The organism is Streptomyces sp. NPDC003042 (assembly GCF_053591315.1).
Genome location: NZ_JBSFTP010000026.1, coordinates 1 through 54302, shown reverse-complemented (window position 1 = coordinate 54302; position 54302 = coordinate 1). Strand labels below are relative to the sequence as shown.

Below are 54302 nucleotides of genomic sequence, written 5' to 3'. Positions count from 1 at the left end.
ACTGCGGGGCGGCGGCCAAGTCCAAGTACCCGGACCACTTCGCGGCAGCGGCCGAGGCCGAGGCTCTGGCGAAGGCCATCCGCGAGTACGCGCCGCAGATCATCCCGGGGCTGTTGCAGACGGAGGCGTACGCCCGGGAGGTGTTCCGCGCCTACCAGCCGACCGCGACGGAGGAGACCATCAACGAGCTGGTTGCGAACCGGCTGGCCCGGGCCGCCCTGCTCAATGATCCAACAACCCCGCTGTTGTGGTGCGTCCTCGATGAGGCCGTGTTGCGCCGGGCGGGCGACAACAAGGCGGTACTGGCGGAGGCCCTGCGGCACATCGCGACGCTGATGAGGTCACACCGAATCATCGCGCAGGTACTCCCGTTCAGCGCAGGCTTCCACGCTGGCCTGGACGGCTCCCTCAAGCTGATGTCCTTCGAGGACGCTCCCCCACTTGCCTACGTCGACGGCATCGGGATGGGCCAGCTGTTCGACGATCCAGCCACGGTTGCACGTCACACCCTGACTTACGATCTGCTCACGGCCAGCGCGCTGTCACCGCGCGACTCCCTGGCCCTGATCGAGTCGGTGGCGGAGGATTACGAACATGACCAGCACGCCTGAGTACGACCTGTCGAGGGCCACTTGGCACAAATCCACCTACAGCGGCGGCGACGGCGGCAACTGCCTGGAGATGGCCACCTGGCGGAAGTCCACCCATAGCGACGGCAGCGGCGGCAACTGCGTCGAGGTCGCCGACGGCCACCCCGGCATCGTCCCCGTCCGGGACTCCAAGGTTCCGGACGGCCCGCACCTGACCTTCGACGGTCCCGCCTGGGCGGCCTTCGTCACCAGCCTATGACCGGGTCGATGTCGAAGATCGGCGGGAGTTCGGTGCTCCGGTCGAGGTTCACGAAGACGTAGTCGCCGGGCGGGCCCTTGTAGAACTCGAAGCGCTCGCCCAGTGGCAGGTCGCGCAGCACCGTGGACTCCTCCCGGAGCTTGCCGTTGTCCAGCTCCAGGTGGGAGAGGTAGTTCCACCAATGGCTCGACGTCACCACGTCGACCTCGCCCGCACGCCCCGGCGTCAGCGCGCGGACCCGGTTCTTCCCGAGGTCGGCGTGCCAGACGCGGTGGCCGTCGGTCAGGGAGTACGCGGACACACCCCGCCGCTTGTCGTTCCCCCGCACCGGGGTGATCAGCAGGTCACCGCTCACCAGCGGGGGCGGTTCGGACAGCAGGCGCTCCTCCGGTCCCGTTTCCGGTACGGCGCCCCGCTGCCGGCCCGTGTCGTCGAAGAGCAGGACCGCGTCCGTGCCGCTCCCGCCGCCCTCCTTCACGTGGATGGCGATCGGCTGGGCGGACACCACCCGCCGCTCGCTCAGCCCGCTCGTCACCGGGAGCGTGCTCTGCCATGCGCGCGTGCCCGTACCCGCGTCGAGGGCCGTGAGCCGGGTGGTCTCCGCCGTACCGGCGGTGCACTCCTCCACGTACAGCACCCGCTCCCCCGCGCCGTCGACCGCCTCGACCCGGCAGCCCTCCGGTATCGCGACGCGCCAGCGCTCCGTGCCCGCGCGCAGGTCGAGGCCGACGACCGCGCCCTTCTCCACCACGACGGCTGTCGTGCCCACGGCCACCACGGGTGCCCCGTGCGCCTGCGGCACGTCCTTCCTCCACAGCATCCGGCCGTCCCGGATGTCCACCCCGGCGACCTCCTGCCCGCACCTCGTCGCGTCCGGCCCGTACGCGACGACGCCGAGGTCCTTCGAGGTGGTCCGGCTCAGCGCACAGAACGTCGTACGGTCGTCGGGTGCGGGCAGCCGCCAGCCCGTGCGTCCCTCGCCGTTGAAGGCGATGAGGGCGTCCGTGCGCGCCCGGACCAGCAGTGCGGACGACCCCTCCGGCTTCCAGACGCCGACCGGCTTCACGGACGACGGCCGGTCCGGGGCCTGCCACCCGAAGACGTCCATCTGCGGGCCGCGCATCCACTCGTATCCGAGCCAGCCCGGCCACAGCGCGGCCAGTGCGACGACGACCGCGAGTGCCCGCGCCAGGCAGGAGCGGCGCAGGGCCTGGTTGTGCTTGATGCCCTTCCACAGCAGTACGGTGGCCGCCCCGAGCAGAGCGGTGAAGAGCGCCAGCCACCCGAAGCCACGCGGGCAGCTCTCGCCACCGCATTTCCTCTGCGGCACGTCGGCGAGCGCCATTTTGAACAGGAGCGCGAAGTACAGCAGCGTCACGGCGCCCAGTGCGGCGGTGACGACGAGCCGGGAAAGTCCGAAGAGCCGCTCGGACAGCAGTGTCGTGTTGTCCATGATCCCCCCCCCGGCCGCACCCTAACGGCCGCGTCCGCAGGCGGCCAGACCGGTTCATCCGGCGCCGTGGCGGGACGTCCGGACCAAGCCCCGGCACCGGATCCCTTCAGGTCCGCCAACCGTTGGGCTGAAACCACCTGGCGCAGCGTATTATGTCGTCGACGACATAATACGCTGCGCCGCATGGACCGCCTGTATGTAATCGAGCTGGAGCCTGAAGTGCGAGCCTGGCTGGAATTGTTGCCCGGCAAGCAGCACCGCAAGGTCGAGGAGTACGCGGAGCTGCTGGCCATCCACGGCACTCTGACGCCCATGCCCTTCGCTCGCCCCCTCAGAGACGGGGTGTACGAACTGCGGCCGACTCTCGACGCGGTCCCTACGCGGATCACGTACTGGTTCGCACCGGGACGCAGAATCGTGCTGCTCACCGTTTTCCGCAAGACGCGCATGCATGAGTCAGGTTCAGTGAGCCGCGCAGTGGCGGCCCGTATCGTGTGCGAGAGGGAGCACGGCCCTGCCCACACGACGTACGGCCGCAGCGAGGAAGGGGAAGCATCATGAACCACACCCGCTGGAAGCTGGCCCGGGAGAAGAAGGCCACAGGGGAGTACGTCGAGTCAGCCGAGGTGGAGGCCGAGCGGGCGGAGATCCGGCTGGCCATGGCCTTCGCCAAGGCCGTCTACGACCGCCGCAAGGCCCTCGGGCTGTCCCAGGCCGAGCTGGCGGAGCGGGCCGGGCTCACCCAGGCGAAGATCTCCCGGGTGGAAGGTGCCGATGCCGTACCCACGCTCCCCCTGTTGCGCCGTCTCGCACACGCGCTGGACGCCTCGTTGAACATTGCCCTGAGCGAGGACCACGAAGAGGTCACGTTCGTCGAGCGGCTGCCCGCCGCCTAGCCGCGCGCCGCCGCGATGAAGGCGCGGATGAGCTCCGGGGACTTCACGCCGCGTTCGCGTTCGACGCCGCTGGAGACGTCCACGCCCCACGCGCCCGTGGCCACGAGCGCCTCCCGGACGTTGGCCGGGTTCAGGCCGCCCGCCAGGAGCCAGTGGCCCTCGGGGGCGGTGAAGTCCGCCGAGCCCCAGTTCCACGGCTTGCCGGAGCCGGGGTCGGGGGCGTCGAGGAGCAGCAGGTCCTCGCCGTACTCGCCGCAGCGCCGCACCCGTTCGGCGGTGGCCCGCAGCAGCGTGCGGCCGGCGGCGCGCAGGGCCTCGTAGTACTCGGGACCCTCGTCCCCGTGGAGCTGCACACCGCGCACGCCGCTGTCCTCGGTGAGCCGCCGGACCTCCTCGACGGACTGCCCCCGGAACACCCCGACGGTCAGGACCGCGTCCGGCACCAGCGCGGCAATCGCGCGCGCCGTGGCGGCGTCGACCGTACGGGGGCTGCCGGGCGCGAAGACGAACCCGACGGCGTCGGCCCCGGCCTCGACGGCCACCTCGACGTCGTGGGGTGTCCGCAGGCCGCAGATCTTGACGAAACGTGCGCCGCTTCTGCTCATGCCCCGAGTCAACCAGAACCGCCCGACCGGCGGCGGCCCGTCCCGAGGACCGGGCACGGTGGTCAGCGCGCCACTAGCCTGGGGTGAGGCACGCATTCACCGCACAGCACGCCATCCTGAGGACGACGGTGACGATCATGGCCGAGCGGACCACATCGGTAGAAGACCTGTCGCCGCCCACATTCGAAAGCCTCCTGCGCACTGTCGCAGAGATGGACACGCCAGACGGCTTCAAGGCCGAGCTCATCCGGGGGAGATCGTCGTGTCACCGTGGTCCGAGCTGCGCTACGTACGTCGCATGCGTGCACTGCGCGCAGCTCCAGGCCCACGCCCCCGAGGGGCACATCGCGGAGATCGCACCCGTCCTCTTCCGGTTCCCGGCAGCGGAGCGCGGCTACGGGCCCGACCTCTTCGTCGCGGACGAATCGGCCTTCGATGAGGAAGGCCGTCACGCAGACGGGGCGGCCCTGTCTCTGGTCGCCGAGTTCACCTCCGTGTCGACCAAGGACGCGGACTGGAACGAGAAGCTGGACGTGTACGGCCGAGTGGTCCCCGTCTACCGGTCGTCGACACGCAGGACTCGGAGATCACGGTCTTCTCCGATCCCTCGCCCCACGGATACCACTCGCGCAAAACCGTGGCCCTCGGAGAGGCCCTGCCCATCCCCGCGCCGTTCGACTTCACGCTCGACACCTCGTTCTGAAACGCCCGAGGGCGGCACCCCCCGCAGGGGATGCCGCCCTCGTTCGAGAACAGCCGATCAACCGGTGGCCGAAGCCGAGGTCGATCAGAAGTCCATGTCACCGCCCGGCATCCCGCCCGGCGCGCCGGCGCCGGCCTTCTCGGGCTTGTCGGCGATGACGGCCTCGGTCGTCAGGAACAGCGCGGCGATGGACGCGGCGTTCTGCAGGGCAGAGCGCGTGACCTTCGCCGGGTCGATGATGCCCTCGGCGATCATGTCGACGTACTCGCCGGTCGCGGCGTTCAGGCCGTGGCCGATCGGAAGGTTGCGCACCTTCTCGACGACGACGCCACCCTCGAGACCACCGTTGACGGCGATCTGCTTGAGCGGAGCCTCCAGGGCGAGCTTGACGGCGTTCGCGCCGGTCGCCTCGTCACCCGACAGGTCGAGCTTCTCGAAGACCGAGGAGGCCTGGAGCAGGGCCACGCCGCCACCGGCGACGATGCCCTCCTCGACGGCCGCCTTCGCGTTGCGAACGGCGTCCTCGATGCGGTGCTTGCGCTCCTTGAGCTCCACCTCGGTCGCGGCGCCGGCCTTGATGACGGCCACGCCGCCGGCCAGCTTCGCGAGGCGCTCCTGGAGCTTCTCGCGGTCGTAGTCCGAGTCGGAGTTCTCGATCTCGGCGCGGATCTGGTTGACGCGACCCTGGACCTGGTCGCTGTCGCCGGAGCCGTCGACGATGGTGGTCTCGTCCTTGGTGATGACGACCTTGCGGGCGCGGCCGAGCAGGTCGAGACCGGCGTTCTCCAGCTTGAGGCCGACCTCCTCGGAGATGACGGTGCCGCCCGTGAGGATGGCGATGTCACCGAGCATGGCCTTGCGGCGGTCGCCGAAGCCCGGAGCCTTGACGGCGACGGACTTGAAGGTGCCGCGGATCTTGTTGACGACCAGGGTCGACAGGGCCTCGCCCTCGACGTCCTCGGCGATGATCAGCAGCGGCTTGCCGGACTGCATGACCTTCTCCAGGAGCGGCAGCAGGTCCTTGACCGAGCCGATCTTGGAGTTGACGATCAGGATGTACGGGTCGTCGAGGGACGACTCCATGCGCTCCATGTCGGTGGCGAAGTACGCCGAGATGTAGCCCTTGTCGAAGCGCATACCCTCGGTGAGTTCCAGCTCCAGACCGAAGGTCTGGGACTCCTCGACGGTGATGACGCCTTCCTTGCCGACCTTGTCCATGGCCTCGGCGATGAGCTCGCCGATCTGGGTGTCGGCGGCGGAGATGGAGGCCGTGGAAGCGATCTGCTCCTTGGTCTCGACATCCTTGGCCTGGGCGAGCAGGGCGGCGGAGACGGCCTCGACGGCCTTCTCGATACCACGCTTGAGGGCCATCGGGTTGGCGCCGGCGGCTACGTTGCGCAGGCCCTCGCGGACGAGCGCCTGGGCCAGCACGGTCGCGGTGGTCGTACCGTCGCCGGCGACGTCGTCCGTCTTCTTGGCGACTTCCTTGACCAGCTCGGCGCCGATCTTCTCGTACGGGTCCTCGAGCTCGATCTCCTTGGCGATGGAGACACCATCGTTGGTGATCGTGGGGGCGCCCCACTTCTTCTCAAGGACGACGTTGCGACCCTTGGGGCCAAGGGTGACCTTGACGGCGTCGGCGAGCTGGTTCATCCCACGCTCGAGACCGCGCCGGGCCTCCTCGTTGAACGCAATGATCTTGGCCATCTGAAGTGGTCCTCCCGGACAGCGGTGGATTGCTCCGGACCGCGCCCGCGCCCGCGACGGACGGCCTGCGGATCCGGCGGTTCCTTCCCGTCGGATCCTGCGGGCCTCACCGACCCGGTCCTCAGTCTTAGTAGCACTCTCACCCGGAGAGTGCTAACGCCAATGATTAGCACTCGACCCCCACGAGTGCAAGCGGCTTGGGCCGATCCCGGCGTGAACATGCGGTCGGATGGCAGACGCGAGACGGGTCGCGGGGCGGTCGGGCACGCACGAGGGGCCCGCATCCCGTGTCCAGGATGTGGGCCCCTCGTGTGTGTAAGCGTCGGTGGTCGATCGCGCTTGGACTCAGCCGGCCGCGAGCTTGACCATGTCCGCCTGCGGGCCCTTCTGGCCCTGCGAGATCTCGAACTCGACCCGCTGACCCTCTTCAAGGGTGCGGTACCCGTCCATCTGGATGGCGCTGTAGTGGACGAACACATCCGCGCCACCGTCGACCGCGATGAAGCCGTAGCCCTTCTCCGCGTTGAACCACTTGACGGTGCCCTGAGCCATGCCTAACTCCCCTATTACTGGCCCCTGCGCAGGACCGCACTTCGCGGACCCGGGTCAGAAACTCGCGCCGGAACGCCTCGACCGCGGCTGAATGTATCCGCACCGGTGCTGTCTGCAACAGGTCATTCCGACGAGAATTCCGGACACGCGAAAACATTGAAATAGAGTGAAAATTTGTCATATTCCAGGGCAACTCGGGCCCGACAATCCGCGCCAAAGGCCCAAAGCGCGCGTGCATGTTGACTCAATGTCAACCCTCCGGCGGCCCGCTCATATGCGGCGGGCAAGAACAGCGGAGGGGACTTCCCCAACCCTACCGCGCCCAATCAAGCAGAATTGCCCCCTCCGCTTATTAGCGGAGGGGGCAATTCAGATTCTGTCGTGCGACCGACCGATGATCAGCAGCCGCCTGCGACGGCCGGGATGATCGAGACGCCTGCGCCGTTGGGCGTCTCCGTCTGCAGCCCGCTCTCGAAGCGCACGTCGTCGTCGTTGACGTAGACGTTGACGAAGCGGCGCAGCTTGCCCTGGTCGTCGAGGACGCGCGCGGCGATCCCCGGGTGGCTCTTCTCCAGGGACTCGATGACCTCGGCCAGGGTGGCGCCGTCGGCGGAGACCTCGGCCTTGCCGCCGGTGTAGGTGCGCAGGATGGTGGGGATGCGGACGTTGACGCTCATGGCGCTACTGCCTTTCCGGATGCGGGGGAGGAGAGGAGGGTCAGACCAGGCCGGCGGCGCGGAACGCGTCCAGGCTCGGGCGGATGGTGGCGGTCTGGCCGCTGTCCGAGGCCACCGCCTCCAGGGTCTTCAGGCCGTCGCCGGTGTTCAGGATCACGGTGGTCAGCGTCGGGTCGAGCTGACCGTTCTCGATGAGCTTCTTCGTCACGCCGACGGTCACGCCGCCCGCGGTCTCGGCGAAGATACCCTCGGCCTGCGCCAGGATCTTGATGGCCTCGACGACCTGAGTGTCGTTCACGTCCTCGACGTAGCCGCCGGTGCGGCGGGCGATGTCCAGGACGTACGGGCCGTCCGCCGGGTTGCCGATGGCCAGCGACTTGGCGATGGTGTCCGGCTTCTGCGGGCGGACCACGTCGTGACCGGCCTTGAAGGCGGTCGACACCGGGGAGCAGCCCTCGGCCTGGGCGCCGAAGATCTTGTACGGCTTGTCCTCGACCAGGCCGAGCTTGATGAGCTCCTGCAGACCCTTGTCGATCTTCGTCAGCTGGGAGCCTGACGCGATCGGGATGACGATCTGGTCGGGCAGCTGCCAGCCGAGCTGCTCGCAGATCTCGTACGCCAGGGTCTTGGAGCCCTCGCCGTAGTACGGCCGCAGGTTGACGTTGACGAAGCCCCAGCCCTCGCCCAGCGGGTCGCCGATGAGCTCGGAGCAGAAGCGGTTGACGTCGTCGTAGTTGCCCTCGATGCCGACCAGGTCGCCACCGTAGACACCGGCCATGACGACCTTGCCCTGCTCCAGGTCGTGCGGGATGAACACGCAGGAGCGGAAGCCGGCGCGGGCGGCCGCGGCGCCGACGGCGCCGGCCAGGTTGCCGGTGGAGGAGCAGGACAGGGTGGTGAAGCCGAAGGCGCGGGCGGCCTCGACGGCGATGGCCACGACGCGGTCCTTGAAGGAGTGCGTCGGGTTGCCGGAGTCGTCCTTGACGTAGAGCTTGCCGGTGACGCCGAGTTCCTTGGCCAGGTTCTGCGCGTCCACGAGCTTGGTGAAGCCGGGGTTCAGGCTGGGCTTCGAGGCGACGTCGGCGGGGACGGGCAGCAGCGGCGCGTAACGCCAGATGTTGTCCGGGCCGGCCTCGATCGCGGCGCGCAGCGCTTCGGGGTCGCCGAGCGGGAAGTCGTAGGCGACTTCCAGCGGGCCGAAACACTCGGCGCAGGCGAAAATGGGACCGAGTTCGAAGCGGGTGGCGCACTCGCGGCAGGAAAGGCCGGTGGCAGGTCCGAGATCGACAGAGGTTCCGGCAGAAGTGGCGACAGTCTGTGCAGCCATGATGGCGAGGCCCTTTCTCCTCATCTTCCCCATGGCGCACTTCGCCATGAGACGGAATTGGCACCTTCCCTAGCCGGGGACCTCGCTGACGTCGCTGATGTGCGATCGCGAGAACCGACTGGAGGGTTGCCGGGGCTTCAACGGGCCGTGTCCCTCTGCCCCTCTGGATGAGCGGTATGGCACCGGGCAACGCGCTCTATGGCGCGCCCGGGCGTTTGTACGCGGGACCCCCGGCATGCGGTGGTCCTTCGCGTTGTTCAAGACTGTAACCGAAGGCCCGGGTGGTTGAGACAGCCGTCCGAACCGCGAGATGGATCACATATCAACCCAAACCAGGGAGTGCCGAGAGTGCTGGAAGAGGTGGAGCGCTGGCTGGCCGACCGCTCCTGGTCCGCCGCCGACCGACCGCTCGACCAGCTGCTCGAAAGGAAACGGGCGGCGGGCACGACGGTCAGCGTGGTGCTGCCCGCGCTCGACGAGGAGGCCACGGTCGGCGCGATCGTGGAGGTCGTCCGGCGCGACCTGATCGAGGGCTTGAGCACGCCGCTGGTGGACGAGCTGGTGGTGGTCGACTCGGGCTCCACCGACCGTACGGCCGAAGTCGCCGCCAAGGCGGGCGCCCGGGTCGTGCACCGCGACGCGATACTTCCGCGGCTGCCCGCGCTGCCCGGCAAGGGCGAGGTGCTGTGGCGCTCGCTGCTGGCCACCAGCGGGGACGTCGTCTGCTTCATCGACGCCGACCTGCGGGACTTCTCGTCCGCCTTCGTCTCCGGAATCGTCGGCCCGCTGCTGACGGAGCCGAACGTGCAGTTCGTCAAGGCGATGTACGACCGCCCCTTCGGCGACACCCCGGCCCAGGGCGGCCGGGTCACCGAGCTGGTGGCGCGTCCGCTGCTGAACCTGCACTGGCCGCAGCTGGCCGGCTTCGTGCAGCCGCTGGGGGGCGAGTACGCCGTACGGCGCTCCCTGCTCGAGCGGCTGCCCTTCCCCGTCGGCTACGGGGTCGAGCTCGGGCTGCTGGTGGACGCGCTCCACACGGTCGGGCTGGACGCGCTGGCGCAGGTCGACGTCGGGGTCCGGCTGCACCGGCACCAGGACGGCCAGGCGCTGGGGCGGATGGCCGCGGCTATCTACCGGACGGCCCAGCTGCGCCTCTCGCGCGGACACCTCGTACGGCCTGAGCTGACGCAGTTCGAGCGCGGACCGGACGGATTCGTGCCGCGCACGTACGCCGTGGACACCGAGGAGCGGCCGCCGATGCGGGAGATGGCGGAGTACGCGGGCCGCCGGGTGGCGTGACGGAGCCACGTGACGGACACACGTTTGAGCGGGCGCGGGCCGGGCTAGGTTGGCCGCATGGCTTCTCAGGTACTCGTCGCCGCGAATCGCGGACCACTCTCGTACGCCCTCGCCACTGACGGAACGCTCAGCACCCGGCGCGGCGGGGGCGGTCTCGTCTCCGGCCTCTCCGCCGCCCTCGCGCAGCAGCCGGAGGCGCTGTGGATCTGCGCGGCCCTGTCCGAGGCCGACCGCGAGGCGGTCCGCCGGGGCGTCGCCGAGCCGGGTGTCCGGATGCTGGACATCGATCCCACGGTCTACGACGACGCGTACAACGGCATCGCCAACTCGGTGCTCTGGTTCACCCACCACCACCTCTACGACATCCCGCGCGAGCCGGTCTTCGACGCGCGCTTCCGGCGGCGCTGGGACTCGTACGTCGCCTACAACCAGGCCTTCGCGCAGGCCCTGGCCGAAGAGGCGGGCGAGGGGGCGTGCGTGCTGGTCCAGGACTACCACCTGGCCCTGGTGCCGGGCGCGCTGCGCGAACTGCGGCCCGACCTGCGGATCTCCCACTTCACGCACACGCCGTGGGCGTCGCCCGAATTCCTGCGCATGCTCCCCGACGACGTCCAGCGGCAGCTGCTGTGGGGGATGCTCGGGGCCGACCGGCTGGGCTTCCACACGGCGGAGTGGGCCTCCAACTTCATCAGCGGCTCGGCCATGGACGACGCGAGCGGCACCGCCAAGCCGTTCCTGCCGTACGGGGACGAGGAGCGCGGGGTCTGGCACAGCAGGGCCAGGGCGGACGGCCAGGGTCTCGAAGCGGAGCGGTTCACCGCCGCGACCCACTACCCCCTCGGCGTCGACGCGGACGACCTGCGCGCGCTCGCCCACCGGCCGGAGGTCGACGACAAGGTGGCGGCGCTGCGGGCGGAGGTCGGGGACCGCAAGGCGATCGTCCGCGTGGACCGCACCGAGCTGTCGAAGAACATCCTGCGCGGCCTGCTGGCGTACCGGGAACTGCTGATCACGTACCCCGAGTGGCGGGAACGGGTCGTCCACCTGGCCTCGGCGTACCCGTCCCGGCAGGACCTGAGGGTGTACCGGACCTACACGGCGTCGGTGCGGGAGCTGGCGGAGGAGATCAACGCCGAGTTCGGGACGGAGTCCTGGCAGCCGGTGCTGGTGTCCGTGGAGGACGACTTCGCGCGCTCGCTGGCCGCGTACCGGCTGGCGGACGTGGCGCTGGTGAACCCGGTGCGGGACGGGATGAACCTCGTCGCGAAGGAGATCCCGGTGGTGTCGGAGGCGGGCTGCGCGCTGGTGCTGTCCACCGGGGCCGGGGCGCACGAGGAGCTCGGCGGGGACGCGCTGACGGTGAACCCGTACGACGTCACGGCGACGGCCGAGGCCCTGCACGCGGCGCTGGCCATGCCGGAGGGGGAGCGGGCAGAGCGCACCAAGCGCCTGGCGGCGGCCTCGACGGCCCTCCCCCCGGCCCAGTGGTTCACGGCCCAACTGGCCGACCTCCAGGCCTGACGCTGCGGCGCCGTCTCCTGGGGCTCCGCCCCGGACCCCGCGCCTCGATCCCCCCCACGACTCCGTCTGGGGATACCCCCTGGCGGGGCTGAATCTGCCCGGCGGCGTCAGGCGCGGAGAGCGGTGGCCAGGGTGGCCAGGAAGGCGGCTACCGCCGACGGGCCCGGGAGGACGAGGTCGGCGCGGGCGGCCAGTTCGGGGACCTCCGCCGAGCCGCTGCACACCAGCAGCCCCGGCAGCCCGTCAGTGCGCCGCTTCTCCACGGCCGCGTACGCCGCGAGGTCACCGAGGTCGTCGCCGGCGTAGAGCACCGCCTCGGCGTCCCGTTCCACGAGGAACTCGCTCAGGGCGACGCCCTTGTCCATCCCGGGCGGCCTCAGCTCCAGCACGGCCCGGCCCGGTTCCACCATCAGCCCGTGCCGCGCGGCCAGCTCGGCCAGGGGTTCCCGCAGCGCCGCGAAGGCTGCTTCGGGGTCGGCCGCGCGCCGGGTGTGGACGGCCAGGGCCCGGCCCTTCTCCTCGATCCAGGTGCCGCGCCACGCGCCGATCGCGTCGAGGAATCCGGGCAGTTCGGCCCGAACGGCCGCGACCCCGGGGTGTTCGGCGGGGGCGGCCACGATTCCGGTGACGGCGTCCCACCGCTCGGCGCCGTAGTGGCCGAGGACGACCATGTGCTCCAGCCCCGGCACCCCCGCGAAGCCGCCGTACCGTACGGCGACCCCGGCCGGCCGGCCGGTGACCACGGCCACCGCCTCGACCTGGGGCGCGAGCGCGGAGAGGGCCGGTACGGCGTCCGGGTGCGCGCGCGCCTGGTCGGGGTCGGGGACGATGTCGGCGAGCGTGCCGTCGAAGTCGAGGGCGATGACGGCTCTGCGAGGTGTGCGCAGGAGGGCTTCAAGACCCTCGCGTCCGGCGGCGGTGACGGGCACGGGCATCGGCGGGTGGTGCGGGCGGCTCCCCATGGACCCGACCCTACCGGCGCCGTCCGGCCCCGCCCAGACCCCCTACCGCCGCGCGCGCTGCGCCTCGCGGATCCGGCGGAGGCGGTTGACCGTGCCCGGTGCGTGCTCCAGCGCCCGTGGATCGTCCATCAAGGCGTTCAGCAGCTGGTAATAGCGGACTGGGGGCATCCCCAGCCCTTCGCGTATGGCCCGCTCCTTGGCGCCGGGACCGGGCCAGGTGCGTCCCTCGTACGCGAGTACGGCGGCCTCGGTGGCCGTCAGCCGCCCGTCCACCTGCCCGTCGTCCGTCATACGGCCAGATTAACGCCGCCCACCGACACGCACCCGGCGCCCACCCGGGGGCCCGGCCCGCGTCCGCTCAGCGGGCCGCGTCCGCCTTGAGCGCCGACGTCGCGATCTCCTCCAGCACCTTCGCGGGCTGCCCGCCCGGCTGCACGACCTGCCCGATGTTCCCCTTGACGTCCTCGCTGACCCCGGCCCAGGACTTCTTGCCGACCGGGTACAGCCGGGCGGTCGGCAGGGCCGTCAGGAAGGTCTTCAGCTGCGTCGCCGAGGCGCCCGTGCTCGCCTCCATGGCCCGGTAACCGCTCGTCGTGGCCGGCAGCAGGTCGTACATGGTGGTGAACGCCGTCACGTTCTTCTCCGCGTACAGGTGGTCCAGGAACTTCCCGGACTCCTTCTTGTGGCCGTTCTTGAAGGCCATCACCCAGTCCGCGACGCCCATGGTGGAGTGGTCGGTCCCGTCGGCGGTCGGCATGGTGACCATGCCGAACTTCACGCCCTTGCCGGCGGCCTGCTTGAGGAGCGTGGGGTGGCCGTTGAGCATGCCCACCTCGCCCCGCGTGAAGGCGTCGAAGGCGGCCTGGCGGTCCAGCTTCCCCGGTTCGACGGGTCCGGTCAGCCCCTGCCCGACCATCTTGTCGCGCAGGAACTCGAAGGTCTTGACGTTCTCCGGGGAGTCGATCGCGTAGTTCTCCTCGATGTCGGTGTAGCCGCCACCGCCGGAGAGCATCCACATCATCGACTCGGCCTGGGCCTCCTCTCGGCCCAGCGGCAGAGCGAAGGGGGTGCGCACGCCCGCGCCCTTGAGCTTCTTGGCGGCCGCCTCCAGCTCCGCCCAGCTCTTGGGCTGCCAGGAGGAGGTCTTGGCGTCCTTGGGGATGACCCCGGCGTCGCCGAGCAGCTTCTCGTTGTAGAACAGCAGCCGGGTGCTGGCCACGAACGGCATCCCGTACTGGACCCGCTTGACCTTCCCGGCGTCCGCGAGCGGGCCCAGGAAGTCGGCTTCGGTCTTGACGGAGAGCAGCTCGTCGGTGGTGTAGAGCTGGCCCGCTTCCGCGTAGTCGGCGTAGGCGCCGATCTGCGCGATGTCGGGTGCCTTGCCGGCCTTGACCATCTCGGCGACCTTGGCGTCGACCTCGGACCAGGAGTAGACGCTGACCTCGACGTGGACGCCGGGGTTGTCCTTCTCGAAGCCGTCGGCGAGGGCCTTCCAGTAGGACGCGGAGGAGTTCTGCGGATTGTCCCCGTAGTCGGCCGCCACGACCCGCAGGGTCACCTCGTTGTCCCCGGTGACGCCCGTCAGGCTTCCGCAGCCGGTCAGCGTCACAGCGGTCAGGCACAGCGCGGCCCCGGTCGCGGCCAGGCTCAGGTAACGGCCCTTCACGGTTCTCGATCACCCCTTGTCGTACGTACGATTCGACGTAAGGTCTACACCACTTTGGCGGCTCGTCCACATCCGGATCCGCGCTCCGCCCGGACTGTGTCCGGACCGTATCCGGACCAGGTCCCGGATTTGTATGGCTGCTCAACAATCCCGTTCAATGGACTAGACCTTTCCCCGCCGAGCACGCGAGACTGTCCTCTGTGAAACCCGTGAAACACGTCATCGCCCTCGATGTGGGCGGCACCGGGATGAAGGCCGCCCTCATCGCCGAGGACGGAACCCTGCTGCACCAGGCGCGCCGCGCCACCGGCCGCGAGCGGGGCCCCGAGGCCGTCGTCGAGACGATCCTGCACTTCGCCTCCGAGCTGCTCGACCTCGGCCGCGAACGCTTCGCCGCGCCCGCCTCGGCCGCCGGAGTCGCCGTCCCCGGCATCGTCGACGCCGAGCGCGGGATCGCCGTCTACGCGGCCAACCTGGGCTGGCGCGACGTACCCATGCGCGAACTGCTCAGCACCCGCCTCGGCGGCATCCCGGTGGCCCTCGGACACGACGTACGCACGGGCGGGCTCGCCGAAGGCCGCATCGGAGCGGGCCGGGGCGCCGACCGCTTCCTGTTCGTCCCCCTCGGCACCGGCATCGCCGGAGCCATCGGCATCGCCGGCCGCATCGAGGCCGGCGCCCACGGCTACGCGGGCGAGATCGGCCACATCGTGGTCCGCCCCGGCGGCCCCGACTGCGGCTGCGGCCAGCGCGGCTGCCTGGAGACGCTCGCCTCCGCCTCCGCCGTCAGCCGCGCCTGGGCCGCCGCCTGCGGCGACCCGGGGGCGGACGCCGCGGACTGCGCCGTGGCCGTCGAGGCCGGCGACGCACGCGCCCGGGAGGTGTGGCTGGCCGCCATCGGCGCGCTCGCCGACGGGCTGGTCACCGCGATCACCCTGCTGGACCCGCGCGCGCTGATCATCGGTGGCGGGCTCGCCGAGGCGGGGGAAACCTTGTTCACACCACTACGGACGGCCGTCGAGGAACGCGTGACGTTCCAGCGGCTGCCCGAGATCGTGCCGGCGGCCCTCGGGGACACCGCCGGATGCCTGGGCGCAGGGCTGCTCGCCTGGGACCTACTCGCCACGGAGGTACCTGCCTGATGTCCGGAAGCGCACACAGCACCGTTCTCTCCGGCGCCAGGGTGGTGCTGCCCACGGGTACCGTCGCGAACGGCCGGGTCATCGTCGACGGCGAGCGCATCGCCGGCAGCGCCCCCGAGAGCGCCGGGACCGTCGACCTGTCCGGGCACTGGATCGTCCCCGGCTTCGTGGACATGCACAACCACGGCGGCGGCGGCGCCTCCTTCACCTCCGGCACCGCCGACGAGGTCCTCACGGGCGTACGGACCCACCGCGAGCACGGCACCACCACCCTCGTCGCCTCCACCGTCACCGGCGACCTGGACGAGCTGGCCCGGCGCGCCGGACTGCTGGCCGAGCTCACCCAGCAGGGCGAGATCGCCGGCATCCACTTCGAGGGGCCCTTCATCAACCCCTGCCGCAAGGGCGCGCACAAGGAGGACCTGCTGCGCGACCCCGACCCGGCCGAGGTCCGCAAGCTGATCGACGCCGCGCACGGCGCCGCCCGCATGTTCACCCTCGCCACCGAACTGCCGGGCGGGCTGGACTCCGTACGGCTCCTGGCCGAGCACGGGGTCATCGCCGCGATCGGCCACACGGACTCCACGTACGACCAGACGCGCGAGGCCATCGACGCGGGCGCGACCGTGGCCACCCACCTCTACAACGCCATGCCCGGCCTGGAGCACCGCGCCCCCGGCCCGATCGCGGCGCTGCTGGAGGACGAGCGGGTCACCGTCGAGCTGATCAACGACGGCACCCACCTGCACCCCGCGATGCTGGAGCTCGCCTTCCACCACGCGGGCGCGCACCGCGTCGCGCTGATCACCGACGCGATGGACGCGGCCGGCTTCGGCGACGGGACCTACCACCTCGGCCAGCTGGAGGTCGAGGTCAAGCAGGGCGTCGCCCGGCTCGTCGAGGGCGGCTCCATCGCCGGATCCACCCTGACCCTGGACACCGCCTTCAAGCGGTCGGTGACCATCGACCGGCTGCCCGTCGAGTCCGTGGTCCAGGCGATCTCCGCCAACCCCGCCCGGCTGCTCGGCCTCTATGACAAGGTCGGCTCGCTGGAGCCCGGCAAGTACGCCGACCTGGTCGTCCTCGACGCCGAGTTCGACGTCAAGGGCGTCATGCGGCGCGGCGAATGGATCGTCAGCCCGGTGCGCTGAGCGGCCCGATCGGCCGATCCCCCGTAAGAACTGCGGGTGGCCGGCCCGCGGGACTGGGCGGGCCGCGCCTGCGTTTGGCATGATCCCGGCACATACCAAGACCGGGACTGACCATGATCCTCACCGTGACGCTCAACACCGCCCTCGACGTCACCCACCGGGTGCCGCGACTGCGCCCGCACACCTCCCACCGGGTCACCGGTGTCACCGAACGCCCCGGCGGCAAGGGCCTGAACGTCGCCCGGGTGCTCGCCGCCCTCGGCCACGAGGTCACGGCGACGGGCTTCGCGGGCGGCCTGGCCGGCGCGGTCGTGCGCGAGCTGCTCACCGGCTCCCCCGGGGTCGTGGACGCCCTGGTCCCCTGCGCGGGCACCACCCGCCGCACCGTGGCCGTGGTCGACGAAAGCACCGGCGACACCACGCAGTTCAACGAGCCCGGCCCGCACATCCGCCCCGCCGAGTGGTCGGCGTTCCTCGCGCGCTACGCCGAACTGGTCGCCGGAGCCCGCGCGGTGGCCCTGTGCGGCAGCCTGCCGCCCGGCGTGCCGGTCGGGGCGTACGCGGTCCTCGTACGGGCGGCCCGCGCGGCCGGCGCCCCCGTCCTGCTGGACACCGGCGGCGAGGCCCTGCGCCGCGGCATCGCCGCCCGGCCGGAGATCATCAAGCCGAACGCCGCCGAACTCGCCGAACTGACCGGCTCCCGCGACCCGCTCCCCGCCACCCACGACGCCCGCCGCCGGGGCGCCCACGCGGTGGTCACCTCCCTGGGCCCGGACGGCCTGCTCGCCGCCACCGCCGAGGGCACCTGGCAGGCGACCCCGCCGCGGACCCTGACCGGCAACCCCACCGGCGCGGGCGACTCCGCCGTCGCGGGCCTCCTGTCGGCCCTGACGGAGGGCCTGGACTGGCCGGCCCGCCTCACCCGCGCCGTGGCGCTCTCGGCGGCCACGGTGCACGCCCCGGTGGCGGGAGAGTTCGACCCCCGCACCTATGAGGAGGTACGAGGGTCGGTGAAGGTCACAGCTGCCGGCTAGGGCCTCAGCCCTGTTCGAGCCACAGCTTGTCGATGTTGACGTTGCACTTGTTGCCCGCCTCGCACGACATCTTGATCGTGTTGGTGCCCTTGCCGAGGGTCACCTGGCCCCAGGTGGTCTGCCAGCCCTTCTCCCAGTCGCCCTTGGGCGAGTTGGCGAAGTTCCGCATGCTCAGCGGCGAGCTGTTGGGCTTGCCGTTCACGGCCAGGGTGGCGTTGGCCTCCTCGCCCGGGATGCCGAACCGGACGTAGAACCTGTACGTGCCGGCCTTCGGGACGTCCAGGGTCCAGGTCAGCGCCGCACCGGGCTGGTTGAAGGAACCGACGTACTGGCCGCCCGAGCTCGTCGCGCCCGGCACCGTGCTGTCCAGCTTCGCGCCACCGGTGAGCACCATGCCCGCGCCGGCCGCCTCGCCCTTCGGCAGCGGGGCCTGCGAGGGCTCCGGGGAGCCGCTCGGCTTCGGGGACGTCGACTGCTGCGGGGGCGCGGACTGCTGCTGGTTCTGGCCGGCCTGGTTCTCGCCGCCCTTGTCCTCGTCCTTGTTGCCGAAGGCCATCGCCGCGCCGATCCCGATCGCGACCGCGCCGACCACCGCGACGGCCGCGATGAGCAGCCCGCGGCGGCTGGAGCCACCGCCGCCGCCGTGACCGCCGCCCGGGGGCGGGATCTGCTGGGTGTGCGACTGCGGGGACTGCTGCTGCGGGACGCCGTACCCGCCGCCCTGGAGCGCCTCGGGAGCCTGGTACTGGGCCTGAGGCTGGTTCGGGGGCTGCTGGGGGCCCGGCTGGTACGGGACGGGGCCGCGCTGGCCGCCGTACGTCCGCTCGCCTACCGTGCGCACCTGGTTGTACGAGGTACGGGGGACTCCTGGCTGTACGCCGGGCTGACCACCGCCCGTCGGGCCGGGGTAGCCGTATCCACCGCCCTGTCCGGGCGGGGTGGCTCCGGCGGCCTGGCCGTCCGCGTAGAGGTAGCCGAACGGGTCATCGTCCTCGGGCTGGTTCGCCCCTCCGTGCGGGCCGTTGTTCGCGGGCGTCGTCATCGCAGGTCACTCCTTTCGACCCACGGGAGCCTACCCCGAACACGTGCGCCCACGAGCGGCCGATCAGCTCAGCCCGCCCTGCGGTGGGCCTTGGAACGGGACCTCTTCTCGATGTACATCCGCTGGTCGGCGGAGCGCAGCACCTCGTCCGCGGACATCCCGCAACTCGCCCAGCCGATCCCGAAACTCGCTCCTACCCGTACCGCACGGCCGTCCACGCGGATCGGCGGGATGATCGCGCCCCGCAGCCGGACGGCCAGGTCGGCGGCGTCGGCCGCCCCCAGCCCGTCGGCAAGGACGACGAATTCGTCACCACCCAGCCGAGCGACGGTGTCACCGTCCCTGACGCACGTCGACAGCCTCCGGGCGACCTCGATCAGGACCGCGTCGCCCGTGTGGTGCCCGAACCGGTCGTTGATCGACTTGAAGCCGTCGAGGTCGCAGAAGAGGACCGCGAGCCCCTTCGTCCCGTCGTCGACGTCCGTGGCGGGCGCGACGGTGTGCACGTGGTGGTCGTACGGGCCGTCGGCCGGACCGGAGAGCGCGCCGGGGAACTCGAAGGACTCGGGGCCGGGCGCCTGCCCCGGAAGCGGCAGTCCCGGGGGGCCGTACGGGCCGACGAGGGCATCGGGCTGAAAGCCGTGCTCCGCGGCACCACCCGCCCCCGGCCGCGCCTCGAAGGCCGCGTCCAGCACCTCCACGGCCGTGGCCCGCACGGACTGGGGTCTGCGGCACAGCCGCGCCCCCAGCCGCGAGCGCAGCTCGGCGCTGTTGGGCAGGCCGGTCAGCGAGTCGTGGCTGGCCCGGTGCGCGAGCTGGAGCTCGTGCCGCTTGCGCTCCTCGATGTCCTCGACGTGCGTGAGCAGGAAACGGGGTCCGTCGGCGGCGTCCGCGACCACCGAGTTGCGCAGCGAGACCCATACGTACGTGCCGTCGCGCCGCCCGAGGCGCAGCTCGGCCCGCCCGCCCTCCGCGGACGTGCGCAGCAGGGTCCCGATGTCCTCGGGGTGGACGAGGTCGGAGAAGGAGTAGCGGCGCAGCACGGAGGCGGGCCGGCCGAGCAGTCGGCACAGCGCGTCGTTGGTGCGCAGCAGGCGGCCGTGCTGGTCGCCACCCATCTCGGCGATGGCCATGCCGCTGGGCGCGTACTCGAAGGCCTGGCGGAACGACTCCTCGCTGGCGCGCAGGGCCTGCTGCTCGCGCTCCAGCCGGACCAGGGCCCGCTGCATGTTCGCGCGCAGCCGCGCGTTGCTGATCGCAATCGCGGCCTGGAAGGCGTACATCTGGAGCGCTTCACGCCCCCAGGCGCCGGGGCGGCGCCCGTTGCGGGGTCTGTCCACCGAGATGACACCCAGAAGTTCCCCGCCCGTCGCATACATGGGGGCATAGAGCCGGTCCTCGGGGTGCCACTCGTCCTCGAAGCGCGGATCGGGGCCGTCCGTGTGCCACTGGGGGACGTCGTCCTCGAGCAGGACCCAGCCCTCGGAGTGCGGGATGAAGCGGAGCCCGTCCCAGTTCTCGCCCATCGTCAGCCGGCGTTCCCAGGAGGCCCGCGAGCCGACGCGGCCGGTGATCAGAGCCTCGGCGGCGGAGTCGCCGGCGAAGGCGGCGACGACGAGATCGCCGTCAGGGCGTACGAGGTTGACACAGGCGAGTTCGTAGCCGAGGCCCACGACGATGCCGTCCACGACGGTCTGCAGAGTGTCCGCCAGGCTCCGGGCCGTATTGAGCTCGGCCACCACCCGGTGGAGCTGCCGCAGGGTCGCAAGACGGACGTACGGCTCCGACTCGGTCTCCATTGCTCGCTCTCCCCGAGACCTCGACAGCAACTCCAGGTTTGTCATCGGCGGTTCGTTGCGGTGTCCCGTCCACTGAATCACAGTGAGCTGTGCGGCAGGTACACAGGGTCAACAAATCTTGGCCTCTGTGACTCAAGTCACATGAGATGAATAACGGCCCGCAGAGGGCGGCTCAGGGGATGGGAGCGCTCCCTGCACTTCCCGCCAGCGAACGGTACGCCCGGGCCTAGGCCGAGGGGCGGGGACGCGGCTCGGACCAAGGCCCGATGTGCGGCGCACAGCCGCGAGACTAGCGTTCGCAGCGTGCCGAAGACGACCCCCGCAACCGCCCCGATCCCCGCCGCCGTCCCGGCCCCGGCCGCCGTCCTGGCCTCCGCGGGTGACAGCACCCCTCATCCTGAAGGGGTGAGCAACGACGAGTTCCGGACTGCCATGTCCCGGCTGGCGGCGGGCGTGTGCCTGATCACCGCGCAGGAGCCCCCCTTGAGCGCCGACGGCCGGCGCGGCGAGGACGTCGGCATGACGGCGACCGCCTTCATGTCGGTGTCCCTGGACCCGCCGCTGGTCCTGGTGAGCCTGCGCGAGGGCTCCCGTATGGACGATCTGCTGGCGGAACAGCCGCTGTGGGGGGTCTCCGTCCTCGCCGACAACCAGCTCCAGGTCGCGGGCCGCTTCGCGATGAAGGGCCGGATCAGCGACCGGCTGCTGTTCGAGGGCCTGTCCTACGTACGCGGCCCGGTCTGCGACGCCCCGCTGCTGACCGGCGCCCTGGCCACCCTGGAGTGCCGCACCGAGTCCCGCGTGGTGGCCGGCGACCACACCCTGGTCATCGGCCGCGTCCTGACCTCCGCCCTGCCGACCCCGGACGCGCCGCCCCTGACGTACTTCCGCGGCCGCTACCGCCACCTGGCCTCGTAAGGACCCGCCAAGGGGACCTACCAGTCGCGGGCCGTACGGCCCCGCTTCGTCTCGCCGCGCGCCTTCTTCTCCCGCAGCCGCCGCTCGTTGATCCCCCGGGGGATCTTCGTCGCGCGGCGCGCCTTCGGCGGCGGGGCCGTGGCCTCCGCCAGCAGCGAGGTCAGCCGTACCAGCGCCATCTCGCGGTTGCGCAGCTGCGAGCGGTGCTCGGAGGCCCGTACCGTCACCACGCCGTCGACCAGCCGCGACGCGAGCCGCTCCAGCGCCCGCTCCCTCCACACCTCCGGCAGCGCCTTGGTCGCCCCGAGGTCGAAGAGCAGCTCGACACGCGAGTCGGAGGTGTTCACGTGCTGCCCGCCCGGCCCGGAGGAACGCGAGAACCGCCAGGCGAGCTCCCCCTCGGGGAGCGCGACCGAACCACGGATGACATGAGGACCAGGCATGGCCCTATGATCGGCCCCCGCCGCGCCCTCGTCACCCGCATTTACGAAGGGGCCGCCGGATACCCCGAGGGGCTGGAACCTACTCGCCCCCTCCCGGCGTTAAGAAGAACAGCGGTAACTTGGCCACACATCGCGGTCATGCGACGAGGAAGGGACACCAGTCAAAATGGCAGTAAGCCTGTCCAAGGGCGGAAACGTCTCGCTTTCCAAGGAGGCCCCCGGCCTCACGGCCGTCACCGTCGGCCTCGGCTGGGACGTCCGTACGACGACCGGTGTCGAGTTCGACCTGGACGCGTCCGCCATCGCGGTCAACCCGACCGGCAAGGTGGTCTCCGACGGCCACTTCGTCTTCTTCAACAACAAGTCCACCCCGGACCAGACCATCGTGCACACCGGTGACAACCGCACCGGTGAGGGCGCGGGCGACGACGAGGCCATCAACGTCAACCTCGCCGGCCTGCCGGCCGATGTCGACAAGATCGTCTTCCCGGTCTCGATCTACGACGCCACGAACCGCAGCCAGAACTTCGGCCAGGTCCGCAACGCGTACATCCGCGTCGTGAACCAGGCCGGCGGCGCCGAGATCGCCCGCTACGACCTCTCCGAGGACGCCGCCACCGAGACCGCCATGGTCTTCGGCGAGCTCTACCGCAGCGGCGCCGACTGGAAGTTCCGCGCCGTCGGCCAGGGCTACGCCTCCGGCCTCTCCGGCATCGCGCAGGACTTCGGCGTCAACATCTGATCGCGGCCGTGTCTCACGGCTGAGACCACCGCCGGTGAAGCCCCCTCCCGTCCGGGACGGGGGCTTCACCGCCGTCCAGCCGCTGGACCTCGCCGGTCACAGCATTAGGGAGCGGTCGGCCGGCGCTCCCCGTACAACCAGACGTCCCAGACCTTCTTCAGGTCGTGGCCCGTCCGCTGCTGCGCGTACGCGGTGAAGTCGGCCGTGCTCGCGTTCCCGTGCCGGTGGTCGGCGGCCCAGCCACGCAGCAGGTCGAAGAACTTCTCGTCGCCCACCTCCTGCCGGATCCGGTGCAGCACCATCGCGCCCCGGCCGTACACCGGCGGCTCGGAGATGTGCTCGGGACCGGGCGGCGCGGCCGGCGGGAAGGCGTACCAGTCGGAATCCGCGTGCTCGTCGACCGAGGTGTCACCGGCCAGGTAGGCCTCGAACCGCCGCTGCGCGCTCGCTCCGCCGTGCTGCTCCAGCCACAGCCACTCGGCGTACGTGGCGAAACCCTCGTTGAGCCACATGTCCTTCCAGGACTTCGGCGAGACCGAGTTGCCGAACCACTGGTGGGCCATCTCGTGCAGCACGAGCTGCTCGTTCGGCGCGCCGGAGTAGACCGGTTTGGTCTGCGTCTCCAGCGCGTAGCCCAACGTCCCGCCCGGCACCACGATCGCGCCGGCGCTGCCGAAGGGGTACGGGCCGAACGTGGCGCTCCCCCACTCCACCATCTGCGGCATCCGCGCCAGCGCGGCCGCGCTCCCGGCCGCCTCCTCGGGCATCACCGCGTTGTAGACGGGGACACCGGACGCGGTCCGCCCGGTGGTCACCTTGAACTTCCCGATGGCGACGACGGCCAGGTAGCTCGCCATCGGCTCCGGGCTGTGCCACGCGAACGCGGTCTGCCCGTCCTCCACGTCGCGGCGGGAGCGCAGTTCTCCGTTGGAGACCGCCTCGTAGCCCTTCGGCACGGTGAGCGTGATGTCGTAGGCGGCCTTGTCACTGGGGTGGTGGTTGCCGGGGAACCAGCTCATCGACCCGACCGGCTCGCCGACCGCGACCGCGCCGTCCTCCGTGGCGATCCAGCCCTCCTCGGAACCGTCCCGGTCCACGATCGGCTCCGGACGGCCGGTGTAGTCGACCTCCGTACGGAAGACCTCGCCCTTCTTCACGTCCTCGGCCGGGCGCACCGTCAGCTCGTCGCCGGTGCGGTTGAACCGGGCGTCGGCGCCCTCCACGTCCACACCCTCGACCCTGAGCCCGCTGAGGTCGAGGTTGAAGGAGCTGAGCCCCTGCTCGGCACGGGCGGTGATGACCGCCGTACCGTGCAGCAGTCCGTCGGCGGGATCGTAGGCGAGGTCCAGGTCGTAGTGCTCGACCTGGTAGCCGCCGTTGCCCGCGCGGGGGAAGTAGGGATCACGCAGCCCGGACGCACCGGGCCGCCCCCGCACCGGGTCACCCGTACATCCCGTGGTGAGGAGGAGGGCGGCAAGGGCAGGGGCGGCGAGTCGGACGAGCGCGCGGAGTTCCACGCGGCCGATCCTAAGCGGGCGCCCCGGACGGGGGGCGGGGTACGACTACTGGGCGAGGGCCTCGACACCGGCCTTGGCGAACTTCTCGTCCAGGTCACCGCTCGGGGCGCCGGCGACGCCGATGCCGGCGACCGGGGCGCCGTTGGCCTGTACCGGGGCGCCGCCACCGAGGAAGAGGGTGCCCGGGATGTCCTTCAGGTTCGGGGTCTGGGCGAGGCGGCCCGCGAGCACCGAGGTCGGGGCGTTCCAGGACACGGCGGTGAAGGCCTTGCGCTCCGCCGACTCGTACGACTGCGGGCCCGCGCCGTCGCCGCGCAGGGTGACGATGGTGTTGCCGTTGCGGTCCACCACCGCGACCGTCACCTTCTGGTTCTCCTTCTCGGCGGCCTGGAGCGCGGCCTGGGCGGCGCGGGTGGCGGCGTCGATGGTGAGGTGGGTCGAGGTGGTGAAGTTCCTGTCGTCGGACTTCTTCGCCACGGGCGTGGCGCTCGCGCTGACGGCACCGAAGGTCCCGGCGCCGAGGGCGACGGCGAGGGCGGTACCGGTGAGAACGCGGGTGCGGGTCTTCATGTCTGCTCCAGGTGGTCATCGGCTCGACTGGCTGCTCCAAGCCTCGGCCCGAAATCCACCCCACCCCGTCGCCGTACCGGCTCCCAACGGCTACCGCACCGGTTGACCCCAGGGTCATCCGATCGGTCGATGCGCCGCCCACACCTCGTCGTATTGGCTGGTCAAAGGCCGCCCTACTCTGAACCCAGGGCCGGGACCGGAACCGACCCCCGCCCCCGGCACCGGCACCGGACGGGGACCCGGACCCGGACCACCCGTGCCCCGCCCCCGCCCGGCACCGGACCACCCGCACCCCGCCCGGCCAGGGCAAGGGCACCACCGATCCCCAGGAGCCCCCCGGTGAGCCACCTCCCGCGGCCACACCCCTCGACCGACCCCGACACCCGCGCCCTGGCCGCCGTCATGCACACGGCGTTCTTCCTCCTCCTCGGCGCCTCGGTGGCCCGGTTCCTCCTGCGCCATCCCGGCGAACCCCGCACCCCGTGGATCATCGCCCTCAGCATCACCCTGGCCCTGCTCTACGTCCTCGGCCCCGCCGTCGGCGCCACGCGCACCCCGCCCGGCCAGCGGCAGCCGTCCACCCCCACCCTGCGCCACGCGCTCTGGCTCGGCCTGGTGGTCGCCACCTGGGTGGTCCTGGTCGTCCTCGCACCGAGCTTCGCCTGGTGCGCCGTACCGCTCTTCTACACGGCCCTGCGCACCCTGCCCCCACGGGCCGCGATCGTCCTCGTCGCCCTGTTCACCGTCTTCGTCGTGGCGGCCCAGCTCAAGCTCTCCACCGACTTCGACCCCAACCTCCTCCTGGCCCCACCCGCCGTCGCCGCCCTCGCCACGGCCGTCTTCATCCACATGGAGCGCCAGGCCCAGGCCCAGCGCGCGCTGATCGACGACCTGATCCGCACCCGGCGCGAGCTCGCCGCCACCGAGCGCCGCGAAGGCACCCTCGCCGAACGGCAACGGCTGTCCATGGAGATCCACGACACCCTGGCCCAGCACCTCTCCAGCCAGCAGATGCTGCTCCAGGCCGCCGACCGCACCTGGGACAGCGACCCGGACACCGCCCGCGCGCACATCCGTACCGCCACCGGCATCGCGGCGCGCGGCCTGGCCGAGGCGCGGCGGCTCGTGCACGACCTGGCCCCGCCCGAGCTGGAGAACGGCGCCGGTCTCGCCGACGCCCTGCGCGCCCTTGACGCCGGCCCGGACATCGAGGTCCGCTTCCACCTGGAGGGCGCCCCGGTCACGCTCCCCGACCGCACCGAATCGGCCCTCCTGCGCATAGCCCAGGGCGCGCTGGCCAACATCCGCGAACACTCCGGCGCCCGTACGGCCGCACTCACCCTCAGCTTCCTGGGCGACCAGGTGGTGCTGGACATCGCGGACGACGGCGAAGGGTTCACCGAACCCCGCGGCGCCGCCACCACCCCCTCCGACCGCGGTCACGGCCTCCCGGCGATACGGGCCCGCGTCCGCCAGCTCGGGGGCACCCTGACCATCGAATCCACCCCGGGCGAGGGCACCGTCCTCTCGGCCGCGATCCCCCTGGAGCCCACGGGATGACGACGATCCTCCTCTGCGACGACCACGTGGTGGTCCGCGCCGGACTGCTCGCGCTCCTCGGCAGCGAGCCGGACATCGAGGTGCTCGGCGAAGCTGGCAGCGGCGAGGAGGCCGTCGCCCTGGCCGCCAAACTCCGTCCGGACGTCGTCCTGATGGACCTCCAGCTGGGCGAGGGCATCGACGGCGTCGAGGCCACCCGCCGCATCACGGCGCTCCCCGACCCCCCGCACGTCCTGGTCCTGACCACGTACGACACGGACGCGGACATCACCCGGGCCATCGGCGCGGGCGCGACCGGCTACCTCCTCAAGGCGGAACGCCCGGAGGAACTGTTCGCCGCCATCCACTCGGCGGCGGCGGGCCGCACGACGCTCTCCCCGCCGGTGGCCAGCCGCGTGATGGCCCACATGCGCGGCACCCGCCCCACCCTGACGGACCGCGAACTGGACATCCTGGGCCAACTGGCCCGCGGCCTCGGCAACCGCGACATCGCCCGCGCCCTGTTCATCAGCGAAGCCACGGTCAAAACCCACCTGGGCCGCATCTACGACAAACTCGGCGTCGACACCCGCGCGGGCGCGGTCTCGGTGGCCAAGGAACAACGGCTCCTCCCGTCTTGACGCGCCCCTCGCACGACTCGGCCCCGAGGGGCCTCCCCGGCTTCGCGCCGCTGCGCCGGACTCCGTCCGTCGGCCAGCCGGGCGGAAGCCCGAGCCGGTCCCGCTGTCGACTCCCCAGCTCCCCCCGGCCCCTCCTGGGGCCCCTCCCAGCGGTGGCTGGGGGAGTGTGAGGCGCGGGTCCGGGGCGGAGCCCCGGGGAACGGGGGCAGGGCGGGGCGGGGAGCAGCGCCGCACAGCGGGACCCCAGCCACCGACACCCGCCCGGCACCCCCGCAGGGGCAGGGCGGGGCGGGGAGCAGCGCCGCGCAGCGGCACCCCAGCCACCGACACCCGCCCGGCACCCCCGCAGGGGCCCGGCATGACACCATCACCTACGTGCTCGACATCGGCTACTCCCTCTCCCGGCGCTTCCCGGACCCCCCGCAGACCGACTACCGCTCCGCGGACGTCCGGACCCTGCGCCACGACCTGTTCTGCGGTGACGTCTACCTCGCCGACACCGACAAGGACCGGGAAGTATCCACAGCCTGGGGATGGGTGCCCGTACTCGACTTCGCCTGGGCGCTCTGCGACATCGTCGAGCAGCTCGACCAGGACCCGCGCGGCAGCCGCTCCGCGAACCGCCAGTACGCCGAACTCGACTTCACCGAGTCCAGCGACCGGATGCTCTTCCAGCGCCGCTTCGGCTGGGTCGACATCGAGGCGGACTGGATGGCACCCGAGGACGAGCCGCTGACCTTCAGCCACCGCCTCCTGCGCCGCGAGGCGCGCGACTTCCTGCACGACCTCATCGCGGACCTCGTCGACATGCACGACGGCCTCGCCGACAACCCGGTCATCTGGACGCTCCAGTCCCGCTTCCCCCGCGTCCCGGCCTAGCCCGGCCGGCCCGGCACCTACCCCACCACCCGCACCCCCATCCGCGCCGCCAGCGCCGGTGCCAGGTCGAACAGCTGCGCCGGGCTGATCACGGCCCCGGCCAGCGACTCCACCCCGCGCGCGATCCCCAGCTCGGCCGCCTCCCGTAGATCCACATCCGTCATCCGTACGCCGCTGAAGTCGACTCCGCGCATCGTGCAGTCCCGGAACTCCACCCGCTCCAGCACCGCGCCCCCGAAGTCCGGCTCCACCAGCACGCAGCCCTCGAAGACCACGTCCTTCAGTCGTGCCTCCCGCAGGTTCAGGTAGTCGATCTTGCCGCCCTGTACGAGGACCCGCTCCAGCACCGCCCCGTGCATCTGCACCCCGCCCAGCCGGGCCTCCCGCAGCTCCACGTCCCGCAGCGAGGCACCGGACAGGTCCGTCCCCACCCCCCGGACGCCCTCGATCACCGTGTCCATGAACCGCGCCTTCGCCAGCCCGGCCTCGTCCAGCGCGCACCGCCGCAGCGCGCAGTCCATGAACCGCGCCCCGACCCCCTCCTGCCCCACCAGGTCGAGATCCGCGAACTCCAGCCCGTCGTAGTCCCCGTCCGGCTCCAGCTCGCCGCCCTCCCACGCCGCCAGCTCCGGCAGCCGCACCTGCGGCCGCCGCGCCGCCTTCACCGCCCGCTCCTGCCCGTTTCGCACCATTCCCCCATCCTGACGCACCCCACTGACAACGCCCCTTGACCTCAACCACGGTTGAGCCCCGAGGCTCACGTCATGAACACCATGACCACCATGAACGCCGTCCGCCTCCACGCCTTCGGCCCCGCGGAGAACCTCTCCTACGAGACCGCCCCCGCCCCCGTCCCCGCCGCGGGCCAGGTCCGGATCGCGGTGGCCGCCGCCGGTGTGCACCTCCTGGACACCGCGCTGCGCCAGGGCGACAAGGGCCCCGCCCCCGCCCTCCCCGAACTCCCCACCATCCCGGGCCGCGAGGTCGCCGGCACCGTCGACGCCCTGGGCCCCGGCACCGACCCGAGCTGGCTCGGCCGCCAGGTCGTCGCCCACCTCGGCTTCGCCCCCGGCGGCTACGCCGAGTACGCCGTCACCGACGCCCACCGCCTGCACGCCGTCCCGCCCGGCCTCGACCCCGCCGAGGCAGTCGCCATGATCGGCACCGGCCGCACCACCCTGGGGATCCTCCAGTTCGCCGACCTCGGACCGGACTCCGTCGCCCTCGTCCCCGCCGCCGCGGGCGGCATCGGCACCCTGCTCGTCCAGTACGCCAAGAACGCCGGCGCCACCGTCGTCGCCCTCGCCGGCGGCCCGGCCAAGACCGCGCGGGCCGCCGCCAACGGCGCCGACCTCGCCCTCGACTACACCGCGCCCGGCTGGACCGACACCGTCCGCGCCCACTACCCCGACGGCGCCACCGTCCTCTTCGACTCGGTCGGCGGCGCCACCGCCCGTACCGCCCTCGGCCTGCTCGCCCCCGGCGCCCGCCACCTCGTCTTCGGCTGGTCCGGCGGCCCGCTCGACCTCACCGACACCGAACGCGCCGAGCTCACCGCCCGCGGCATCACCACCCGCGGCGTCCTCGGCCCCGCCATGCTCGAAGCCGTCGGCGCCCCCGACCCGCTCCGCGTCCTGGAAACCCGCGCCCTCGCCGAAGCGGCCACCGGCCGCCTGCGCCCCGCCCTCCAGCGCTACCCGCTCGCCGAAGCCGCCGCCGCCCACCACGCCCTGGAGACCCGCGCCACCACGGGCAAGGTCGTCCTGGAACCCTGAACCCCTACGCCCTACGCGGCCCCGTCCCCGGCCCCCAGCCGCGCCAGCGCCCCGTCCGTCAGCCGGTACGCCGACCACTCCTCCTGCGGGCGCGCACCCAAGGCCTCGTAGAAGGCGATCGTCGGCTCGTTCCACTTCAGCACCGACCACTCCAGCCGCTCGTACCCCCGCTCCACGCACGTCCGCGCCAGCTCCGCCAGCAGTGCCTTCCCGTACCCGCCCCCGCGCGCGCCGGGCCGTACGTACAGGTCCTCCAGATAGATGCCGTGCACCCCGCGCCACGTCGAGAAGCTCAGGAACCAGACCGAGAAGCCGACCACCTCCCCGTCCTCCGTCTCCGCCACGTGCGCGTAGACCGCCGGCCGCACCCCGAACAGCGCCTCGCGCAACTGCTCCTCGGTGGCGCGCGCCTCGTGCGGCACCTTCTCGTACTCGGCAAGCTCGCGGATCATCGCCCGGATGGCGGGGACGTCGGCGACTTCGGCGCTACGGATCATCCCCGCACCCTAAGACGCCCGCCCCTGGACACCCCCGCACACCCCCTGTACCAACTCCCCCATGACGATCAACGGCGGCATCTCCTTCTGGTACGCGACGGACACCACCGGCCCCCCGCCCCCGCGCGCCCCCCTCACCGGCGACGCCACGGCCGACGTCGTCATCGTCGGCGGTGGCTACACCGGCCTGTGGACCGCCTACTACCTCAAGCGGTCCGCACCCGACCTCCGCGTCACCGTCCTGGAGCAGAAGTTCTGCGGCTACGGCGCCTCCGGCCGCAACGGCGGCTGGCTCTACAACGGCATCGCCGGCCGCGACCGCTACGCCGCCCTGCACGGCCACCGGGCCGCCCTCCGCCTCCAGCAGGCCATGAACGACACCGTCACCGAGGTCATCGACACCGCCGCCAAGGAGGGCATCGACGCCGACGTCCACCGCGGCGGCGTCCTCGAAGTCGCCCGCACCCCCGCCCAGCTCAGCCGCCTCAAGGCCTTCCACACCGCCGAACTCGGCTTCGGCGAGAGCGACCGCGAGTTCTACGACGCCCCCGCCACCCGCGCCCGCATCGCCATCGCCGACGCCGTCGGCTCCAGCTGGACCCCGCGCGGCGCCCGCATCCACCCGCTGAAGCTCGTCAAGGGCCTCGCCGCCGCCTGCGAACGCCTCGGGGTCGTGATCCACGAGTCCACCCCCGTCACCGAGGTCGCCCCGCGCCGCGCCCTCACCCCCTACGGCACGGTCCGCGCCCCGTACGTGCTGCGCTGCACGGAGGGCTTCACCGCCGCCCTCAAGGGACACAAGCGCACCTGGCTGCCGATGAACTCGTCGATGATCGCCACGGCCCCGCTGTCCCCGGAGACCTGGGCCGCGCTGGGCTGGTCGGGGCACGAGGTGGTCGGCGACATGGCCCACGCCTACATGTACGCCCAGCGCACCGCCGACGACCGCATCGCGATCGGCGGCCGCGGGATCCCGTACCGCTTCGGCTCGCGCACGGACCACGACGGACGCACCCAGCCCGCCACCATCGCCGCCCTGACCACCCTCCTGACGTCCTTCTTCCCCCAGCTCACCGGCACGGAGATCACCCACGCCTGGTCGGGCGTCCTCGGCGTCCCCCGCGACTGGTGCGCCACCGTCACCCTGGACCGCACGACGGGCCTCGGCTGGGCCGGCGGCTACGTCGGCTCCGGCGTCGCCACCGCCAACCTCGCGGCCCGCACCCTGTGCGATCTGGTCCTGGAGAACGACACGGAGCTGACGACCCTCCCCTGGGTCGACCACCGCGTCCGCCGCTGGGAGCCGGAACCCTTCCGCTGGCTCGGCGTCCAGGCCCTCTACGCCGCCTACCGCGAGGCCGACCGCCGGGAGACGGCCACCCACCGCCCGACGACCACCCCCCTGGCCCGCCTGGCCAACCGCATCTCGGGCCGCCACTGACCCACACAAAAAGGCCCCGGGCGATCGCCCGGGGCCTGCCACTTCTCTACGAATCCCCGAGCCAAAAAGCCTCTGACCTGGGATGGAGCCTCCTGTCGGATTCGAACCGACGACCTACGCATTACAAGTGCGTTGCTCTGGCCGGACTGAGCTAAGGAGGCATGACCCGACCCGCAAACCCGCTGCGCGCGGAGCCGCCATCACTCTACACAGCGCCCGATTCCCCGAGCCATCACATTGAACCGCCATCCGCCCGCCGAACGGTCAGTCCCCCGCCGGGTATCCGATCCGGGACACCGCGCCCGCCAGGGCGGCCAGGTCCGCCGCCGGATTCAAGGCCTTGACCACCGGTTCCGTGAGGGGGTTGAGGGCGAAGACGTGGCGGACGGCATCGATGTCGACGGGCCGCTCGTGGTAGTCCTCGGCGAAGTCGCGGTACGCCTCCGGTGTGCCGGCCACCAGGACCCCGAAGAGGTCGTCCGCGCCGTCGGCGTAGCCGTACGGGTCGTCGGCGGGGCACTCCACCGGGCCCGTACGCCACGCCCCGTCCCCCGTCTCCCGCCAGAACACCACCGTCGCGCGCGGCACCGGACACCCGCCGTCGTCGTCGCAGAACGCCGGCTCCGTCACGTACGGCCGGAACACCTCCGGCACCGCGTCCACCAGCCCCGGCCAGACCTCCATGTCGTCGTCGCCGTACGGGCTCATCGAGGACTCGTGGGCGAAGCCGCGCGCGTAGGCGCCCGCCGGGGAGAAGACGATGGCGTAGTCGTCGCCCGAGCCGTTCTCCATGAGGGCGCACTGCTCGGTGTCGGACCAGGCCGCGTCGTACGTGAAGTAGGCGTAGGAGGAGTCCATCACCGCCTCCAGCACGGCCAGCGCCCGGCAGCGGTCGCGCAGGGTGGTGATGTCGGGCAGGGCGGGGAGGATGTCGTAGACGCTCACGCCCCGCATGGAACCACCCCGCACCGACAATCGCGGCCGCCCGGGTGCTGACAGAAGTCCCGGTTCCCGGTAGCGTCGGGCGGAAGTCCCGTCACTGGACTAGACCCATTCTCCTTCCACTCGGATCGTCCGGCACGTTCCTGCCGGTAGAAGGGATCCATCACCATGGCTTCTGTCACCTTCGACAAGGCGACCCGGCTGTACCCCGGCGGCGACAAGCCCGCCGTCGACCAGCTGGAGCTGGAGATCGAGGACGGCGAGTTCCTCGTCCTCGTCGGCCCCTCCGGCTGCGGCAAGTCCACCTCCCTGCGCATGCTCGCGGGCCTGGAGGACGTCAACGGCGGTTCCATCCGCATCGGCGAGCGCGACGTCACGCACCTGCCGCCCAAGGACCGGGACATCGCGATGGTGTTCCAGAACTACGCGCTCTACCCGCACATGTCCGTCGCCGACAACATGGGCTTCGCGCTCAAGATCGCCGGCGAGGACAAGGCCACCATCCGCCGCAAGGTGGAGGAGGCGGCGAAGATGCTGGACCTCACCGAGTACCTCGACCGCAAGCCGAAGGCGCTCTCCGGCGGCCAGCGCCAGCGCGTCGCCATGGGCCGTGCCATCGTGCGCAAGCCGCAGGTCTTCCTCATGGACGAGCCGCTGTCGAACCTCGACGCCAAGCTCCGCGTCTCCACGCGCACCCAGATCGCGGCGCTCCAGCGCGACCTCGGCATCACCACCGTGTACGTCACGCACGACCAGGTCGAGGCCATGACCATGGGCGACCGGGTGGCGGTCCTCAAGGACGGTCTGCTCCAGCAGGTCGACACTCCGCGCAACATGTACGACCGCCCCGCGAACCTATTCGTCGCCGGCTTCATCGGCTCCCCCGCCATGAACCTGGTCGAGGTCCCGATCACCGACGGCGGCGTGAAGTTCGGTGCCAGCGTCGTGCCCGTCTCGCGCGAGGCGCTGTCCGCCGCCGCCGACGCGGGCGACAGCACCGTCACGGTCGGCGTCCGTCCCGAGCACTTCGACGTCGGCGACACGGGCGGCCTGACCATCACCGTGAACGTCGTCGAGGAACTGGGCGCCGACGGCTACGTCTACGGCACCGCCTCGGCCGGCGGCGAGAAGGGCCAGGACATCGTGGTCCGCGTGGGCGGCCGCCAGGTGCCGGAGAAGGGCTCGACCCTGCACGTGGTGCCGCGCGCCGACGAGATCCACGTGTTCTCGACGTCCTCCGGTGCCCGCCTCTCCGGCTGACGGCACCACCGGGGAAGGGGCGTCCCGCCAAGGGGCGCCCCTTCCCCGGCAGTTGGATCCGGCGCCACGTGAAAACCCCGGCAGACCGGGCCATTCGGCCGCACTCGTCAACCCTTGATTCGAAAAGTCACCTCGAACCGTCCCCCGACCGGGTGACTGAATGTCGCCAAATCTTCACCGAGCGCTACTCTCGCCCTCGTGACCCACACTGCCCGCCGTATCGGCCGTTCCCTCGCCCTGGTCCTGCCCGTCGTCCTGGTCCTGTCCGGGACCCTCGCGGTCACCATGGTCCCCTGGGCGGACAACACCCCGTCCCAGATCCTGACCGCCTCCGCCGAGGACGTCTCCGTCCCCGCGAAGCCGCGCGCCGCGCACGAAGTGCTGCGCGACAGGCTGCTCGGCGAACTACAGCAGGGCCAGGAGCCGGGTGCCGTCCTCACGCACCTCCAGCAGGAGGTGAACCGGCGGCCCTCGCTCGCCGAGCACTGCGTGGGCATCGCGCGGGCGCTGGGCCGGGCCGCCGTCGACGTCTACGGACCCACCAAGGCCCAGTCCTTCGCGCGCCCCGTGTGCGACACCTCGTACGCGGCCGGCGTCGCCTCGATGGGGTGACGCATCGGGCGCGCGCCGCGTCCCGCACCGCGGCGGCCGGGCCGTCCCTACGCTGGCGGCCATGACCGACGTTCCCCCCGGACCACCTCAATCCACCTACCGCGCGGCCGCGTTCCCGGCCTCGCCCACCCAGGCGCCCACCCAGGCGGTCGTCCTGGCGGGCGGCCAGGGTGCGCGGCTGCGGCCGTATACGGACGACCGGCCGAAGCCGATGGTCGAGATCCCGGGGACGGGGCTGCCGATCATCGGGCACCAGCTCGCGTGGCTGGCCGCCGAGGGGGTCACGGACGCCGTGGTCTCCTGCGGGCATCTCGCCGAGGTGCTCCAGGAGTGGCTGGCCGGGGCTCCGCTGCCGCTGCGCGTGACCACCGTGGTCGAGGAGGAGCCGCTGGGGCGCGGCGGCGGACTCAAACACGCCGCCCGGCACCTCCCGCACGGGGACCGGCCCTGGTACGCGACCAACGGCGACGTGTGGACCCGTTTCCCGCTGCGCGAGATGGCCGCCTTCCACGAGGAGCGGGGGGCGACGGCCACGCTGGCCCTGGCCCGGCCGCGGATCCCCTGGGGGGCGGTGGAGACCGACGAGTTCGGGCACATCCTGGACTTCATCGAGGCGCCACCGTCGCCTTATCTGATCAACGCCGGGGTGTACGTCTTCAGCCCCGAATTCGCCGCGCTGCTCCCCGACGTGGGCGACCACGAGCGCACCACGTTCCCGCGTCTGGCCCGTGAGCGCCGCCTGGCGGGCTTCCCGCTGCCCCAGGGGGCCTACTGGCGGGCCATCGACACCGTGAAGGATCTGACCGAGGCCGCAGGGGAGTTGGCCGCGCAGAACGCCGTCTGAGCCCCCGGCACGTGGCGGGATCCGCTACGTCTCCCCGTGCCCCGGCATGCGGAAGGGCCCGGCACGCTCCTGCGCGCCGGGCCCCTGTACCTCGTGAGGGTGCGGTGCGGTCAGCCCAGCAGGCCGCCGACCAGGCCGGGCTTCTTGGTCGGGGTGTCCCCGCCGCCGCTGCTCGAGGACGTGGCCGGGGGCCGCTGCGGGCTGGACTGGCGCGGCGTACTGCTCTTGGGGGCCTGGGTGGCGCCGGTGCCGCTCCTGGTGGCGCTGGGCGCCCCCGAGCCGGTACCGGTGGTCTCCCGGGCGGTCCCGGTGCTGGTGCGGCCCGGCGTCGCGGCCGGCTCGGAGGCTGCGGCCGAGGGCGAGGCCTGCTTCGAGGGCTGCTGCCGCGCCGGTTCCGGCTGCTTGGAGGGCGCCTGCGGCAGCGGGCTGCCGGGCAGGTAGTTGCTCGGAGCCTCGCCGGGGCCGGGCACGGTGACGACGGTGGTGGAGCGGACGGCCCCGCCGAGGAGCGACCCGACGAGCAGGGTGAGCCCGCACACGACGGTGGCCATGACGGCCCCGCGCCGCAGGACGCGCCGGCGCAGCCGCCAGATCTCGGAGCGCGGGCCGAGCGTGCGCCAGGCCTCGCCCGCGAGCCGCCCGTCGAGGGAGTACACCGGCGCGCCCGCGATGATCAGCGGGCTCCAGGCGGCGAGGTAGATGATGTCGGGCGCGTCGTAGGCGGGGACGGTCTTCCAGCTCACCGTCATCAGCAGCGCGGCGGACAGCAGCGCGCCGATGCAGGCGGCGAACCGCTGCCACAGCCCGAAGACCGTCAGCACGCCCACGATGACCTGGAGGAACGCCACGCTGAGCCCGGCTCCGACCGGGTGCGCCAGCGCGAAGTCGCGCAGCGGCTCGGCCAGCGCCCAGGGCTGCAGGGTCTGGAGCCAGGTGACCATGGAGCCGCGTTCGCCGCCGTCGAAGTAGACGGGGTCGCACAGCTTGCCCATGCCGGCGTAGATGGAGATGAAGCCGAGGAAGACGCGCAGCGGGAGCAGCACGACACCGAGGTTCATCCGGCGGCCGGGGTAGTAGGAGGCCTGGCCGCGCGTGTCGCCGGCCCGGCGGCTGTCGGCGCCGGACGCGCCGCCGCCGCCGTACGGCCCTTCGTACGGCTCGTACGCCTCGCGCGGCAGGTCCCGTACGGCCGCCAGCGGGCGGGTCTCGTCCGGGTCGCCGTAGGTGCGCTGCTGGCCGATGACGGCCGGCGTGGCGAGGGTGTCGTCGGCGAGGTCGTGGGCCAGGTCCACGCGGGGGATGACCTGGGTGGCGCCGCCGTCGTACTCGTCGGGGCCGCGCCCGGCCTCGCGTACGGCCTGGAGGAGCCCGCCCATGGCGGCGCCGTCGCCGGGGGCGGATTTGCCGCTCCAGACGACGGGGGATCTGCGGCGGCCCGCTCCGGCGGCGGCGACCACGGCGGCGCCGAGCAGCGGTGCGCGGCCCGGGGCATTCGCGGGCTTGGAACGCGCGCTCGGGCTCGGTGCGAGCCGCACGCGGAAGCTGGCGTGGTTGACGATGACCTGTGCGGGGTCGCACGGCACCTTGACCATGCTCAGCGCGGGCTGGTCGTCGAACCCTGACGTTCTGGTGTCCACACTCATCTAACCGAGTGATCAGTGTTTAGGACACTGCCTTGACATCAGGGATCTGTCCGAGACCCGTCAAGATCAAGTCACCCCGCCCAAAACGGGCGGGGTGACACGCTCACGGGTCACTTTCCGTGAGCCGAATGGATCAGGCGCGGACCGGACGCGGACCGGACACGGATCAGACGCGGATCAGACGCGGCCGGCCACGGCGCGGCGGCGGGCGGCCTCGTAGAGCACGACGCCCGCGGCGACACCGGCGTTGAGCGACTCGGCGCCGCCCGGCATCGGGATGCGGACGAGGTAGTCGCAGTTCTCGCCGACGAGGCGGCCGAGGCCCTTGCCCTCGGAGCCGACGACGATGACGACCGGGCCGCCGAGCGCGTCCAGGTCGTTGACGGTGTGCGTGCCCTCGGCGGCGAGGCCGACGATGGTGATGCCCGCCTTCTTGTAGTCCTGGAGCGCGCGCGTCAGGTTCGTCACGCGCGAGACCGGGGTACGGGCGGCGGTGCCGGCCGAGCTCTTCCAGGCGCCGGCGGTCATGCCGGCGGCGCGGCGCTCGGGTACGACCACGCCGTGGCCGCCGAAGGCGGAGACGGAGCGGACGATCGCGCCGAGGTTGCGCGGGTCGGTGACGCCGTCGAGGGCGACGATCAGCGGGTCCTCGCCGTTGTCGTACGCGGCGGCGGTGAGGTCCTGCGGGTCCGCGTACTCGTACGGCGGGACCTGGAGGACCATGCCCTGGTGGTTGAGCCCGTTGGTCATCCGGTCGAGCTCGGGGCGCGGGGCTTCCATCAGGTTGATGTTGCCGCGCTCGGCCGCGAGCTGGAGGGCCTCGCGGACGCGCTCGTCGTTGTCGATGAACTGCTGGACGTAGAGCGTGGTGGCCGGGACTCCGTCGCGCAGCGCCTCGAAGACCGGGTTGCGGCCGACGACCATCTCGCTGGTGCCCTTGGCACCGCCGCGGCGCGGGGCCGGGCGGCGCTTGGCGGCCTGACGGGCCATCGCGTTGCTGATGCGGTTCGCCTTGTGCTTCTTGCGGTCCTCGGCCTTGGGCGTCGGGCCCTTGCCTTCCAGACCCCTGCGCCGCTGGCCACCGCTGCCGACCGTCGCGCCCTTCTTGTTGGACGTGCGGCGATTCCTGCGCTGGCTGTTCCCGGCCATGACTTCTACCTGTTTTCGTTGATGCTGCGGTATGTACGTATGAAGAGTGTCCCGCCCGGAGGTCCGGGCGGCACACCAAGTTCAGCGGCCGGGGCTCAGCGGGGGCCGAGCGTCCAGCGCGGGCCCGTCGGGCTGTCCTCGACGACCAGGCCGGACTGCTGGAGCTGGTCGCGGATGGCGTCGGCGGTCGCCCAGTCCTTACGGGCCCGGGCGGACTCGCGCTGTTCGAGGACGAGGCGTACGAGGGTGTCCACCGCGCCGTGGAGCTCTTCGCCGCGGTCGCTCTCGCCGGCCCAGTGCGGGTCGAGCGGGTCCAGGCCCAGGACGTCCAGCATGGCGCGCACCTCCGACAGACGCGCGATGGCCGCGTCCTTGTCGTCGGCGGCGAGCGCGCTGTTGCCCTGGCGGACGGTGGTGTGGACGATGGCCAGCGCCTGCGGGACGCCCAGGTCGTCGTCCATCGCCTCGGCGAAGGCGGGCGGCACCTCGGCCGCCGCCTCGACGGTGCCGCCGGCCTTCTCGATCACGCGCTGGTAGAAGCCCTCGATCCGCGCGAAGGCCGACTCGGCCTCGCGCAGCGCCTCCTCGCTGTACTCGATCATCGACCGGTAGTGCGGGGTGCCGAGGTAGTAGCGCAGGACGATCGGGCGCCACTGCTTGACCATCTCGGAGACGAGCACCGAGTTGCCGAGGGACTTGGACATCTTCTCGCCGGCCATGGTGACCCAGGCGTTGTGGACCCAGTACGACGCGAAGTTGTCGCCGTAGGCCTTGGCCTGGGCGATCTCGTTCTCGTGGTGCGGGAAGACCAGGTCCAGGCCGCCGCCGTGGATGTCGAAGGCCTCGCCGAGGTACTTGTGCGCCATGGCGGAGCATTCGAGGTGCCAGCCGGGACGGCCGCGGCCCCACGGCGTCTCCCAGGAGGGCTCGCCGGGCTTGACGGACTTCCACATGGCGAAGTCGCGGGCGTCGCGCTTGCCGGTCTCGCCGGTGCTCTCGGGCTGGCGGATGTTGTCCAGCTCCTGGCCGGAGAGCGAGAGGTAGCCGGGGAACGACTTCACGTCGAAGTAGACGTTGCCCTCGGACTCGTAGGCGTGGCCCCGTTCGATCAGGCCGCGCATCATCTCGACCATCTCGGTGACGTGTCCGGTCGCGCGCGGCTCGTAGGTGGGCGGGAGGCAGCCGAGGACGTCGTAGCCGTCGTTGAAGGCGCGCTCGTTCTCGTAGCCGATGGACCACCAGGGGCGCCGCTGCTCGGCGGACTTCGCGATGATCTTGTCGTCGATGTCCGTGACGTTGCGGATGAAGGTCACGTCGTAGCCGCGGTACGCGAACCAGCGCCGCATCATGTCGAAGTTGAGGCCCGACCTGATGTGCCCGATGTGCGGTGCGGCCTGCACGGTCGCGCCACAGAGGTAGATCGAGACGCAGCCCGGAACGATCGGGGTGAAGTCACGGATCTGCCGGGCGCTGGTGTCGTACAGGCGAATAGTCACGGCATCCAGGGTAGTGCGCCTCTAGCAGTGCCCCGCGACCCTTTCGGGACCCGGGGGGTGGGTTTGCCGCCGAAGCGGTGCGGTCGGGGGTCGTACGAGGTCCCGTACGGGTGTTTTTCCCGGGTCACCCCCCCTGGGACGTCGCCGTCCGGTAGACGAGGGCGGTGGCGATGGCGGCGAGCCCCTCGGCCCGGCCGGTCAGACCGAGGCCGTCGGTGGTGGTGCCGGAGACGGAGACGGGGGCGCCCACGGCGGCGGAGAGCTCCTTCTGCGCTTCTTCGCGCCGCTTGCCGATCTTCGGGCGTACGCCGATCACCTGGATCGCGACGTTGCCGATCTCGAAGCCCTCGGCGCGGACGATGCGGGCGGCTTCCGCCAGCAGGGTGACGCCGGCGGCGCCGGACCACTCGGGGCGGGACGTGCCGAAGTGCGCGCCGAGGTCGCCGACACCGGCGGCCGAGAAGAGCGCGTCGCAGGCGGCGTGGGCGGCGACGTCCCCGTCGGAATGCCCGGCGAGCCCGTCCTCCCCCTCCCACAACAGCCCGGCGCACCACAGCTCCCGCCCGGCCTCGAAGGCATGCACATCGGTCCCCACGCCGACGAGCGGCATCACGACCGGGCCCACAGGACCGGCGGACGTGATGCCTCCGGCCGCGTCGGCAGGTCCGGCCGCGTCGGCAGGTCCGGCAGACCCGGCGTTCCCAGCCGCCCCGGCGGACGGAGCGGCGCCGGCCGCGCCGACAGGACCGGCCTGGGCGGCGGGCCCGGTGGACCCGGCGGCGGCAGCCGCGTCAGCGGACCGGGCCCGGCCGGGAGAACCCGCGGAACCAGCGGAGCTAATAGGCATCGGTGGCCCTCCTGCGGGCGAGAACGGCCTCGGCGAGGACCAGGTCGAGCGGGCGGGTGACCTTGAAGGCCTCTTCGTGGCCCGGGACGGCCACGACGGTGACCCCGAGCCGTTCCACCATCCCGGCGTCGTCGGTCGCGCCCTCACCGTTGACGGCGATCTTCTCGTGCGCGCGCAGCAGCGTGGCGAGGTCGAAGCCCTGCGGGGTCTGCACGGCGCGCAGCCGCGCCCGCTCGGGCGTGGCGACGACCGGTTCGGGCTCGCCGGGCCTGCCGGGCTCGACCTCCTTGACCGTGTCGGCCAGCGGCATCGCCGGCACCACGGCCGGGGCGCCGTCGCGTACCGCCTCGACGACCGCGTCCACGGTGTCGACGGGGACCAGCGGGCGGGCGGCGTCGTGGATCAGTACGGCGGTGATGTCCTGCGGGAGCGCGTCCAGGCCGGCGCGCACGGACGCCTGGCGGGTCTCCCCGCCGGGGACGACCATGATCTCCGTGCGCTCGGGCAGCGCGTGCTCGTCCAGCATGTGCCGCACCTCGGCGACCCCGTCGGAGGGCGCGACGACCACGACGAGGGACACCGCGCGGGAGCGGGCCATGGCGCGGACGGCGTGGATGAGCATCGGCGTCCCGCCGAGGGTCCGCAGGGCCTTGGGGGCTCCGGGGCCGAGGCGTACGCCGCGGCCGGCGGCCGGGATCACGGCGGCGGTGCGGTGGGGGCGCGATTCGTCAGACATCAGTAGCTCCGAGCCAGGTTTGTGACTTCGGCCGACATGGGTATGGCCTGAAGGGTGCCGGGTGCGACGCCCTCGCCCCTTCCGTGACGACCGGTCGAGCAGGCTGCCCGGACCCGGTACACCAGGAAAAAGGGATGTAACCAGACATGCCGCAGCGCCCGGCAACAGCCCTCTCGTGGAGGAGAGGGCTTGTCATCGGGCACCGCGGCACAACTGTGAACACTGCGTGGTGAACGGGGCTTCGCGTCAGGACGCGAGTACCTCGTCGAGGAGGGCCTCGGCCTTGTCCTCGTTCGTGTTCTCCGCGAGCGCGAGCTCGCTCACGAGAATCTGGCGCGCCTTCGCGAGCATCCGCTTCTCACCGGCGGAAAGCCCACGCTCACGCTCACGACGCCACAGGTCACGCACCACTTCGGCGACCTTGATGACATCGCCAGAAGCGAGCTTCTCCAGATTTGCCTTGTAGCGCCGGGACCAGTTCGTCGGCTCTTCTGCATACGGTGCGCGAAGCACCTCGAAGACCCGGTCCAGCCCGTCCTGGCCGACTACGTCGCGAACGCCGACGAACTCTGCATTGTCCGCAGGCACGCGTACCGTCAGGTCACCCTGGGCAACCTTGAGCACCAAGTAGGTCTTGTCCACGCCTTTGATCTGGCGAGTCTCAATGGCCTCGATCAGCGCGGCCCCGTGATGGGGATAGACCACGGTGTCGCCAACCTTGAACGTCATGTGACAGGTACCCCTTCCGTGGCTATCAAGGGTAACACGAGAACGGACTGTTATGAATGGCGTTTTCGCAGGTCAGGGCACATCTCGGGGCTTGACAACAGCGATACGAACGTGCTGCGAAGGGCTTCCGGAAGGGGGTATTCGCAGGTCGGAGGCGCTGTGCGGACCAGGCGAAACGGCCACGCTACACCCGGCGGGTCCGTCCGCGAGAGTGACGTACGTCCCGTTTTGCCGGTTTCAGATGCGGGAAACCGAAGTACTCCGTTCGACTGGCGGCCACCCGTACGGCGCGGTTCCGGCCCAATCCCGGAATTGATCAAGGGGCCGCGTCCGGGGGAATCCTGAAATTGATCACTGGAGCGGTCCGCGGACGATCTACGGCCGGATCCGCGACCCCTCTACGGGTGATCTACCGGTGATCTACGGGCGATATGGGAATGGAAGATCGCGGGACCGGCTCAGGGCGGGGCGCGCGCTGCGGAGGGTCGGGTGCGGGGGCAGGGCGGCGGCTCGGTAACCTAAGCGCGCTGACACACCCTTAGGGCGGCTTTACCTCGGCCGTCCCGAGCGTCCACCCGCCCGTCCGTACGTCCTAGGAGTTGCCGCCGCCGTGAGCCGCAGCCTTCGACGCGGCGCCCTCGCCGCTTCTGCCGTCGTGTTCTCGATCGCCTCGCTCGCCGCGTGCGGCGCGGGCAACGACGCGCAGACTCTCCAGATCAGGCCGGACAACGCCGCTGCCACCAAGGGCGACATCAAGATCCAGAACGCGCTCGTGATCACCCCGGGCGAGAAGGACAAGAAGGGCCCGGCCGCCATCTCGGCGACGGTCTTCAACTCCGGCGACAAGCCGCAGACCCTGGACGGGATCACCCTGCCGGGTGGCAAGGCCAAGGTGACCCTGAAGCCCGCCGGGGGCTCGGGCAAGATCACCGTGCCCGCCGGCGGCTCCGTGCTGCTGGGCGGCAAGGACAACGCCTCCGCCCTCATCGAGGGCGGCGGCATCGTCGACGGCGACGCGCAGAAGGTCGTCTTCCAGCTGAGCAGCACCGGCGACGTCCCGCTCGACGCCTTCGTCGTCCCGGCCGCGGGCATGTACGCGGAGTACGGCCCGACGGTCGCCCCGAGCGCCGCGGCCTCCCCGGCGGGCACCCCCTCGGCCGGCCCCTCAGGCACCCCGGCGGGCAAGCCGTCCGGTTCGCCGTCGGGCTCGGCGTCCGGCAGCCCCTCGGCCGGTGCCTCCGGCACCCCGGCGGGCAAGCCGTCGGGCTCCGCCTCGCACGCCGCCGGCCACTGAGGCCCGTAGCGCCACAAGGAAGGCCCCCAGCCGCACTGGCTGGGGGCCTTCCCTATTCACTCACCACACACCGCCGGCTTACGGCTCGAACTCCTCCCCCGTGCGCCGCTCGCGCGGCACGGCCCAGGGGGCCGCACCGGCTTCGAGGCGCTGCGCCGGCCTCCGACCGGCCGTGGGAGCGCACGAACACCGCCGGCTTACGGCTCGAACTTGTAACCCAGACCACGCACCGTCACCAGATAACGCGGCGCACCGGGATCCGGCTCGATCTTGGCGCGCAGGCGCTTGACGTGGACGTCCAGGGTCTTGGTGTCGCCGACGTAGTCCGCGCCCCACACCCGGTCGATCAGCTGCATACGGGTCAGCACGCGGCCCGCGTTGCGCAGCAGCATCTCCAGCAGGTCGAACTCCTTCAGCGGGAGGTCCACCTTGCCGCCCGCGACGGTGACCACGTGCCGGTCCACGTCCATCCGTACCGGGCCCGCCTCCAGGGCCGCGGGGGTGACCTCCTCCGGCTCCCCGCGGCGGCGCAGGACCGCGCGGATGCGGGCGACCAGCTCCCGGGAGGAGAAGGGCTTGGTGACGTAGTCGTCGGCTCCTATCTCCAGGCCCACGACCTTGTCGATCTCGCTGTCCTTGGCGGTCACCATGATCACGGGGACGTTGGAGCGGCCCCGCAGCTGCCGGCAGACCTCGGTGCCCGGCAGGCCGGGCAGCATCAGGTCGAGGAGGACGAGGTCGGCGCCGTTGCGCTCGAACTCGTCGAGCCCGTCGGGCCCCGTCGCGGCGATCGCGACCTCGAAGCCTTCCTTGCGGAGCATGTAGGACAAGGCGTCGCTGAAGGATTCCTCATCCTCTACGACGAGCACACGGGTCACGGAAGGACCTCCGGGGCAGGGATGACTGTTTCTGGTTCGTGCAGGGGTCGGGCGGGTGCGTGTGCCGTCGCCTGGGCCGGCGCGGCTGCCTCGGGGAGTCGCAGGGTGAACGTGGAGCCCTGGCCCTCCGAGCTCCATACCGACACCTCCCCGCCGTGCGAGGCCGCGACGTGCTTCACGATCGCGAGGCCGAGCCCGGTTCCGCCTGTGGCGCGGGAGCGGGCCGGATCCACGCGGTAGAAGCGCTCGAAGATGCGCTCGCGGTCCTTTTCCGGGATGCCGATGCCCTGGTCGGTCACGGCTATCTCGATCAAGTTTCCACCCGGCGCGGTCACCCGGCGCGCGGCGATGCCGACGCGGGTGCGGGCGGGACTGTAGTTGACGGCGTTCTCCACCAGGTTGCCGAGGGCGGCGGCCAGCTGGCCGCGGTTCCCCCAGACTCGCAGGTCGGCGGTGCCTCCGGCGGCCATGGTGATCTGCTTGGAGCTCGCGGTGTGGCGGCAGCGGTCCATGGCCTCCGCCACGAGCGTGTCCACCCGTACCGGCTCGGCGTCCTCCAGCGGGTCGTCGTTCTGTACCCGGGAGAGGTCGATGAGCTCCTGTACGAGGTTGATCAGGCGGGTCGACTCGATCTGCATCCGGCCCGCGAAGCGGCTGACCGCCTCGGGGTCGTCGCAGGCGTCCATGACCGCCTCGGAGAGCAGGGAGATCGCCCCGACCGGGGTCTTGAGCTCGTGCGACACGTTCGCGACGAAGTCACGGCGTACGGCCTCGATGCGGCGCGCCTCGGTGAGGTCCTCGACCAGGAGGAGCACCAGGCGGGAGCCGAGCGGGGCGACTCGGGCGGAGACCGCGAGGGCCTCGCCGCGGCCCGTGCCGCGCCGGGGCAGGTCCAGTTCGACCTGGCGTATCTCCCCGTCGCGGCGGGTGTCGCGGGCCATGTGGAGCATGGGCTCCACGGCGAGTTTTCCGCCTCGGACCAGACCGAGGGCGTACGCCGCCGAGCTGGCCTTGACCACCGCGTCGCCCTCGTCCAGGACGACGGCGGAGGAACGGAGGACGGAAAGTACGGTGTCCACGCCTGGCGGGAGCACCGCATTGATGTCGGGGCGCATGGAGCTCCGGGTGGGGCGGGCCTGGTCGCGCTCGCTCCAGCGGAACGCCAGCATGGCGATCACACCGGTGCAAAGACCGGCGATCGCTGCAGCTGCGGCGACCGCCGCGTTCACGTCCATGGATCCAGGTTAAGCAGGCACGACGACACTTCCACAGCCGTTCGGGTGGCACCTCGAACAGTCGTCGCCCAGAGTTCACCCTGGCGACGGGGTTGATTCACTTGTGGTGCCGGAGTCCGACGCGTTGGCGGCCGAACGTGTCAACGTGGGGCAAGAGGCCACGCAGCAGGCGAGTAGGCAGCAGCAGGCGAGAGAGGGACACCATGCGGGACGCGTACCACGAGGAACTGGACTCGATCGGAGAAAGCCTGGTCGAGATGGCCCGGCTCGTCGGTTCCGCGATCGGGCGGGCCACCACCTCCATGCTCGACGCCGACCTGAAGCTGGCGGAGAGCGTCATCGCCGCCGACCAGAAGGTCGACGACCTCCAGCACGACCTGGAGGCGCGCGCCATCGCGCTGCTGGCCCGGCAGCAGCCGGTCGCCACCGACCTGCGCATCGTCGTGACCTCGCTGCGGATGAGCGCCGACCTGGAGCGCAGCGGAGACCTCGCGCAGCACGTGGCGAAGCTGGCGCGACTGCGCTTCCCGGACACGGCGGTGCCGCGGGACCTGCACGCCACCATGCTGGAGATGGGACAGCTGGCGCAGCGCCTGATGGCGAAGGCGGCCGAGGTCATCATCACGAAGGACGTCGACCTGGCGCTCCAGCTGGAGCAGGACGACGACGAGATGGACCAGCTGCACCGCACGCTGTTCCAGCACCTGATGGACGACCGCTGGCAGCACGGCATCGAGACGGCGGTGGACGTGACCCTGCTGGGCCGCTACTACGAGCGGTTCGCGGACCACGCGGTGTCGGTGGCGAAGCGCGTCGTGTACCTGGTGACGGGCGAGCACGCTGACGAGCTCCAGCACCCGACGCCGGCCGAGGGCGTCTGACCCGTCCGGACCCTTCCTGACCCTTCCTGACCCCTCCTGCCTCAATGCGCCGTTGACGCGCCGGTGTGGCTGGGCATGAATGAGGGCGAAGGCACGACGACGACGTGCGCCCACGAGGAGGGTCCATGCCCGATTCCCCCGTCCCCGTCACCCCGGAGCAGGAACAGGCGCAGTCCAGGCCGGAGCCGCTGCGCCTGCCGCTGCTCGCGGCCTGCGGCTGCGGCTCCGGCTGCGGCTGCGGCTGCCAGGCCGGCGCCCCCTGCCAGTGCGGCGGCTGACACCGCCCACCGACTCGACACGCGCGGGGCCCCGTCCGATCCTCGGACGGGGCCCTGTTCGCGTGCCGCGCTGTCTCAGTTCCTCAGTTCGCGCCGGCCGCCCTCACCCGCGCGGCCGAGGCGGCGGGAGCCACCGGCGCGGTCACGGCCTGCTTGACGGTGGCCGTGCCCGTGGTGAGGGACAGGACCGAGAAGCCGAGGAGATTGACCCTCGGCCCGTCCCCGGGCGCCGCCGGACCAAGGATCGAGAGAACCGGCCCGTCCGCCTGGGCGGGTGCGACCCCGAACGCGGCCAGCGCCACTGCCCCCGCGAGCACTACCGCGTACCGACTGAAATGCCTCATGTGACCTCTCCTTGTTCCGCCTGCCTCAGCGATCGGAACTTAGGGCCACCCGGCACACACCTCCCGCACGCAGCGCCGCATTTCCCCCGTCTGCCGGATAAAAAAACCCCCGCCCGCGACGCGGCGCGAACGGGGGTTGACGTGCTCCGGGGTTACTTCTTGCCCTGGGCTGACGGGCCCGCCTCCTGCCCCTGGTCAGAGGGCCGCGCACGCTGACCGACCTGTCGGCGGATGGTCGTGTTTCGCCGTTGTCCGTCGTCCTCGGTGGCCCTCGGAGGGCCAGCCCCCGCCCGAAAATCAGTCGAGCCCTACTCCCGTGTGCCGTTACCGTTCTCCCGCCCACAATCGCCCTGTCAAGGACGTGCCGTTGTACACCAAGTGAGACCCCCCGAGCGCTGATCCGTCGCGCGTCGCACATGTGCGCCGCGCTCCTTTTCGCTGCGGTCTTCTCACTGGAACCGGTGTATTTCTGTGTCCAAAAGCTGGGTGGTCGTGCCCACCTGCCTGCCGATAGTTCTCCGCCGTTGCCACAGGTGCGCCTCCGGGCGCTTCCGGGCGAACGGCAAATTCCGCGTCAACGCGAACCACAAGCTCCTCGACGCCTGGCTCCTCGCACTGTGCGCCGAGTGCGGGGACACCACCAAGCTCACTGTCCTGGAGCGGATGAACGTGCGTTCCGTACAACCCGAGCTCCTGAACCTGCTGCACGACAACGACCCCGGCCTGGCAGCCGAACTGCTCCAGGACCCGGTCGTACGGCGCCGCAATCGCATCGCCCTCGACTGGGACAACGCCTGGCGCCTCGACAGCGGCGCGCCGGATCAGCCGCATCAGCCGCATCAGCCGCATCAGCCGGAGGGTGAGGCGATCGAGGTCTCGGTCCGCTTCGCGGCGCGGATACCCGTGCGGCCGGTGCGACTGATCGCCGAAGGTTTCGGCTTTTCACGAGCCGAGGCCGAGAGACTGCTCGCCGAGGGGAACCTCGTGTCGACAGTCCGCCTGAGCGGCAGGCTCTCGGGCGACTTCACCTTCACGCTCAAGCGCTGAGTCCTTCCGGCCCGGGGCATCCCGCGCTGAGGGCCCACAGCGGGCCCAGGGCAAACGAATGCCCCCGATCTGCGCCGCGTGCGCAGGTCGGGGGCGTGATCGCTCTTCTTACTTCTTCTTGCCCTGGTTCTTGACGGCCTCGATGGCGGCCGCCGCGGCGTCCGGGTCGAGGTAGGTGCCGCCCGGGGTGAGGGGCTTGAAGTCGGCGTCCAGCTCGTAGGCGAGCGGGATGCCGGTCGGGATGTTGAGGCCCGCGATGTCGGCGTCGGAGATGCCGTCCAGGTGCTTGACCAGGGCGCGCAGGGAGTTGCCGTGCGCGGCGACCAGGACCGTGCGGCCGGCCAGCAGGTCCGGGACGATGGCGTCGTACCAGTACGGCAGCATGCGGACGACGACGTCCTTGAGGCACTCGGTGCGGGGACGCAGCTCCGGCGGGATCGTCGCGTAGCGCGGGTCGTCGGACTGCGACCACTCGGTGCCGTCCTCGAGGGCCGGCGGCGGGGTGTCGTAGGAACGGCGCCACAGCATGAACTGCTCCTCGCCGAACTCGGCGAGCGTCTGGGCCTTGTCCTTGCCCTGGAGGGCGCCGTAGTGGCGCTCGTTCAGGCGCCAGGAGCGGTGGACCGGGATCCAGTGACGGTCGGCGGCCTCGAGCGCCATCTGCGCGGTGCGGATCGCGCGCTTCTGGAGCGAGGTGTGCACGACGTCGGGGAGCAGGCCGGCGTCCTTGAGCAGCTCACCGCCGCGGACCGCCTCCTTCTCGCCCTTTTCGTTGAGGTTGACGTCCACCCAGCCGGTGAACAGGTTCTTCGCGTTCCACTCGCTCTCGCCGTGACGGAGGAGGATCAGCTTGTACGGTGCGTCGGCCATGCGTACGAGCCTAATGGACGCCTCGGGGCGCTCGCGCGCGGCGCCGATTGACGGTCGGCGTCAATTGAGTAGCGTCCCTGCGGCACCCCTCGTAACGTGCGCAGTGCAAGATCGACGCTTACACGCCCGGGGGGATTCCTTATGTCCGTTGAGAGTCTGAGACGGGCCGCCCGGGAGAGCGTGTCGGGTCTGCCGCGCGCGTTCTGGTGGCTGTGGGCAAGCACGCTGGTCAACCGGCTCGGGGCCTTCGTCGCCACCTTCATGACCTTGTACCTGACCCTGGACCGGGGCTACTCGGCCTCCTTCGCGGGGCTGGTGGTCGCTCTGCACGGGCTCGGCGGGGTCATCTCCTCGCTCGTGGCTGGGGTGATGACCGACCGGCTGGGGCGGCGGCCGACGCTGCTCGCGGCGCAGGCCTCGACCGCCTTCTCGGTGGCGCTGCTGGGGTTCATGGAGCACCCGGCGGCCATCGCGGCGGTGGCCCTGCTGGTCGGTATGACGTCCAACGCCTCGCGGCCGGCGGTGTCGGCGATGATGGCGGACATCGTCCGGCCGGAGGACCGCGTACGGGCCTTCGCGCTCAACTACTGGGCCATCAACCTCGGCTTCGCGATCAGCGCGATGGTGGCGGGGCTGGTGGCGGAGTACAGCTACCTGGCCGGGTTCCTGGGCGAGGCGGCGCTGACGCTGGTCTGCGCGGTGCTGGTGTACGTGAAGCTGCCGGAGTCGCGGCCGGTGAAGGACGCCGCCGAGATCGCGGAGGCCGGGCCGGAGGTCGGGCTGGGGACCGTGCTGCGGGACGGCCGGTTCATGGGGGTCGTCGGGCTGTCGTTCCTCATCTCGCTGATCTTCACGCAGGGCTCGGTGGGCCTGCCGGTGGCGATGGGCGCGGCCGGGTTCTCGGCCGCGGACTACGGGCTGGCCATCGCGGCGAACGGGGTGCTGATCGTGGTGCTCCAGATCCCGGTGACGCGGTTCATCGAGCACCGGGACCCGCAGAAGCTGCTGGTGGTCTCGGCGCTGCTGGCCGGGTACGGGTTCGCGATGACGGCCTTCGCCGGGCCGCTGTGGGCGTACGCGCTGACGGTGTGCGTGTGGACGCTGGCGGAGATCGTGAACTCGCCGACCCAGATGGGACTGGTGGTACGGCTGTCGCCGGTGCACGGGCGGGGGCGCTACCAGGGGATGTACACGATGTCGTGGGCGGTGGCCTCGCTGGTGGCGCCGCTGATGGCGGGTTTCGTGATCGACCGGCTGGGAGCGAACTGGCTGTGGGGGGCCACGGGCGTCCTGGGCACGCTGGCGGCGGTGGGGTACTGGCTGCTGATGCGGGGGCTCTCCGGCGACGACGCCGGTACGGGTACGGCTGCGGGTACGGGGGGTTCCGCTGCCGCGCCCGTGCCCGCGCCGCTCGCGGCGGCCGCCCAGGGGTGACGACCGGGGGATGACGACCGCCGGGTGACGACCGGGGTCAGGCCGGGCGGGTCAGGTGCTTGAACGCGTCCAGGTTGAAGGTCGGTTCGCCGCGCGAGACGCGCCACTCGTACTCGCGCCGGATCGCGCCCGCGAAGCCCAGCTCCAGCAGGGTGTTGAACGCGCCGTCCGCCGCCTCCAGGACCGTGCCGAGCAGGCGGTCGAGGTCGTCCGGGGTGACCACGGACAGCGGGAGGCGGGCCGTCAGGTAGATGTCGCCGAGCGGGTCGACCGCGTAGGCCATCCCGTACAGCTTGAGGTTGCGCTCCAGCAGCCAGCGGTGGACGCCCGCCTCGTTCTCGTCGGGGTGGCGGATGACGAAGGCGTTGACCGAGAGCGAGTGCCGTCCGGCCCGGAGCGAGCAGGTGGTGCTCAGCTTGCGGGTGCCGGGGAGCTGGACGACGTACGAGCCCGGCTCGGGGCTCTCCCAGCTCAGCTCGGCGCCGGTCAGGACGCTCTCGATGATCGCGGCGGTGTCAGCGTCAGCCATGGTGGGAGCGTACGCGACGGCGGTGATCATGCATGGCCGCGGTGTAGACGTCGGCCGTGCCGCTCGCGGCGGTGTCCCAGCCGAAGAACTGGGCGTGACGCGCGGCCGCGTCGCCCATGCGGGCCGTGAGCGCGGGATCGTCGACGAAGCGCCGCAGCTCGCGCGCGTAGTCCACCGGGTCGTGGCCGGGTACGAGGATCCCCGTCGTCCCGTCGTTGACGGCGACGGGCAGCCCGCCGACCTCGGCGGCCAGCACGGGCGTGCCGGCGGCCTGGGCCTCTATGGCGACGAGCCCGAAGGACTCGCTGTAGGACGGCATGACCAGCACGGACGCCGCCCGGAACCAGTCGGCGAGCTGGTCCTGGCCCACCGGCGGGTGGAAGTGCACGAGGTCGGTGATGCCGAGCTTCGCGGCGAGCTTCTGCAGCTGCTCGGGCTTGGCGAGGCCGCTGCCGCTGGGGCCGCCGACGACGGGGACGAAGAGGCGGCGGCGCATCGACGGGTCGCGGTCCACCAGCTCGGCGACCGCGCGCAGCAGGATGTCGGGGGCCTTCAGGGGCTGGATCCGGCCCGCGAAGAGCGGGATCACGGCGTCCTGCGGCAGGCCGAGGCGGGCGCGGGCGGCGGCCCGGCCGTCGCCGACGGTGAAGCGGTCGAGGTTGACGCCGGGGTGGACGACGGCCACCTTGCCGGAGTCGGCCTCGTAGTGGCGTACGAGCTCGTCGGCCTCCTCGGCGGTGTTCGCGATGAGGCGGTCGGCGGCGGCCACGATCTGGGTCTCGCCGATGACGCGGGCGGCGGGCTCGGGGGTGTCGCCCTCGGCCAGCGCCGCGTTCTTGACCTTGGCCATGGTGTGCATGGCGTGGACGAGCGGCACGCCCCAGCGCTCGGCGGCGAGCCAGCCGACGTGGCCGGAGAGCCAGTAGTGGGAGTGGACGAGGTCGTAGTAGCCGGCGCGGTGGCCGGCCCACGCCTGCATGACGCCGTGGGTGAAGGCGCACAGCTGGGCCGGGAGCTCCTCCTTGGCGAGGCCTTCGTACGGGCCCGCGTCCACGTGGCGTACGAGGACGCCCGGGGCGAGTTCGACCGTGGGCGGCAGGCCGCCGGTGGTCGCGCGCGTGAAGATCTCGACCTCGATGTTGATCGCGGCGAGGCGCTTGGCGAGCTCGACGATGTAGACGTTCATGCCGCCGGCGTCGCCGGTCCCGGGCTGGTGCAGCGGTGAGGTGTGCACGCTGAGCATGGCCACGCGGCGCGGCTTGCGGTGGTGGCCGACGGCCGGCAGGCGCAGCCGGGGCGGGTCGTGGCGGGTACCGCGGGCGGCGGCGATGCGGCCGCTGATACTGCCGCCGAGACGGGACACGTACTGACTCAAGGGAGCAGTTCCTCTCGCTCGGACGACTCGCTCGCACGCGGCCCGGACGGACGGGCCCGGACGGACGCGGCTCGCACGGACGCGGCCCGGACGGGCACGGCCCGCACGGACGCGCGGCTCGCACGGGGCACGGACGACCGCCGGGACGACGACACAACGGCAGGAGCGCGGTCGGCGCCCTGCAAGGAGTGCAACCCGCACGGCCGTGCCCCGCATTCCGGGGCCGGGAAATTACCCCTCGGTTTGCCGGATTTTTAGCTTGCGCGTGCCCTGCGCATACGCTCGGCGCATGGTCTCCCGCAACACTCCGCAGCCCCCGCAGCCGTCTTCGCGGCCCACCGGCCGGCCGGTGGGGACGGTGACGCGCGGGACCACCAACCCGAACCGGCTGCGCCGCATGGACCGCTGGATCGCCGCGACGCACGGGGCCGCGCTGCGGCGCGCGGACGCACCGGTCGCGGTGGACCTCGGCTACGGGGCCGCCCCCTGGACGGCGGTCGAGCTGCTGGCGCGGTTGCGGACGGCGGCGCCGGCGGTGCGGGTGGTCGGGATCGAGATCGAGCCCGCGCGGGTGGCGGGGGCGAAGCCGTACGAGCGGGAGGGGCTGAGCTTCCGGCACGGCGGCTTCGAGGTGCCACTGGACGGCGGGGAGCGCCCCTTGCTGATCCGCGCAGCGAACGTACTGCGCCAGTACGACGAGGAGCAGGTCGCGGAGGTGTGGCAGCGGCTGTGCGCGCGGCTGGCGCCGGGCGGGTTGCTGGTGGAGGGGACCTGCGACGAGATCGGCCGGCGGCACGTATGGGTCGCACTGGGGCGCGAGGGGGCGCGCACGGTGACGTTCGCGACCCGGCTGGGCTCCCTGGAGCGCCCCTCGGACCTGGCGGAGCGGCTGCCGAAGGCGCTGATCCACCGGAACGTGCCGGGCGAGCCGGTGTACGCCTTCCTGCGCGACTTCGACCGCGCGTGGGCGGCGGCGGCGCCGTACGCCTCGTACGGGGCGCGGCAGCGCTGGATCCGGACGGCGCGGGCGCTGGCCGGGGACTGGCCGCTGGCGGACGGGCCGGGGCGGTGGCGGCAGGGAGAACTGACGGTGCGCTGGGAGGCGTTGCGCCCGGCAGGGTGAACCTCGGGGGGCGGGGAACCGGTGTCGGAAGCCGCCCGTTGAGTCGTCAGGGGTGGGCGGGACGTGGGCGGTGATGATCGGGGGGTCCTCGGAAGGGTGTCGGATTTCACCGAGTCGTGGCACCATCCCGGAGGCAGTGACAAGTTACTGATGAATAGTCAGATCTGATGTCGGGTGATGTCGGTTCTGGCTCGGGGCACCTGGGGGAGCCATGGGGACCGCGAAGCAAGCGTCGCGACGGCAGGGAGTATCCGCTCTCACGCTGCTGTGCGCGATGGCGATACTGACGGCACCCGGGCTCGCGGCGGGCATCGCGCACGCGGCACCGACCCCTCCGCCGTCCCCGTCGGCCCCACGTGTGGCGGGGGAGAAATCCCTCGACCAGATCCGCAAGGAAATAGAGGACCTCTACCGCCAGGCCGGCACCGCCACGGACGCGTACAACCTCGCCGAGAGCGAGGCCAAGGCGCAGTCCGAGCGGATCGTCGAGATTGCCAAGCTGGTGGTGGCGGGCCAGGACCGGATCACCGGCCTGAAGGACCGCGCGGGCGCCGCCGCTCGCGCCCAGTACCGCTCGGGCGGCCTGCCGCCGGGCGCGACGCTGGCGTTGAGCGACAGCCCCGGCCAGTACCTCGACGGGGCGGGACGGTTGCGGCAGGGCGAGAAGGCCACGACGGACCTCCTCTCCGAACTGAACCGCACCCAGGCCGACTTGGAGCGGTACGCGAAGGACGCGGGCGCGGTCTGGCAGAAGCTGGAGGAGAACCGGGTCAAGCAGGAAGCCGCGAAGAAGCAGGTCGAGGAGAAGATCAAGGCGGCGGAGGACCTGGAGAACAAGCTGGAGGCCGAGGAGAAGGCCCGCCTCCTCCAGCTGGAGCAGGAAGCGCAGTACAAGGCCCAGACGGCGTGGCTGTCGACGGGCGCGATGAAGGACGTCAAGGGCTCGGCGACGGAAGCCGGGCAGCGGGCCGTGCGGTTCGCCACCGCCCAGATAGGGAAGCCGTACGTCTGGGGCGCCGTGGGACCCGGTTCGTACGACTGCTCGGGACTGACGTCGCAGGCGTGGCTGGCGGCGGGCAGGGGCATCCCGCGCACGTCGCAGGAGCAGCTGCGGCTGCTGCCGAAGGTCGCGCTCAAGGACATGCGCCCGGGCGATCTGATCGTCTACTTCGACGACGCGAGCCACGTCGGGATGTACGTCGGCGACGGCGCGATGGTCCACGCCCCACGCCCCGGCCGCAACGTGACGATGGCGGGCGCGGGCTCGATGCCGATCAAGGCGGTGGTCCGCCCGGACGCGTAAGCCCTGGCCGGGCGGTTGGCAGGGGTCGGGTCGGGGGGGTTGGGGGGGGGGGGGGGCGGCGGACAACCCCACCCCCCCCCACCGCGGGGAAGGGGGGGGGCCCCCC

Annotated in this window: 55 protein-coding genes, 1 tRNA gene and 1 riboswitch (1 of these 57 running past the window's edge); of the genes, 26 read left to right on the top strand and 30 right to left on the bottom strand. The window is 71.7% G+C overall.

Features of this window, described 5'->3' with window-relative positions:
• Window positions 1-611: the 3' portion of a helix-turn-helix domain-containing protein gene (locus tag ACWDYJ_RS15825; protein WP_451566103.1), read on the top strand. The gene continues 226 nt to the left of window position 1, outside the view; the window shows 611 of its 837 coding nt (coding positions 227-837); its start codon lies off the left edge, out of view; the stop codon is at window positions 609-611.
• The gene (locus tag ACWDYJ_RS15820) at window positions 595-849 is read left to right on the top strand and encodes a DUF397 domain-containing protein (RefSeq protein ID WP_451566102.1); all 255 of its coding nucleotides are present in this window, start codon (window positions 595-597) and stop codon (window positions 847-849) included. The genes ACWDYJ_RS15825 and ACWDYJ_RS15820 overlap by 17 nt, the downstream gene beginning before the upstream one ends.
• On the opposite strand, the gene ACWDYJ_RS15815 is transcribed toward ACWDYJ_RS15820, so the two are convergent.
• Window positions 836-2302, bottom strand: a complete 1467-nt coding sequence (locus tag ACWDYJ_RS15815; protein ID WP_451566101.1) for an outer membrane protein assembly factor BamB family protein — start codon at window positions 2300-2302, stop codon at window positions 836-838. The genes ACWDYJ_RS15820 and ACWDYJ_RS15815 overlap by 14 nt on opposite strands.
• Window positions 2303-2485: 183 nt before the next feature.
• Between ACWDYJ_RS15815 and ACWDYJ_RS15810 the strand changes: the two genes are divergently transcribed.
• Together ACWDYJ_RS15810 and ACWDYJ_RS15805 are read left to right on the top strand one after the other, a co-directional pair.
• Window positions 2486-2863 (top strand): type II toxin-antitoxin system RelE/ParE family toxin, encoded by a 378-nt coding sequence (locus ACWDYJ_RS15810; RefSeq protein ID WP_451566100.1) that lies wholly within the window; start codon window positions 2486-2488, stop codon window positions 2861-2863.
• Window positions 2860-3198: a helix-turn-helix domain-containing protein gene (locus tag ACWDYJ_RS15805; RefSeq protein WP_451566099.1), complete on the top strand. Its 339-nt coding sequence runs from the start codon at window positions 2860-2862 to the stop codon at window positions 3196-3198. Before ACWDYJ_RS15810 ends, ACWDYJ_RS15805 begins: the two co-directional genes overlap by 4 nt.
• On the opposite strand, the gene ACWDYJ_RS15800 is transcribed toward ACWDYJ_RS15805, so the two are convergent.
• From ACWDYJ_RS15800 to thrC, 5 genes are all read right to left on the bottom strand, one after another.
• Window positions 3195-3803, bottom strand: a complete 609-nt coding sequence (locus tag ACWDYJ_RS15800) for a phosphoribosylanthranilate isomerase (protein WP_451566098.1) — start codon at window positions 3801-3803, stop codon at window positions 3195-3197. The two genes, ACWDYJ_RS15805 and ACWDYJ_RS15800, sit on opposite strands and share 4 nt — an antisense overlap.
• Before the next feature lie 787 nt (window positions 3804-4590).
• A complete protein-coding gene (gene groL, locus ACWDYJ_RS15795) occupies window positions 4591-6213 on the bottom strand; it encodes a chaperonin GroEL (RefSeq protein ID WP_451566097.1) in 1623 nt (540 codons plus the stop codon).
• A 345-nt stretch (window positions 6214-6558) separates the two neighbouring features.
• Window positions 6559-6765, bottom strand: a complete 207-nt coding sequence (locus ACWDYJ_RS15790; RefSeq protein WP_008743607.1) for a cold-shock protein — start codon at window positions 6763-6765, stop codon at window positions 6559-6561.
• 398 nt (window positions 6766-7163) lie between these two features.
• Window positions 7164-7442: a ubiquitin-like small modifier protein 1 gene (locus ACWDYJ_RS15785; RefSeq protein WP_451566096.1), complete on the bottom strand. Its 279-nt coding sequence runs from the start codon at window positions 7440-7442 to the stop codon at window positions 7164-7166.
• Between the two features lie 40 nt (window positions 7443-7482).
• A complete protein-coding gene (gene thrC, locus ACWDYJ_RS15780; protein WP_451566095.1) occupies window positions 7483-8769 on the bottom strand; it encodes a threonine synthase in 1287 nt (428 codons plus the stop codon).
• 17 nt (window positions 8770-8786) lie between these two features.
• Window positions 8787-8943, bottom strand: a riboswitch (SAM riboswitch).
• A 174-nt stretch (window positions 8944-9117) separates the two neighbouring features.
• On the opposite strand from thrC, the gene ACWDYJ_RS15775 reads away from it, so the two are divergent.
• Both ACWDYJ_RS15775 and ACWDYJ_RS15770 read left to right on the top strand, forming a co-directional pair.
• Window positions 9118-10068: a glucosyl-3-phosphoglycerate synthase gene (locus tag ACWDYJ_RS15775; protein WP_451566094.1), complete on the top strand. Its 951-nt coding sequence runs from the start codon at window positions 9118-9120 to the stop codon at window positions 10066-10068.
• Window positions 10069-10125: 57 nt separating this feature from the next.
• Window positions 10126-11589, top strand: coding sequence for an alpha,alpha-trehalose-phosphate synthase (UDP-forming) (locus ACWDYJ_RS15770; protein ID WP_451566093.1), 1464 nt, complete (start codon window positions 10126-10128; stop codon window positions 11587-11589).
• Window positions 11590-11696: 107 nt separating this feature from the next.
• On the opposite strand, the gene otsB is transcribed toward ACWDYJ_RS15770, so the two are convergent.
• The 3 genes from otsB to ACWDYJ_RS15755 form a co-directional block, all read right to left on the bottom strand.
• A complete protein-coding gene (gene otsB / locus ACWDYJ_RS15765) occupies window positions 11697-12551 on the bottom strand; it encodes a trehalose-phosphatase (RefSeq protein WP_451566092.1) in 855 nt (284 codons plus the stop codon).
• Between the two features lie 42 nt (window positions 12552-12593).
• Window positions 12594-12842 carry a DUF3263 domain-containing protein gene (locus ACWDYJ_RS15760; RefSeq protein WP_451566091.1) on the bottom strand — a complete coding sequence of 83 codons (249 nt, stop codon included), beginning with the start codon at window positions 12840-12842 and terminating at the stop codon, window positions 12594-12596.
• A gap of 67 nt (window positions 12843-12909) precedes the next feature.
• Window positions 12910-14217 (bottom strand): extracellular solute-binding protein, encoded by a 1308-nt coding sequence (locus ACWDYJ_RS15755; protein ID WP_451566090.1) that lies wholly within the window; start codon window positions 14215-14217, stop codon window positions 12910-12912.
• Between the two features lie 209 nt (window positions 14218-14426).
• Here ACWDYJ_RS15755 and ACWDYJ_RS15750 point away from each other — a divergent pair, with 209 nt between their 5' ends.
• The 3 genes from ACWDYJ_RS15750 to ACWDYJ_RS15740 all read left to right on the top strand — a co-directional run bounded on the left by ACWDYJ_RS15750 (window position 14427) and on the right by ACWDYJ_RS15740 (window position 17544).
• On the top strand, window positions 14427-15359 hold the full coding sequence (locus ACWDYJ_RS15750) for an ROK family protein (RefSeq protein WP_451566132.1): 933 nt from the start codon (window positions 14427-14429) through the stop codon (window positions 15357-15359).
• Window positions 15359-16510, top strand: coding sequence for an N-acetylglucosamine-6-phosphate deacetylase (gene nagA, locus ACWDYJ_RS15745; protein WP_451566089.1), 1152 nt, complete (start codon window positions 15359-15361; stop codon window positions 16508-16510). The genes ACWDYJ_RS15750 and nagA overlap by 1 nt, the downstream gene beginning before the upstream one ends.
• 113 nt (window positions 16511-16623) lie before the next feature.
• A complete protein-coding gene (locus ACWDYJ_RS15740) occupies window positions 16624-17544 on the top strand; it encodes a 1-phosphofructokinase family hexose kinase (protein ID WP_451566088.1) in 921 nt (306 codons plus the stop codon).
• A gap of 4 nt (window positions 17545-17548) precedes the next feature.
• On the opposite strand, the gene ACWDYJ_RS15735 is transcribed toward ACWDYJ_RS15740, so the two are convergent.
• Both ACWDYJ_RS15735 and cdgB read right to left on the bottom strand, forming a co-directional pair.
• Window positions 17549-18586, bottom strand: a complete 1038-nt coding sequence (locus tag ACWDYJ_RS15735) for a CBM35 domain-containing protein (protein ID WP_451566087.1) — start codon at window positions 18584-18586, stop codon at window positions 17549-17551.
• 68 nt (window positions 18587-18654) lie between these two features.
• Window positions 18655-20385, bottom strand: a complete 1731-nt coding sequence (cdgB, locus tag ACWDYJ_RS15730) for a diguanylate cyclase CdgB (RefSeq protein WP_451566086.1) — start codon at window positions 20383-20385, stop codon at window positions 18655-18657.
• Window positions 20386-20718: 333 nt separating this feature from the next.
• On the opposite strand from cdgB, the gene ACWDYJ_RS15725 reads away from it, so the two are divergent.
• Entirely contained in the window at window positions 20719-21303 is a 585-nt protein-coding gene (locus tag ACWDYJ_RS15725) for a flavin reductase family protein (protein ID WP_451566131.1), read from the top strand.
• Window positions 21304-21320: 17 nt separating this feature from the next.
• On the opposite strand, the gene arfB is transcribed toward ACWDYJ_RS15725, so the two are convergent.
• Complete coding sequence (gene arfB / locus ACWDYJ_RS15720; protein WP_451566085.1) at window positions 21321-21746, bottom strand: alternative ribosome rescue aminoacyl-tRNA hydrolase ArfB; 426 nt, start codon at window positions 21744-21746, stop codon at window positions 21321-21323.
• 166 nt (window positions 21747-21912) lie between these two features.
• Between arfB and ACWDYJ_RS15715 the strand changes: the two genes are divergently transcribed.
• Window positions 21913-22488, top strand: coding sequence for a TerD family protein (locus ACWDYJ_RS15715; RefSeq protein ID WP_451566084.1), 576 nt, complete (start codon window positions 21913-21915; stop codon window positions 22486-22488).
• A 104-nt stretch (window positions 22489-22592) separates the two neighbouring features.
• Here the strand turns inward: ACWDYJ_RS15715 and ACWDYJ_RS15710 are convergent, their stop codons facing one another.
• Entirely contained in the window at window positions 22593-24005 is a 1413-nt protein-coding gene (locus ACWDYJ_RS15710) for a M1 family metallopeptidase (RefSeq protein WP_451566083.1), read from the bottom strand.
• A 45-nt stretch (window positions 24006-24050) separates the two neighbouring features.
• The gene (locus ACWDYJ_RS15705; protein WP_451566082.1) at window positions 24051-24575 is read right to left on the bottom strand and encodes a GlcG/HbpS family heme-binding protein; all 525 of its coding nucleotides are present in this window, start codon (window positions 24573-24575) and stop codon (window positions 24051-24053) included.
• A 402-nt stretch (window positions 24576-24977) separates the two neighbouring features.
• Here ACWDYJ_RS15705 and ACWDYJ_RS15700 point away from each other — a divergent pair, with 402 nt between their 5' ends.
• From ACWDYJ_RS15700 to ACWDYJ_RS15690, 3 genes are all read left to right on the top strand, one after another.
• The gene (locus tag ACWDYJ_RS15700) at window positions 24978-26135 is read left to right on the top strand and encodes a sensor histidine kinase (RefSeq protein ID WP_451566130.1); all 1158 of its coding nucleotides are present in this window, start codon (window positions 24978-24980) and stop codon (window positions 26133-26135) included.
• Window positions 26132-26755 carry a response regulator gene (locus ACWDYJ_RS15695; protein ID WP_451566081.1) on the top strand — a complete coding sequence of 208 codons (624 nt, stop codon included), beginning with the start codon at window positions 26132-26134 and terminating at the stop codon, window positions 26753-26755. The genes ACWDYJ_RS15700 and ACWDYJ_RS15695 overlap by 4 nt, the downstream gene beginning before the upstream one ends.
• A gap of 375 nt (window positions 26756-27130) precedes the next feature.
• Entirely contained in the window at window positions 27131-27634 is a 504-nt protein-coding gene (locus tag ACWDYJ_RS15690) for a hypothetical protein (RefSeq protein WP_451566080.1), read from the top strand.
• A gap of 17 nt (window positions 27635-27651) precedes the next feature.
• Here ACWDYJ_RS15690 and ACWDYJ_RS15685 read toward each other — a convergent pair whose 3' ends face one another.
• Entirely contained in the window at window positions 27652-28326 is a 675-nt protein-coding gene (locus ACWDYJ_RS15685; protein WP_451566079.1) for a pentapeptide repeat-containing protein, read from the bottom strand.
• A 90-nt stretch (window positions 28327-28416) separates the two neighbouring features.
• Between ACWDYJ_RS15685 and ACWDYJ_RS15680 the strand changes: the two genes are divergently transcribed.
• Window positions 28417-29409 carry a zinc-binding dehydrogenase gene (locus ACWDYJ_RS15680; protein ID WP_451566129.1) on the top strand — a complete coding sequence of 331 codons (993 nt, stop codon included), beginning with the start codon at window positions 28417-28419 and terminating at the stop codon, window positions 29407-29409.
• A gap of 11 nt (window positions 29410-29420) precedes the next feature.
• Here ACWDYJ_RS15680 and ACWDYJ_RS15675 read toward each other — a convergent pair whose 3' ends face one another.
• Window positions 29421-29906 (bottom strand): N-acetyltransferase family protein, encoded by a 486-nt coding sequence (locus tag ACWDYJ_RS15675; RefSeq protein ID WP_451566078.1) that lies wholly within the window; start codon window positions 29904-29906, stop codon window positions 29421-29423.
• Window positions 29907-29967: 61 nt separating this feature from the next.
• On the opposite strand from ACWDYJ_RS15675, the gene ACWDYJ_RS15670 reads away from it, so the two are divergent.
• Window positions 29968-31347, top strand: a complete 1380-nt coding sequence (locus ACWDYJ_RS15670) for an NAD(P)/FAD-dependent oxidoreductase (RefSeq protein WP_451566077.1) — start codon at window positions 29968-29970, stop codon at window positions 31345-31347.
• 83 nt (window positions 31348-31430) lie between these two features.
• On the opposite strand, the gene ACWDYJ_RS15665 is transcribed toward ACWDYJ_RS15670, so the two are convergent.
• Window positions 31431-31508 (bottom strand) — tRNA-Thr (locus ACWDYJ_RS15665).
• A 103-nt stretch (window positions 31509-31611) separates the two neighbouring features.
• A complete protein-coding gene (locus tag ACWDYJ_RS15660; RefSeq protein WP_451566076.1) occupies window positions 31612-32301 on the bottom strand; it encodes a hypothetical protein in 690 nt (229 codons plus the stop codon).
• 156 nt (window positions 32302-32457) lie between these two features.
• Here ACWDYJ_RS15660 and ACWDYJ_RS15655 point away from each other — a divergent pair, with 156 nt between their 5' ends.
• The 3 genes from ACWDYJ_RS15655 to ACWDYJ_RS15645 all read left to right on the top strand — a co-directional run bounded on the left by ACWDYJ_RS15655 (window position 32458) and on the right by ACWDYJ_RS15645 (window position 35005).
• Complete coding sequence (locus ACWDYJ_RS15655; RefSeq protein WP_451566075.1) at window positions 32458-33549, top strand: ABC transporter ATP-binding protein; 1092 nt, start codon at window positions 32458-32460, stop codon at window positions 33547-33549.
• Between the two features lie 198 nt (window positions 33550-33747).
• Window positions 33748-34161, top strand: coding sequence for a hypothetical protein (locus tag ACWDYJ_RS15650; RefSeq protein ID WP_451566074.1), 414 nt, complete (start codon window positions 33748-33750; stop codon window positions 34159-34161).
• Between the two features lie 61 nt (window positions 34162-34222).
• A complete protein-coding gene (locus ACWDYJ_RS15645; RefSeq protein ID WP_451566073.1) occupies window positions 34223-35005 on the top strand; it encodes a nucleotidyltransferase family protein in 783 nt (260 codons plus the stop codon).
• A gap of 110 nt (window positions 35006-35115) precedes the next feature.
• Here the strand turns inward: ACWDYJ_RS15645 and ACWDYJ_RS15640 are convergent, their stop codons facing one another.
• From ACWDYJ_RS15640 to ACWDYJ_RS15615, 6 genes are all read right to left on the bottom strand, one after another.
• On the bottom strand, window positions 35116-36648 hold the full coding sequence (locus tag ACWDYJ_RS15640; RefSeq protein ID WP_451566072.1) for a DoxX family membrane protein: 1533 nt from the start codon (window positions 36646-36648) through the stop codon (window positions 35116-35118).
• Window positions 36649-36825: 177 nt separating this feature from the next.
• Window positions 36826-37797, bottom strand: a complete 972-nt coding sequence (gene rlmB, locus ACWDYJ_RS15635; RefSeq protein WP_451566071.1) for a 23S rRNA (guanosine(2251)-2'-O)-methyltransferase RlmB — start codon at window positions 37795-37797, stop codon at window positions 36826-36828.
• 95 nt (window positions 37798-37892) lie between these two features.
• Window positions 37893-39293, bottom strand: coding sequence for a cysteine--tRNA ligase (gene cysS / locus ACWDYJ_RS15630; RefSeq protein ID WP_451566070.1), 1401 nt, complete (start codon window positions 39291-39293; stop codon window positions 37893-37895).
• A gap of 124 nt (window positions 39294-39417) precedes the next feature.
• Window positions 39418-39903, bottom strand: a complete 486-nt coding sequence (ispF, locus tag ACWDYJ_RS15625; protein WP_451566128.1) for a 2-C-methyl-D-erythritol 2,4-cyclodiphosphate synthase — start codon at window positions 39901-39903, stop codon at window positions 39418-39420.
• A 226-nt stretch (window positions 39904-40129) separates the two neighbouring features.
• Complete coding sequence (ispD, locus tag ACWDYJ_RS15620) at window positions 40130-40876, bottom strand: 2-C-methyl-D-erythritol 4-phosphate cytidylyltransferase (protein ID WP_451566069.1); 747 nt, start codon at window positions 40874-40876, stop codon at window positions 40130-40132.
• 246 nt (window positions 40877-41122) lie between these two features.
• Window positions 41123-41605, bottom strand: a complete 483-nt coding sequence (locus tag ACWDYJ_RS15615; protein ID WP_003953493.1) for a CarD family transcriptional regulator — start codon at window positions 41603-41605, stop codon at window positions 41123-41125.
• Window positions 41606-42215: 610 nt separating this feature from the next.
• On the opposite strand from ACWDYJ_RS15615, the gene ACWDYJ_RS15610 reads away from it, so the two are divergent.
• On the top strand, window positions 42216-42899 hold the full coding sequence (locus ACWDYJ_RS15610) for a DUF461 domain-containing protein (protein ID WP_451566068.1): 684 nt from the start codon (window positions 42216-42218) through the stop codon (window positions 42897-42899).
• A gap of 197 nt (window positions 42900-43096) precedes the next feature.
• Here ACWDYJ_RS15610 and ACWDYJ_RS15605 read toward each other — a convergent pair whose 3' ends face one another.
• Complete coding sequence (locus ACWDYJ_RS15605) at window positions 43097-43777, bottom strand: response regulator transcription factor (RefSeq protein WP_030387286.1); 681 nt, start codon at window positions 43775-43777, stop codon at window positions 43097-43099.
• Window positions 43774-45012, bottom strand: a complete 1239-nt coding sequence (locus tag ACWDYJ_RS15600) for a sensor histidine kinase (RefSeq protein WP_451566067.1) — start codon at window positions 45010-45012, stop codon at window positions 43774-43776. Before ACWDYJ_RS15600 ends, ACWDYJ_RS15605 begins: the two co-directional genes overlap by 4 nt.
• Before the next feature lie 203 nt (window positions 45013-45215).
• Between ACWDYJ_RS15600 and phoU the strand changes: the two genes are divergently transcribed.
• A complete protein-coding gene (gene phoU / locus ACWDYJ_RS15595) occupies window positions 45216-45893 on the top strand; it encodes a phosphate signaling complex protein PhoU (protein WP_451566066.1) in 678 nt (225 codons plus the stop codon).
• A 125-nt stretch (window positions 45894-46018) separates the two neighbouring features.
• Entirely contained in the window at window positions 46019-46171 is a 153-nt protein-coding gene (locus ACWDYJ_RS15590; RefSeq protein WP_451566065.1) for a hypothetical protein, read from the top strand.
• 83 nt (window positions 46172-46254) lie between these two features.
• Here the strand turns inward: ACWDYJ_RS15590 and ACWDYJ_RS15585 are convergent, their stop codons facing one another.
• Window positions 46255-46515, bottom strand: coding sequence for a hypothetical protein (locus ACWDYJ_RS15585; RefSeq protein ID WP_451566064.1), 261 nt, complete (start codon window positions 46513-46515; stop codon window positions 46255-46257).
• 471 nt (window positions 46516-46986) lie between these two features.
• Here ACWDYJ_RS15585 and ACWDYJ_RS15580 point away from each other — a divergent pair, with 471 nt between their 5' ends.
• Window positions 46987-47562 (top strand): DUF1062 domain-containing protein, encoded by a 576-nt coding sequence (locus ACWDYJ_RS15580; protein WP_451566063.1) that lies wholly within the window; start codon window positions 46987-46989, stop codon window positions 47560-47562.
• Window positions 47563-47670: 108 nt separating this feature from the next.
• On the opposite strand, the gene ACWDYJ_RS15575 is transcribed toward ACWDYJ_RS15580, so the two are convergent.
• Window positions 47671-48432 carry a phosphoglyceromutase gene (locus ACWDYJ_RS15575; protein WP_451566062.1) on the bottom strand — a complete coding sequence of 254 codons (762 nt, stop codon included), beginning with the start codon at window positions 48430-48432 and terminating at the stop codon, window positions 47671-47673.
• Between the two features lie 141 nt (window positions 48433-48573).
• On the opposite strand from ACWDYJ_RS15575, the gene ACWDYJ_RS15570 reads away from it, so the two are divergent.
• The gene (locus ACWDYJ_RS15570) at window positions 48574-49866 is read left to right on the top strand and encodes an MDR family MFS transporter (protein WP_451566061.1); all 1293 of its coding nucleotides are present in this window, start codon (window positions 48574-48576) and stop codon (window positions 49864-49866) included.
• A gap of 37 nt (window positions 49867-49903) precedes the next feature.
• Here ACWDYJ_RS15570 and ACWDYJ_RS15565 read toward each other — a convergent pair whose 3' ends face one another.
• On the bottom strand, window positions 49904-50395 hold the full coding sequence (locus tag ACWDYJ_RS15565) for a YbjN domain-containing protein (RefSeq protein WP_451566060.1): 492 nt from the start codon (window positions 50393-50395) through the stop codon (window positions 49904-49906).
• Window positions 50388-51770, bottom strand: a complete 1383-nt coding sequence (mshA, locus tag ACWDYJ_RS15560; protein WP_451566059.1) for a D-inositol-3-phosphate glycosyltransferase — start codon at window positions 51768-51770, stop codon at window positions 50388-50390. The genes ACWDYJ_RS15565 and mshA overlap by 8 nt, the downstream gene beginning before the upstream one ends.
• A 289-nt stretch (window positions 51771-52059) precedes the next feature.
• Here mshA and ACWDYJ_RS15555 point away from each other — a divergent pair, with 289 nt between their 5' ends.
• Together ACWDYJ_RS15555 and ACWDYJ_RS15550 are read left to right on the top strand one after the other, a co-directional pair.
• Window positions 52060-52893, top strand: coding sequence for a class I SAM-dependent methyltransferase (locus ACWDYJ_RS15555; RefSeq protein ID WP_451566058.1), 834 nt, complete (start codon window positions 52060-52062; stop codon window positions 52891-52893).
• A gap of 211 nt (window positions 52894-53104) precedes the next feature.
• Complete coding sequence (locus ACWDYJ_RS15550; RefSeq protein ID WP_451566057.1) at window positions 53105-54196, top strand: NlpC/P60 family protein; 1092 nt, start codon at window positions 53105-53107, stop codon at window positions 54194-54196.
• The last annotated feature ends 106 nt before the right edge of the window (window positions 54197-54302 follow it).

Bases quoted from the DNA above. Each gene is read 5' to 3' on its own strand.
- ACWDYJ_RS15820 (WP_451566102.1), top strand. From the start codon at position 595: ATGACCAGCACGCCTGAGTACGACCTGTCGAGGGCCACTTGGCACAAA.
- ACWDYJ_RS15815 (WP_451566101.1), bottom strand. From the start codon at position 2,302: ATGGACAACACGACACTGCTGTCCGAGCGGCTCTTCGGACTTTCCCGG.
- ACWDYJ_RS15810 (WP_451566100.1), top strand. From the start codon at position 2,486: ATGGACCGCCTGTATGTAATCGAGCTGGAGCCTGAAGTGCGAGCCTGG.
- ACWDYJ_RS15805 (WP_451566099.1), top strand. From the start codon at position 2,860: ATGAACCACACCCGCTGGAAGCTGGCCCGGGAGAAGAAGGCCACAGGG.
- ACWDYJ_RS15800 (WP_451566098.1), bottom strand. From the start codon at position 3,803: ATGAGCAGAAGCGGCGCACGTTTCGTCAAGATCTGCGGCCTGCGGACA.
- groL (WP_451566097.1), bottom strand. From the start codon at position 6,213: ATGGCCAAGATCATTGCGTTCAACGAGGAGGCCCGGCGCGGTCTCGAG.
- ACWDYJ_RS15790 (WP_008743607.1), bottom strand. From the start codon at position 6,765: ATGGCTCAGGGCACCGTCAAGTGGTTCAACGCGGAGAAGGGCTACGGC.
- ACWDYJ_RS15785 (WP_451566096.1), bottom strand. From the start codon at position 7,442: ATGAGCGTCAACGTCCGCATCCCCACCATCCTGCGCACCTACACCGGC.
- thrC (WP_451566095.1), bottom strand. From the start codon at position 8,769: ATGGCTGCACAGACTGTCGCCACTTCTGCCGGAACCTCTGTCGATCTC.
- ACWDYJ_RS15770 (WP_451566093.1), top strand. From the start codon at position 10,126: ATGGCTTCTCAGGTACTCGTCGCCGCGAATCGCGGACCACTCTCGTAC.
- otsB (WP_451566092.1), bottom strand. From the start codon at position 12,551: ATGGGGAGCCGCCCGCACCACCCGCCGATGCCCGTGCCCGTCACCGCC.
- ACWDYJ_RS15760 (WP_451566091.1), bottom strand. From the start codon at position 12,842: ATGACGGACGACGGGCAGGTGGACGGGCGGCTGACGGCCACCGAGGCC.
- nagA (WP_451566089.1), top strand. From the start codon at position 15,359: ATGTCCGGAAGCGCACACAGCACCGTTCTCTCCGGCGCCAGGGTGGTG.
- ACWDYJ_RS15740 (WP_451566088.1), top strand. From the start codon at position 16,624: ATGATCCTCACCGTGACGCTCAACACCGCCCTCGACGTCACCCACCGG.
- ACWDYJ_RS15735 (WP_451566087.1), bottom strand. From the start codon at position 18,586: ATGACGACGCCCGCGAACAACGGCCCGCACGGAGGGGCGAACCAGCCC.
- cdgB (WP_451566086.1), bottom strand. From the start codon at position 20,385: ATGGAGACCGAGTCGGAGCCGTACGTCCGTCTTGCGACCCTGCGGCAG.
- arfB (WP_451566085.1), bottom strand. From the start codon at position 21,746: ATGCCTGGTCCTCATGTCATCCGTGGTTCGGTCGCGCTCCCCGAGGGG.
- ACWDYJ_RS15715 (WP_451566084.1), top strand. From the start codon at position 21,913: ATGGCAGTAAGCCTGTCCAAGGGCGGAAACGTCTCGCTTTCCAAGGAG.
- ACWDYJ_RS15705 (WP_451566082.1), bottom strand. From the start codon at position 24,575: ATGAAGACCCGCACCCGCGTTCTCACCGGTACCGCCCTCGCCGTCGCC.
- ACWDYJ_RS15700 (WP_451566130.1), top strand. From the start codon at position 24,978: ATGCACACGGCGTTCTTCCTCCTCCTCGGCGCCTCGGTGGCCCGGTTC.
- ACWDYJ_RS15695 (WP_451566081.1), top strand. From the start codon at position 26,132: ATGACGACGATCCTCCTCTGCGACGACCACGTGGTGGTCCGCGCCGGA.
- ACWDYJ_RS15685 (WP_451566079.1), bottom strand. From the start codon at position 28,326: ATGGTGCGAAACGGGCAGGAGCGGGCGGTGAAGGCGGCGCGGCGGCCG.
- ACWDYJ_RS15680 (WP_451566129.1), top strand. From the start codon at position 28,417: ATGAACGCCGTCCGCCTCCACGCCTTCGGCCCCGCGGAGAACCTCTCC.
- ACWDYJ_RS15675 (WP_451566078.1), bottom strand. From the start codon at position 29,906: ATGATCCGTAGCGCCGAAGTCGCCGACGTCCCCGCCATCCGGGCGATG.
- ACWDYJ_RS15670 (WP_451566077.1), top strand. From the start codon at position 29,968: ATGACGATCAACGGCGGCATCTCCTTCTGGTACGCGACGGACACCACC.
- ACWDYJ_RS15660 (WP_451566076.1), bottom strand. From the start codon at position 32,301: ATGCGGGGCGTGAGCGTCTACGACATCCTCCCCGCCCTGCCCGACATC.
- ACWDYJ_RS15655 (WP_451566075.1), top strand. From the start codon at position 32,458: ATGGCTTCTGTCACCTTCGACAAGGCGACCCGGCTGTACCCCGGCGGC.
- ACWDYJ_RS15645 (WP_451566073.1), top strand. From the start codon at position 34,223: ATGACCGACGTTCCCCCCGGACCACCTCAATCCACCTACCGCGCGGCC.
- ACWDYJ_RS15640 (WP_451566072.1), bottom strand. From the start codon at position 36,648: ATGAGTGTGGACACCAGAACGTCAGGGTTCGACGACCAGCCCGCGCTG.
- rlmB (WP_451566071.1), bottom strand. From the start codon at position 37,797: ATGGCCGGGAACAGCCAGCGCAGGAATCGCCGCACGTCCAACAAGAAG.
- ispF (WP_451566128.1), bottom strand. From the start codon at position 39,903: ATGCCGCTCGTCGGCGTGGGGACCGATGTGCATGCCTTCGAGGCCGGG.
- ispD (WP_451566069.1), bottom strand. From the start codon at position 40,876: ATGTCTGACGAATCGCGCCCCCACCGCACCGCCGCCGTGATCCCGGCC.
- ACWDYJ_RS15615 (WP_003953493.1), bottom strand. From the start codon at position 41,605: ATGACGTTCAAGGTTGGCGACACCGTGGTCTATCCCCATCACGGGGCC.
- ACWDYJ_RS15600 (WP_451566067.1), bottom strand. From the start codon at position 45,012: ATGGACGTGAACGCGGCGGTCGCCGCAGCTGCAGCGATCGCCGGTCTT.
- phoU (WP_451566066.1), top strand. From the start codon at position 45,216: ATGCGGGACGCGTACCACGAGGAACTGGACTCGATCGGAGAAAGCCTG.
- ACWDYJ_RS15590 (WP_451566065.1), top strand. From the start codon at position 46,019: ATGCCCGATTCCCCCGTCCCCGTCACCCCGGAGCAGGAACAGGCGCAG.
- ACWDYJ_RS15585 (WP_451566064.1), bottom strand. From the start codon at position 46,515: ATGAGGCATTTCAGTCGGTACGCGGTAGTGCTCGCGGGGGCAGTGGCG.
- ACWDYJ_RS15575 (WP_451566062.1), bottom strand. From the start codon at position 48,432: ATGGCCGACGCACCGTACAAGCTGATCCTCCTCCGTCACGGCGAGAGC.
- ACWDYJ_RS15570 (WP_451566061.1), top strand. From the start codon at position 48,574: ATGTCCGTTGAGAGTCTGAGACGGGCCGCCCGGGAGAGCGTGTCGGGT.
- ACWDYJ_RS15565 (WP_451566060.1), bottom strand. From the start codon at position 50,395: ATGGCTGACGCTGACACCGCCGCGATCATCGAGAGCGTCCTGACCGGC.
- ACWDYJ_RS15555 (WP_451566058.1), top strand. From the start codon at position 52,060: ATGGTCTCCCGCAACACTCCGCAGCCCCCGCAGCCGTCTTCGCGGCCC.
- ACWDYJ_RS15550 (WP_451566057.1), top strand. From the start codon at position 53,105: ATGGGGACCGCGAAGCAAGCGTCGCGACGGCAGGGAGTATCCGCTCTC.